Below are 47,266 nucleotides of genomic sequence, written 5' to 3' on the forward strand. Positions count from 1 at the left end.
CCCGGCACCGTTTTTTTATGTGACCGCTCCACAACCCCCCGGCGGGGGGGGCCCCGCCGCCGGCGCCCCCCCCCCCCGGGGGGCCCCCCCCCCCCCCCCCGGGGGGCCCCCCCCCCCCCCGCGCCCCGGCCCGCCGCCGGGGATCGGGGGCCGGGGCGCGGCGTCCGGGGATCGGGGGCGCGCCGGGATCACGGGGTGAGCACCACCTTGCCCCGGACGTGGCCGGTGCCGACCATCCGGTGCGCCTCGGCCGCGCGCTCCAGCGGGAAGGTGTCGGCGATCTCCAGCCGCAGACCGCCCGCCTCCCAGAGTTCGACCAGCTCGGCCAGCCGGGCCGCCGTCCGCGGCCCCCGCAGCATGCGCAGGCCGAGCCGCGCGGCGGTCGGGAAGTCCACGATGGTGCCGATCCGGTCCCGGTCGGCGACCAGCTCCACCGAGGCCTCCAGGGCGCCGCGCCCGGCCGCGTCGAAGGCCGCGTCCACCCCCTGCGGCGCCACCGCCCGCACCCGCTCGACCAGCCCGTCCCCGTACCCGACCGGGATCGCGCCCAGCTCGCGCAGATAGGCGTGGTTGCGCTCGCTCGCGGTGCCGATCACGGTGGCGCCCCAGGCGCGGGCGAGCTGGACGGCGACCGTGCCGACTCCGCCCGAGGCGCCGTGGACCAGGACGGTGTCGCCCCGGCCCACCCCCAGCAGGGTCAGCGCGACATGGGCGGTCTGCCCGGAGGCGGACAGCGAGCCCGCCTGCTCCCACGGCATCCCGGCCGGCTTGGGGACCAGCTGGGAGCCGTCGACGGTGACGAACTCGGCGTGGCTGTTCAGCGGCCGGAAGCCCAGCACCTGGTCGCCGACCGCCCAGCCCCGGCTGTCGGGGCCGAGCTGGTCGACCACCCCGGCGAACTCGTTGCCCGGGACGGCCGGCAGCTCGACCCGCACGCCCGGCGGCGCCCAGCCCTCCCGGACGGCGAGGTCGGCGGGCTGCACCCCGGCCGCGTAGACCCGGACCCGCACCTCGCCCGGTCCGGCGGCGGGGGTGGGTACCTCGGTCACCCGCAGTACCTCTGGGCCGCCGAACCGGGGGACGGTCACAGCCTTCATCTGGAGCTCCTGCCTCGTGGTCTGCGCTCTCGGTCCTGCCTGCGCCCCGATCATCGAAGGTGAAGCGGACTTGAGGTCAAGGGCCCTCCGGCGTGTTGCGTCAACTGAGCGCATTGTCGGATTTATCCTCGACGGCGGCCCGAGTCGCGCCCGGCCGCCCCCGTCGTCCGCCGCCCGCCCGTCGCCACCCGCTCTCCGCCAGCCACCCTCCGCCACCCGCTCTCCGCCACTGATCCGCCGTCGAGAGGAACCTCCCCGTGGGCCAGCTGCCCCTGCTCTTCGTGGTGCTGCTCGCCTCCGTCGTGACCATGCCGCTCGCCCGGCGGACGGGCGTGCCGCAGCCCGTGCTGATGACCCTGCTGGGCATCGTCATGGCGCTGGTCCCGCAGATCCCGGACGTCACCCTCGACCCGGACCTGATCCTCCCGCTGGTCCTGCCGCCGCTGATCTTCGCCGTCGCCCGGCGCTCCTCGGTCCGCTACTTCCGGGCCAACATCCGCTCCATCCTGCTGCTCGCGGTCGCGCTGGTGGTGGTCACCACCACCGCGGTCGCCGGCACCGTGCACGCCCTGCTTCCCGCGCTGCCGGTCGCGGCCGCCGTCGCGGTCGGCGCGCTGGTCTCCCCGCCGGATCCGGTCGCCGCCGTCGCGGTGGCCGGCAGCATCGGCCTGCCGCGCCGGCTGGTGTCGATCCTGGAGAGCGAGGGCCTGTTCAACGATGTCACCGCGATCGTCATCTACTCGCTGGCCATCGACGCGGTGGTCAGCGGCGACTTCTCGCCCGGCCACGCGGTGCTGCGCTTCGTGCTCTCGGCCGTCCTCGCCGTCATCATCGGCGTCGGCCTCGGCTGGCTCAACGCCAAGCTCGCCTCCTTCCTGGAGGACCCCACCCAGCAGGTCGCGCTCAACCTGCTGGTGCCGTTCGCCGCCTACACCCTGGCCGAGGAGATCCACGGCTCCGGTGTGCTCGCCGTCGTGGTCTGCGCGCTCTACCTGGCGGAACGCGCCGCGGAGGCCGACGCCGTCTCCTACCGGCTGGTCGGCAACGCCTTCTGGGAGATCGTCGAGATCCTGATCACCGGGGTCGCCTTCGGCCTGATCGGCCTGGAGCTGGCCACCGTACTGAAGGAGGCCGGCACCGGCTGGACGAGCATGCTCGGCGACGCGGCCGCCGTCATCGCCGTCGTGGTCGTGACCCGGCTGCTCTGGCTGCTGCCGGCCGGCTGGCTCTCCCGGAAGCTGCGGGCCGACGTGGAGGAGGACACCCCGATCAGCTGGCAGGAGAGCGTGGTGCTCTGGTGGTCCGGGATGCGCGGGGTGGCCACCGTCGCGCTCGCCCTGGCCGTCCCGCTGACCGTCGACTCCGGCGAGGGCTTCCCCGAACGCGGCCGGCTGGTCTTCATCGCCTTCAGCGTCGTCCTCTTCACCCTGCTGGTCCAGGGGCTCACCCTGCCGTGGCTGGCCAAGCGGCTGCACCTGGACATCGACCAGGACAAGCACGAGCAGGCGGTGCGCGAGCTCTGGTGGCGGGCCGCCCGGGCCGGGCTCGAACGGCTCGGCGAACTGGAGGAGCAGGACAAGCTGCCCGCCGAGGTCGCCGACCGCCTGCGGGACCGTCAGCACGACCGGCTGGCCCGGCTCTGTCCGGAGAAGTACGCCGAGGAGGAGGCCAGCGAGGCCAAGCTGCGGCTGAGCCAGTGGCGCGCCGCGTACAGCGTCGAGCAGGAGATGATCGCCGCCTCCCGGCGCGAGATGCTGGCCGCCCGCAGCGAGCTCGGCGCCGACCCGGAGCTGGTCGACCGCGTGCTGCGCGGGCTCGACCTCCGCTCCGAACGGAAGTGACGCGCCGTCCGGGGGCGCCGGCGGCGACCGCGCAGGCGGCCCGGGGGCACCCCGGCGGCGGCCCGCCGGGCCGGTGGGCCGCCGGGCCACGGAGCGTCCCCGAACGGAATGTGCGCAGGTGGTCCCGACGTTGCATAGGCTGGCCCCGGGCAGGCCGTCAACGGAGTCGGCGCACCATCAGTACCCGCACGACCTCGCGAAAACCCTCCCGCCTGGCCCTGCCGGTATCTGCACCCAGATGAAACGAGGAGCCACCGATGTCGGAGACCCGTGCCGACTCCCGTACCCCCCTGGACCGCACCCCGCAGTGGGCCGCCCTCGGCAAGCACCGCGCGGAGCTGGGCGAGACGCACCTGCGCGAGCTGTTCGCCGCCGACCCGGAGCGCGGCCGCCGCTACACCCTCCAGGTCGGCGACCTGCACGTGGACTACGCCAAGCAGCTGGTCACGGACGAGACGCTGACCCTGCTGCGCGAGCTCGCCGAGGCCACCGGCGTCGCCCGGCTGCGGGACGCGATGTTCCGCGGCGAGAAGATCAACAACACCGAGCACCGCGCCGTCCTGCACACCGCGCTGCGCGCCCCGCGCGGCGCCGTCGTCGAGGTGGACGGCGAGAACGTGGTGCCGGCCGTGCACGCCGTCCTCGACAAGATGGCGGCCTTCGCCGAGCAGGTCCGTGCCGGCGACTGGCGCGGCCACACCGGCAAGCGGATCCGCACGGTCGTCAACATCGGCATCGGCGGCTCCGACCTCGGCCCCGCGATGGCCTACGAGGCGCTGCGCTCCTTCGCCGACCGCGACCTCGACGTCCGCTTCGTCTCCAACGTGGACGGCGCCGACCTGCACGAGGCCGTCCGCGACCTCGACCCGGCGGAGACGCTCTTCATCGTCGCCTCCAAGACCTTCACCACCATCGAGACCATCACCAACGCGGTCTCCGCCCGCGGCTGGCTGCTCGCGGGCCTGGACGCCGGCACCGAGGCGGTGGCGAAGCACTTCGTCGCCCTCTCCACCAACGCCGAGGGCGTCGCGGACTTCGGCATCGACACCGCCAACATGTTCGAGTTCTGGGACTGGGTGGGCGGCCGCTACTCCTACGACTCGGCGATCGGCCTCTCGCTGATGATCGCCATCGGCCCGGACGCCTTCCGCGAGATGCTGGACGGCTTCCACCTGGTCGACGAGCACTTCCGCACCGCTCCCGCCGAGGAGAACGTCCCGCTGCTGCTCGGCCTGCTCGGCGTCTGGTACGGGGCCTTCTTCGACGCCCAGGCGCACGCGGTGCTGCCGTACTCGCACTACCTGTCGAAGTTCACCGCCTACCTCCAGCAGCTGGACATGGAGTCCAACGGCAAGTCGGTGGACCGCGAGGGCAACCCGGTGAGCTGGCAGACCGGCCCGGTGGTCTGGGGCACGCCCGGCACCAACGGCCAGCACGCCTACTACCAGCTGCTGCACCAGGGCACCAAGGTCATCCCGGCCGACTTCATCGGCTTCGCCCGGCCGGTCGCCGACCTGCCCGACGGCCTGGTCGCCCAGCACGACCTGCTGCTCGCCAACTTCTTCGCCCAGACCCAGGCGCTGGCCTTCGGCAAGACGCCGGAGGAGGTCGCGGCCGAGGGCGTGCCGGCCGAGCTGGTCCCGCACAAGACCTTCAAGGGCAACCACCCGACCACCACCATCCTGGCCGGGGAGCTGACCCCGTCGGTGCTCGGCCAGCTGGTCGCGCTGTACGAGCACAAGGTGTTCGTCCAGGGCGCGATCTGGAACATCGACTCCTTCGACCAGTGGGGCGTCGAGCTCGGCAAGGTGCTCGCCAAGCGGATCGAGCCGGTGCTGCTGACCGGTGAGGGCGCCGACGCGCTGGACAGCTCCACCGCGGAGCTGGTCGCGCGCTACCGCTCGCTGCGCGGCCGCTGAGCCCGCGGGGTGCCGGGCGGGATCGACCCGTCCGGCGCCCCGTACCTGCCCCAGGGACCGGAAAACGCCGGAAGGCCCCTCGCTCTCGCAAGGGGCCTTCCGGCTGTCTGTGCGCCGCCAGGGACTCGAACCCCGGACCCGCTGATTAAGAGTCAGCTGCTCTAACCAACTGAGCTAGCGGCGCCTGCTGACAGAGAAGACTTTAGCAGCGGCGCGCGGCCCGGCCAAAATCGAATATCCGGGGCCGGGGGCGGCCGCGCTCGGCCCAACGGCAGCGCCGGGCTCAACCCACCGGCCGACCGGGCTGAGCCCACCCGCGAGGCCGGGCTGAGCCCACCCGCGAGGCCGCGCTCGGCCCACCGGCAGCGCCGGGCTCAGCCCACCGGCAGGGCCGTCGAACCGGTCCGCTCGGCCGACTCTCGGGCCGCCCGGACGCAGGCCCAGAGCACCACCGAGGCGCCCGGCAGCCACGGCTCCCGGGCCTCCGGGGCGACGATCCACCGCCCGGCACCCAGACCGGGCGAGTCCGGGCTGTGCAGCATCCGCTGCACCGGCGGGACGGTCACCGCGTCGCCGCGGCCGTGGCAGAGCAGCGGCGGGACGTCCCGGGCCCACTCCTCCCAGGCGAGCAGCCGCCGCAGCCGGGCCGCCGCCCCGGGCCGGACGAACAGCAGCGTGCGCCCCCGGTACACGGCGACCGGGCCGCAGCCCGGGCCGGAGGTCCACAGCTCGTCCAGCACCCGCCGGCCGAACAGGGACGGCATGCTGATCACGTCGAAGGCGCGCCCGCAGGGCAGCACCGAGGGCGCCCACGGGCGCGACTCCCAGAGGGCGCGCATGCTGCGGGGGTACTCGCTGGCGGAGGCGAGCCAGGCCTCCCCGGCCACCGTGACGTACTCCACCGACTGATAGGTCCAGATGTCCACGGACAGCAGAGTGGGGTGTCCGCCGGGTGTCCGGGAGGGAAAGCGTGGTTCGCCGGACAGCACGGCGGGGAGCGGCGTACCCTGCCGCGCCGCATATGCCACTGGCGAGGTTGCCGCCCCGATCGCGGTCCGGCGCCTGATCGCGGTCCGGCCCCGATCGCGGTTCGGCCCCCGGGAGGGGTCAGCCCTCGTGGCGGCGGGGCTGGAGCAGGCCGCGGCCGTACTCGATCATCTTGGTCGCGTAGTCCGGCGTCCAGTCCGCCCGCTCGGCGATCTCGGCCTCGGAGAGCGCGTCGAACCGGCGGGTGTCCGCGAGCTGCGCGGCGGCGACGGCCTGGAAGTCGGTGGCCCGCTCGGCGGCCGCGCGGAAGGCCAGCGCCAGCTCGGTGGAACGGCGCAGCAGCTCGGCCGGGTCCTCTATCGACTCCAGGTCGAAGAACCGCTCCGGCTCCGGCTCGGCGAGGTTCGGCTCGAACAGCAGCTGGACCGGGCGCCGGCGGCGGGCGGGCGCTTCACCAGCGCCTGCGCCCGGACCGGCCGGCACGGTCGAACGGCTCGGGTCGGACGCCTGGGCGTGGGAGTCGGGCATGGACGGACACCTCCGGGGGCTCGGTGGGGGCGGACGGCGGCGGCCGGGGAGGACGCCGCCCGGTCCTGGCCGCCGTCCATTGTCTCGCGGCGACTGCCGGTAACGGAACGGTGCGAGTCCGGGCGCTATTCCCTCCCGGCGCGCCGGGGGCGTGCACCCGGCGGGAGGCGCCGCCGACCTGCGGGAGCCGGTTACCGCCCGCGGCCGGCCCGCTCAGCGCGCCAGCCGTACCCGGTGCCCGGCGAGGTGCTGCAGCACCTGGTGGTTGGCCTCCCAGCCGTCGGGGAACTTGACCGAGACGCCCAGCTGGACGGGTTCGGTGGCCGGGTGCTCGTCCAGCAGCTCGGCGATGCCGGCCCGGGCCACCACGATGCACGCGTGCCGGTGCCGGGAGGCGAGCACGCAGAGCCGGCCCGTCTCCAGGTGGAAGGCGGTCGCGTCCGGCCGCCCGGAGAGCGGGTGCAGCACCACCGTGACGTCGTACTCCCGGCCCTGCAGCCGGTTGGCGGTGTCCACCGTGACGGCCGGGCCGGTCGTCGGGTCGACCGGGACACCGGCCTTGACCAGCGCCGCCCGGACGGCCGCCGCCTGGTCCCGGTGCGCCGTGCCGACCGCGATCCGGCCGGGGGCGAGCGGGACGGTGCCCTGCTCGGAGTGGGCCGTCAGACCGCGCTCCAGCAGCCGGCGGACGGTCGCCGCCACGGCGGCCACCGCCTGCGGATCGGTCCGGACGGTGTGCCGGGCGGGCAGCTCCAGCAGCGCCCACCCGTGCTCGGCCGCCCGGTCGATCGCCGCGTCCAGCGCGGAGCCGTCCGGTCGCACCGAGGCGGTGAGCAGCCGGTCGCCGGGCCCGGTGCCGGACCGGAACGGCGTGTACGGGTAGAACGCGTCGGAGATCAGCGGCGCCGCGCTGGCCGGCAGCCGCCAGGAGACCGGCAGCCGGTGCGGCTCGATCTGCGGGTTGTGCGCGAGCAGCGTGACCACGGCGCTGCTCGACGGGTCGTACGACAGCCCCGCCCACTGCTCGGTGCCGACCACCGTGAACGGGTCCAGCTGGCCCGGGTCCCCCACGAAGAGGGCCCGCTCGAACAGCCGGGCCACCGCGAGCAGGGCGTCCGAGCGCATCTGGTACGCCTCGTCGACGATCGCGTGCCGCCACGGCGCCTCGGTCCTCACCCACTGCCACTTGGCGGCCGTCGAGACCACCACGTCGTGCTCGGCCAGCTCCGCCACCTTGTCGGAGGGCGTGACGTTGGGGTGCCGCAGCACCTCGGGGCCGGGCCGGGAGTCCGCCGCGTGCAGCCGGCCGATCGTCAGCCCGGGCGCCTTCTCGGCCAGTCGGTCGACCAGGTCGTCCACCTGTCCGTTGGTCTGCGCGACGATCATGAGGCGCTCACCGGCCTCGACCAGCTCCCGGGCGGCCCGCACCACCAGGGTGGACTTCCCGGCGCCGGGCGGGGAGTCGACCACCACACCGCGCGGGGCGCCGACGGCCGGGCGGACGGTGGCCTCCAGGATCCTGGCCACCGCGGCGTCGGCGGCCGCCCCGGGGGCCTGCTCGCTGTTCATCGGCCGGGTCACTCCCACTCCTCGACGGCGGTGGCGGCTGCGGCGCCGGCGGCGGCCGGCCCGGGGGTGGCGGCGGCGCCGGGCGGGCCGCCGTGCGTCCACGGCGTGTCGTCCGGCTCGGGCAGCGGCGCGGACTGGCGGACGGTCAGTTCGAACAGGGTGAAGGTGATCCGCTCGCCGGGCTCGGGCAGGCTGCCCGGCTCCGGCTCCTTCCGGCGCCCCATGCCGGACAGCACCCGCAGGGTGATGGTGCCCGCCACCGGGTCGACCGCGGTGATCACCGCCTTCTGCGGGCTCGGCGCGGCACCGGAGTCCGCGAGGGGGGAGGCCCGGACCCGGTGCGCCTCCCGGCCGAGGTCCGCGTGCGGGCGGTCGGCGGTCCGGACGGTCACCAGCGGACGCGGCTTGGGCGAGCGCCCCGAGGTGTCGTAGTCCGGCACCACCTCGGTGACCACACCCGCGAAGGCCTCGCCGGCCAGCCGGTGCTCGGCCATCGCCAGCGGGTCGTCCAGGGCCTCCTGGACGTCCAGCCGGGCCTGCTCGCGCTCGCGCTGCGCCAGCTTCCGGGCGGCCGTCACGGCGTCGTCCTGCCGGGGCTGCGGCGGCTCGCCGGCCGCCAGCCGGTCCCGGTGGCCGGTGTAGGACCAGCGGTCGCCCGTCCAGCGCTCCGCCAGGTGCCCGGCCGGCGGCAGCTCGCGGAGCAGGTCCAGGCCGTGCCACACGTCGTGCCAGGTGGGCAGCAGCACCCGGGAGAGCACCGCGCGCAGCTGCTCGACAGCCGTCCGGACGGCGGCCCGGGCCTGCTCCGCGTCGGTGCCGCCGGGCTCCTGGGCGGCGTGCGCCAGGGCGGCCGCGGCGGCGTCGTAGCGGGCGATGGCCGGGCCCAGCACCAGTTCGTCGAAGCGCGGGTCGGTGGCCGGGCCGGCGGGCGGGTGGAGCAACTGGCCGGCCCCGTCCCGCGCGGACTCGGCCAGCTCGGCGGCCTCGGCCCCGGTCAGGCCGGCCGGTGGCGCGTGCCAGGCCAGCCGGGCGGCGAGGTGCTGGTCCTCCAGGTGGCTCTGGCCGGTCGCCCAGTGCCGGGAGAGCAGGCCGGTCATCGCCAGCAGCAGGCTGGAGCCGGGCACCTGGGCCCGGTCGGTGAGGTGGGTCAGCCAGCGGCCGAGCAGCGGCACCCGGGCCGGCGCCGGGTAGGGGCCCGGCTCGTCGTCCTCCACGGTGCGGCGGAAGCGGGTGGAGCGGCCGAGCAGGGCGAGGTGGTGCATGCCCGCGGCGTTGGGCACGATCAGCTGCGGCGCGTCGGCGCACAGCTCCCGGAAGACCTGCGTCTTCTCGCCGGTCTCCGGATCCTTCTCGGAACCCTCGATCTGCTCCACCTCGTCGGCGAAGGACTCCAGGTAGGGCAGCAGGTCGGCGGCCAGTTCGGCCAGGAAGTCGAAGCGCAGGGTGCGGTTGAGCGGCTGCGGGACGATGTGCAGCCGGGGCGCCGAGCGGTCGGTGCCCAGCAGCACGGCCAGCGGCGCGCCCGCCTCGCCGGCGGCGGTCAGCGGGACGACCACCATCGGGCGTTCGGCGAGGTGCCGGTGGCGGACGGTGGCCAGCGGCTCGGCCCGGCCGCTGCGGACGGCCTCCAGCCGGGCGAGGGTGCCGAGCAGGCTCATCGGGCGGCTCCGGCCCCGGCGAACGCCTCCGCCGGCGGCTCGGCGAGCGGCCGGCCCAGCGCCTCGGCGCGCAGCGCGGCGGCGTACGCGAGCCGGGCGGCGGCCTCGTCGTTGCCGTCGCCGCTGTCGTCCTCGTGGTTGTCGTCGTGGCCGGCGTCGGCGGGGCTGGCGTCGGCGGCCGTGGTTTCGGGGTGGGCGGCCTCGGGGCGGGCGCCGGTCTCCTCGGCGGCGGCCAGTGCCTCGGTGACGGTCCGGATACTGCCCAACTCACCGCGCACGCCCCGGCCGAGCTGCTCGACCCGGTCCTCGCAGCGGGCCCGGGCACGGCAGTGGAAGCCCAGCTCGCAGGTGGAGAGGCAGTCCGGGCTGTACGCGGCCGGCACCGCCTCGACCGACTCCGCCAGCTGTTCGGCCGAGCGGGCGGGGGCCCCCGTCGGATCCGACGCGAGGTCGAAGCCGGCTCCCGGCGGCAGCGCGTCCAGCAGCCGGCCGATGCCGGTCATCCGGCTGAGCTGGCGGCGGGTGGTGGCCAGCTCGCGCCGGACGTCCACGGTCACCGCGGTCGGCCGGTTGCTGAAGTCCTTCGGGCAGACCAGCAGCACGCTCAGCCGGGGGCTGCCCGGCAGCCGCTGCTCGACGTACGGGTTGCGGTCCGGCTCCCGGCCGGCCAGCGCGGCGGCCGTCTCCTGGAGCGCCAGGACGTAGACGGCGGCCTGGCGGGCGGCGGCACCGACCTTGGCCGGGTCCGCACTGCCGTCCAGCACCGGGAAGGACTTGATCTCGATCACGGTGCACCGCCCGCCGTGCACCACGACCGCGTCCGGCTCCAGGTAGGCGGTGCTGCCGGCCACGGTGAGCCGCAGCAGCGGGTGGTCCAGCAGCGTCCAGGCCTGCGGATCGGCGGCGGCCTCGGCCAGTGCGGCGGTCGTCCGCTCGGCCCGGACCGCGGGGCCGGAGCGGCGCAGCAGATCGGGCACGGCGAGCGGGGCGCCGCCGTCGGCCGGCAGGCCGAGGTGGCGGCGCAGCGGCTCCAGCAGCGCCGTGTAGTCGTCCTCCTTCAGCCGTGACTCGAAGATCACGCCGCGGGCGAGGGCGAACGGGGACTGGCCGAACGGGGCGGGCCGGCCGAGCCGGGCGGCCAGCGCCGACTTGTCGACCCCGGCGGCGTCGAGCACGGCGCGGCGGTGACAGCCCGGATTGGCGGCGAGCGCGGCGAGCGCGCGGGCGTTCAGGCTGCGCTGCGGTGCGGGACCGCGCAGGTCGGCGAGCCGCTGGGCGAGCGGCTCAAAGTGCCCGTGGGACGGGACGTTCGTCGAGACGTTCATGGTGCGGCCCAGTGTCGCACCCGGGTCCGACAATCCGGTCCGGTCCGGCCATCCGCGGCCATCCGCGCCGATTCCGGGCGGTGGGCGGGCGGGTGTGCCGGTCGCCGCCCACCCGGGGGCCGATTCGCTGCGGCGGCGCCCGGGCTCGTAGGAGGTCCGCAGGTGAGGGATCATGGAGTGCCGGTGCTCAATGGTGAGACCGACCGTTGCCACCGCCCCGCTGCGAGGAGCCACTCATGCCCGCCCGAATCGTCCTGGTCCGCCACGGCGAGACCGAGTGGTCGGCCACCGGCCGCCACACCGGCCGGACCGACATCCCGCTGACCGAGGAGGGCCGCGCGATGGCCCGGGCGCTCGGCGCCCGCCTGGCCGTGGCCCCCTGGAACGGCCTGCCGGACGCCCTCGTCTACACCAGCCCGCTCGGCCGCGCCAAGGAGACCTGCGCCCTGGCGGGCTTCGGCGACCGTGCCGTGGATCGGCCGGAGCTGCTGGAGTGGGACTACGGCCAGTACGAGGGCCGGACCGGCCCGGACATCCGCGCCACCGACCACCCCGGCTGGCTGATCTGGCGGGACGGCGTGCCCGGCGGCGAGAAGCTGTCCGAGGTCGCCGCCCGGGTGGACGGCTTCCTCGCCGGCCTCAACGACGAGCACGGCGTGCCGGACGAGGCGACCACGGTCATGCACGGCGCCGACCGCGACGTGGTGCTCTTCGCGCACGGCCACCTGCTGCGCATCCTGACCGCCCGCTGGCTCGGGCTGCCGCCCGAGTACGCCCAGCGCTTCAAGCTCGGGACGGCGGCGCTCTGCGTGCTGTCCTGGGAGTACGGCGCACCGGCGGTCGAGGTCTGGAACGACCTCAGCCACCTGGAGGGCCTGCAGCACTGACCGGCCGCCGCGCCCCGCGTCCGACGGTCGGTCAGGGGCGGGGCGCGGCCGCGGTACCGGCGATCGCCGGCCCCGGCCCGCTCAGGCGGCCGCCGCGAGGTCGTAGTCGGCCAGGAACCGGCCGACCTCCGGCACCGTCCGGTGCGGGCGCAGCCGCTCGGCGGTGTCCGCCAGCATGCTGCGGATCCGGGCCGAGCGGACCTCGCCGAACAGGGCCACGGCGGCCGTGCCGTGGCCGGCGGCGCCGGCCACGTCCCCCTGGCCGAGGCGGTCGTGCGCCAGCTCGGCGGTGTACAGCACGCGGTTGCGCACGAAGTGCGGCTCCTGGAGGGCTATGGCCAGCCCCGCCTGTTCGCTGGCCCGGTCCCAGTCGCCGAGCGCGGACCAGCACTGGGACTGCAGCCCGGCGATCTCGGCCTCGCCGAAGAAGGACATCCACTCGGGATCGGCCTCGGAGGGGCCGCGGTCGAACAGCGTGTACGCCCGGCCGAGCGCCCGTTCGCAGGCGGCCCGGTCCTGCAGCAGCGCCCAGCCGCCGGCCTCGCGCATGGCCAGCAGGGAGAGCAGCCGGTCGGAGTCCAGCTGCCGGGCGGCGGCCTGCCCGGCCTGGGCGGCGCGGAGCGCCTCGCGGGGGCGTCCGGCGTCCCGGGCGAGGAAGGCGCTGTTGCAGAACACGTGCGCCTCCAGGGCGGAGTCGCCCGCCATCCGGGCGGTGGCGAGCGCCTCGGCGTAGAGCGACCGGGCGTCCGCCAAGCGGTTCGAGTCGTGCGCCAACCAGCCCACCGAGATCGCGAGTTCGCCGGCACCGGCCTGAAGTCTTCGCTCCGTCTCGGCGCTGTACTCGCCCTCGTTGAGCAGCACGTAGGCGGTGCGCAGCGACTGCCCGGCCAACTCGAACAGGGCGTCGGCGCCGTACACGTCGTCGGCCAGCCGGATGTCCCGGACGGCCTGCTCGACGTCGAGCACCTCCGCGGCGCCGATCCGGCGGGGCGGAGGTACCGGCCCGGGGCGGCCCGGGACGAAGCCGGTGCCCCGTTCGGGGTCGAACAGGCCCGGGGCGGCGCCGAGTCGGGCGGTCTCCTCGGCCCCGGGTGTGCCCGGGGCGGCGCGGTCGGCGGCCCAGGCCGGCCGGTCGATGCCGATCACGGTGGCCAGCGCGGCCGGGCCGCCGGCCAGGAACGTACGGCGACGCACGTCGTCGTTCTCCTCGTCGAAATGGTGCGGTCCATCGGGCCCCCGGAGTGACGCCGGGGACCTCGGCGACGCAGGTCCGTCCGGTGGGGGTGGTTCCGCGTACGGCGAGGCAGCGTACGGGAGTTGGATGGAGTGCGGCGAGCGCGGGGCGGGCAGGGGCGGGAACTGCGGGTGGAGCCGGGGTGGTGCGGAGCCCGCACCGCCGTCCGCCGAGCGGCGGCGGACGGAGGTCCGGGGGGCGAAGCCGAGGTCGGTCAGCGAGCGGTCCGGCCACATGTGCCGGAAGACCCGCTCGTAGGCGTAGTTGGGGCAGCGGATCTCGCCCGCCTCGACCCGCCCTACGTAGCGGGCGTCGCAGGAGACGTGCTCGCCGATCTCGCGGGCGGCCCGTCGTACGGCCATCGCGAACTCGCCCGGCGAACGGTCGCCGCGCAGTGCGCGCATCACGGTGTTGGGTGACGGGCGGTTCGGCTCGGCCGGTGGGGTGGCTGCCATGGTGCGCTCCGTGGTCGTGCGGGGTGCTGGTGCGAAGTGGGGCGGTTCCGGAGGGTGTCGGTCCTGGGTACGGTGGTTCGGCCCGGTGGTGCCGTGCGGCCGGTCGGCCGACCGGGGCCCGCTCGGTCGCGTGGACTCCGCTCGGCCGCGGGTGGCCCGGTGGGGTCGGCCACGGGTGGGCCCGGTGGGGCTGGATGGGCCCGGGCTCGCCACCGACAGTACCCGGAGTCACCGACTGGACACAGCGCGTTTGTAGATGATGTGCTATCAATTGCGGTCAAACCGGGCGCTGTTGCCTGGATCTGCCATGAAATGCCATGCCTTGCTGTAAGGCGCCCCGTGGCCTCGACCGTGTCCCCGGCGTTGTCCTGTTACGTGGAAGCCCCGGTCGTCGCCCAGGCCCACCGCCCGCAGTGGCGGCCCCCGCCCCGGAGCAGCGGCACTTCCGATCGGACGAGGTGACAGGAGAGCCCGTGATGGCCATCGGAGTACCGCAGTACCACCGCCTGGTCGCCGGAGGGGTGCTGGCGGCCGCCGCCCCCGCCCTGCTGCCCGAGGCGGCCGACGACCGCGGCCCGGGCCGCGGGCCCCTGGAGGGCGGCCGGGCCCCGTGCGGCGGCGGCAGCGGGCCGGCCCGCCGGCTCGGCGCGGAGGGCGGTGTGGTGGTCACCGGCTGCGACACCGTCACGGTGGCGCTGCGGCACGGCCTGGAGACGGTCGACATCCTGCGGCTGCGCCGGGCCTGCGGTGCGGCGCTGCAGAGCCGCAACGGCAGCACGGTCTCCTTCTTCGTCCCGGCCGGCACCTCCGAGACGTGGCACCTGCCCGGCAGCTCGTGTACCGCCGGCGCCCTGCTCCTGCCCGCCACCGATCCGCGCTGGGTGATGCCACCGGTCGGAGCGGACTTCACCGCCCGCCCCACCGACCCCTGGGTCCTGCGTTCGGCGCTCTGCGAGGCCGCCTGCACCCTGACCGCCGGCGGCCTCGGACCGTTCTGAGACCCGTTCCGAGGCCCGCCCGGAAGGCCCGCACCGAACGGTGCCGCCCATGCTGCCCAGGGCGCGGAGACACGTCGTGCCCGTCGTCGGGCGGGGCCACCCGGACCGCTTCCGGACCGGCCACCCCCTCTCCTCCTGCCGCCGGTCCCTCGCTGAGCTGCGGAGACCTTCGGCACGACGGCGATAATGGCCGGTATGGGACGAAGCAGCAGGGCCGGCCGCGGCACGGACAAGCCCCGTACCGACAAGGGCCGTACCGACAAGGGCCGTACGTCGGCGGAGCCGCAGCCGGCGGTTACCGGCCCCGGCGGCCGCACGCACGCCCAGGGGGCGCTCACCCGTCCCGTCGACTCGGGGCTGGCCGAACTCCGCCCGGACCGCGACCGTTCCGCCGCCTGGTCGCTGCTGATCGACGGCGCCCCGCAGTCGATGGTCGACCTCGCCGACCCGACCCACCTGGGCTTCGAGTACCAGCGCCGGCTCGGCCACCTGATCGACCTGGTCGCCCCGCCCGGCCGGCCGGTCACCGTCCTGCACCTCGGCGGCGGCGCCCTCACCCTGGCCCGCTACGTGGCGGCCACCCGCCCGCGCTCCCGCCAGCAGGTCGCCGAGATCGACACCGCGCTCACCGAGCTCGTCCGGACCGAACTCCCGCTGGAACGCGGCTGGCAGATCAAGGTCCGCGGCGCGGACGCCCGCAGCGTCCTGGAGCGGACCCCCGAGGGCACCGTCGACCTGGTGATCGCCGACGTCTTCTCCGGCGCCCGCGTCCCGGCCCACTGCACCACCGTCGAGTTCACCGCACTGGCCGCCCGCGCGCTCGCCCCGGGCGGCTGGTACGCCGTGAACATCGCCGACGGGTCGGCCCTGTCCTTCGCCCGCTCGCAGATCGCCACCCTCGGTGCGGTCTTCCCGGAGCTCTGCCTGGTCGCGGACCCCGCCGTGCTGCGCGGGAAGCGGTTCGGGAACCTGATCCTGGCAGCCGCGCACACGTCCCTCCCGATCGCCGAACTGAGCCGCAAGGTGGCCTCGGACGCCGCCCTCGGCCGGGTCGAACACGGCCGCGCGCTGGCCGACTTCGCCGCCGGTGCGGCGCCCGCCACCGACGTCACCGCCGCCCCCTCCCCGGCCCCGCCGCCGGAGGTCTTCCGGTAGACGCCGGGGCGCGCCCGGCCTGCGCCGCCCGGCTCCCGCCCGCCCGTCTCCCGCCCGCCCGTCTCCGGGTGGTCGGCGGGAGTCCGAAGGCAGGCCCTGGACGCCTGCACATCTCAGCGCCTGGGCGCGCAAGGGCCGGCTCAGTGCCCGCGCGGCAGCCCCCGGTGCTTGCACATCGCGGCACCGGTGAGCAGCAACCCGGCCGCGATGGGCGCCAGGACGGCTGTCCCGGTGCCGGAGAGGCCGTGCCCGGTGAACTCGGCGGCCGTGCCGGTCACGGCCGGGCTCTCGTGCGGCGCGGACCGGTCGGCGACGGCGGTCCGGGCACTCTCGCCGCCGCCTGCCCCGGACTGACCCGCCGCCTGCGCCCGACGGTCTGCGGCCTCGTGGTCGGGCGGCGGAGCGGCGGAGCCGTGCGACCCGGTGGCCGTCGGGGCGGACGGCCCGGCCGGAGCGCCGCCGCCCCCCGTCCGACCGGGTTCGGCGGCCGGCTCGCCGGTGTCGGCGTCCCGGGAGGCGCGGGTCTCGGCGGAGCGGGTCTGGACCGGCGCGGCGGCGAGCAGTCCGGAGGCGATCGCGAAGGCGTCCGGGACGGAGGCCCGCTGACCGGGCAGCGGCAGGTCGCCCGCTCTGATCCGGTCCTGGAGCAGGCCGGCGACGGGTGCGGCTGCGGCGCTGAGAGCAGGCACGGGCACGGCCGCGGTGGCCGGTTCGGCGAGCCGGCCGAGGACGCCGGGCGACGCGGCCTGCCCGGGCGGCGTCCGGCCGGGGGCCGCCCGGCCCGGGCCCGACTGTCCGGCGGGTGCCAGGTCGGCGGACGGCTGATCGGCGGAGGGCCGGCGGGCGGCTGCCTGCCCGGTCGGCACCGGACCGGGGGAGTGCGGCGCCGCGCCCTGACCGGCCGCGTCCACGGGGTGCCCGGCTGACCCCCCGTCGAGGACCGGGCCGCCGTCCAGCGTTCGGCCGACGGTGCGGCTGACGGGTTCCGGCAGCGGCCCGGCCGCCGCCGCGTAGGCGCCGGCCGCTCCCAGGCCCCAGAGCTGTGCGAGGAGCGCCCCGCCCGCGGCGACGACACGCGGGCGGGGCAGCCACCGGCCGCCGGGGCGCCGGGCGGCACCGACGGCGCGTCGGACGGGTTCCGGGGCCTTGGTCGCGTGATTGGCTCGCACGTGAGTTGAGAACGAGCGAACGGGCCGTGAGGTCACGGGCGTCGTCACGGACAGTCATCACGCGGACCAGGTGTCATCGGCTCGCCGGTCCCGCCGGCGGACCCGGTGACCGGGCCAGGGCTCCTGCGGGGATCAGGAGTTGGGGCGCAGCGTCCAGATGACGGTCATGATGCCGGTCACGGCGCCGTCGGCACGGGTGATCTCGACGGTGACGGGGAACTCCGGCCGCTCGCCCTTGTCGAGCTCGGCGACGATGTCCGCGGCCGGACGGCCCAGCACCGCGGTGGCGGTGACCGTGCCCATGGCCAGCTTCTTGTAGGAGATCTCGGCGCTCACCGCGAGCGGCACGGCCCGGGAGAGCTGGTCACCGAAGGCGCCCAGCACGATGCAGCCGCTCGCCGACTCGGCGAGGGTGAACATCGCGCCGGCGTGCGGGCCGCCGACGTGGTTGTGGTACTCGGGCTGGTCCGGCAGCCGGAGGACGGCACGCTCCGGCGTCGTCTCCAGGTACTCCAGCTTGAGGGTGCGTGCCATCGGCACGGTCGAGTCGAGGAGCTGGCCGATCGAAGGTGTGGTCATGGCAGCAATGTTACTAGTCGGTAGCTTCTGGCGGCAGACCTCCCGCAAGGGAAACCACGGGAACCGGGAGGAGGCGGGAGGCCGCGGGAGCGCGAAAACGCCTGAGGGGCCGATCTCTTGAAGAGATCGGCCCCTCAGGCTCTGGGGTGAGTGACGGGACTTGAACCCGCGGCCACCTGGACCACAACCAGGTGCTCTACCAACTGAGCTACACCCACCATCTGTCCGGCTCGTTCCCGCTCTTCGCGTTCCCGTTCCGACAGGAAGAACAATACAGGATCCGGAAGGGTGCTCGCGCCAGGGTTTCCATCAGCCCGGTGCGGGCCTTTCCATCAGCCCGGTGCGGACCCCTCCCGGGGCCGGCGGCGGCCTTCGCGTCCGGCCCCGGAGGTGCGGACGGGTCAGTCCGTCGGGGCGTGGTACTTCTCGGCGATCGCGCGCGCGGTGTCGGTGTCCGGGCCGGGCTGGGGGACGAACACCGCCTCGCGGTAGTACCGCAGTTCGTCGATGCTCTCGCGGATGTCCGCGAGCGCCCGGTGGCTGCCGCCCTTCTGCGGGCTGTTGTAGTACGCCCTCGGGTACCAGCGGCGGGCCAGCTCCTTGATCGAGGAGACGTCGACGATCCGGTAGTGCAGGTGCCCCTCCAGAGCCGGCATGTCCCGGGACAGGAAGCCGCGGTCGGTCGCCACGGAGTTCCCGCACAGCGGCGTCCGCCCGGCCTCCGGCGCGTGCTCGCGCACATAGGCGAGGACGAGTGCCTCGGCCTCGGCGAGCGTGACGCCCCGCTCCAGCTCGTCGAGCAGCCCGGAGGAGGTGTGCATGGTGCGTACCACCTCGGGCATGTTCGCCAGGGCCTCGGCGGGCGGGCGGATGATGACGTCGACGCCCTCGCCGAGGACGTTCAGCTCGGAGTCCGTCACCAGCGCCGCGACCTCGACCAGGGCGTCCCGGTCGAGGTCGAGGCCTGTCATTTCACAGTCGATCCATACCAAACGGTCATTCACGCCACTCACCCTACGGCGCGATCACGCGCCACGGGCACCGAAGGAGCCGAGCGGGGTGCCGGGGCGCAGGACTCGGAGCCGCGCGCGTCCTGACCGTGGCCGTCCGGCTCGTGCGCCTCCCGGGCCGTACCGGCCTGGTGGGCGGGGTGGGTCGGGTGCGCCTGGTGACCGTCCCGGGCGGGACGGGGGTCACGCGGCTCACGGGCCCCGTCCGGGCTCGCGGCCCGGCCGCCCTGCGGTCGGACCTGGGGGCCGCGGGCCTGGCGGGCCCGACCCTCCGGCGTCGCCGGCGCGGCCGACGCCGACGCCCGGCCGGTGGCCGCACCGTGCCCCCGGCCGCCGGAGCCGTCCTCCGACGGTCGCTCGGCCGCGCTGCGGTGCCCCTGCCCCTGACCGCGTGCGCCGGGCTGCGGCTGACCGTCCTCCGCCGCGGCGTGCTCCGCCGTGCGCGGCGGCCGGCCCGCCCCGGGACCGGCCTGCGGCGGGACCAGGGGCGGCCGCGCCGGGCCCCGCCCCGTCCCCGGCTGGCCGGAGTGCGGCTGGTGGGCCGCCTGCGGATGCGGGTAGGGCTGGGCGGCACGAGCGTGCACCCCCTGCCCGGACGGCTGGCCGTGCTGGCCGTGCTGCCCGAGCGAGCCGTGCTGGCCCGGGCCGCCGGAGGCGTACGGCAGTGCGGGTGCCGGCCCGTGCTGGCCGGGGACCACCCCGCCCGCCGCCGTGGCGGCGGCCGCCAGGGCCGCCGCGGCATGGGCCGCGGCCGACGCCGGCACGGCACCGGCCACCCGGAGGTCACCGGCGTGCAGCGGCGCCGGCGTCGGCGAGGCCGAGCCGGGGCGACGAGCCCGGTAGCTGGTCCGGTACGCGGCCGGCGAGACCCCGAGCTGGCGCCGGAAGTGCCCGCGCAGCGCCACCGGCGACCGGAAGCCGCAGCGGCGGGCGACATCGTCCACCGACAGCTCCGACGTCTCCAGCAGCCGCTGCGCCTGGAGCACCCGCTGGGTGATCAGCCACTGCAGCGGGGCGCTGCCGGTGAGCGTGCGGAACCGGCGGTCGAACGTCCGCCGGCTCATGTAGGCACGCGCGGCCAGCACCTCGACGTCGAACTGCTGGTTGAGGTTCTCCAGCGCCCAGGTGACCACCTCGGCGAGCGGGTCGTTGCCGATCTCCTCCGGTAAAGACTGATCGATGTACTGGGCCTGGCCTCCGCCGCTGCGGCGGCTGGGCACCACCAGCCGGCGGGCCAGCGCGTTGGCGGCCTCGGCACCGTGGTCGCTGCGCACCACGTGCAGGCAGAGGTCGATGCCGGCGGCGGTGCCGGCCGAGGTCAGTACGTCACCGTCGTCGACGAAGAGCTCCCGCGGGTCGACGTGGACCCGGGGATAGCGCTTGGCCAGGGTCGGCGCGTACATCCAGTGGGTGGTCGCGGGGCGACCGTCCAGCAGGCCGGCGGCGGCGAGCACGAAGGCGCCGGTGCAGAGGCCGATGATCCGCGCGCCCTCGTGGTGGGCCTTGCGCAGGGCGGTGATCGCCTCGACCGGCGGCGGCTGCGAGATCGAGCGCCAGGCCGGGACGACGATGGTGCCCGCCCGGGCGAGCGCCTCCAGCCCGTACGGAGCGGAGAGGGTGAGGCCTCCGGTCGTGGCCAGCGGCCCCTCCTCGCCGGCGCAGACCAGCAGGCGGTAGCGGGGCACTCCGGCGTCCTGGCGGTCGACGCCGAAGACGGAGAGCGGGATCGAGCTCTCGAAGATCGGGGCGCCGCCGAAGATCAGCACCGCGACGGTCTCGCGCCGGCGCCGGCCCGAGAGCTTCCGGGGGGCGGCGGACATCAGGGGGACCGAGGGGCCGTTCAGGCCGGACCCGCCGCCGGCGCCGTAGCCGCCGTGGCCGTTGACGCCCTGGCCGCCGTGGCCGCCCTGGCCGCTCTGGCCCTGGCCGTTGGGGCCGCCGCCGTTCGCGTTCTGGCCGCTCTGGCCGCTCTGGCCGCTCTGGCCGCTCTGGCCCTGGGAGCCGGGGCTGTGGCTGTGGGGGCTGTGGCTGTGGGGGCCGTGGAGGTTGGGGCTGTGGCCGCCCGAACCCTGCCCGCTCGGACCCTGGCCGAAGGTGCCTCCGGGCAGCCCGGCGGGCGTCGTCGCGGCGCTCGGACCGGTGGAGGCCGGGAACGTCGCGTCCGAGCCCGGATGGCCGAGCGCCCGGCCGAGCTGGTGCCCGCCGGGCTGGGCGCCGGACTGAGCTCCGGGGTGACCGCCAGGATGGCCGGGAACCGACGGGCCGGCATGCCCGGCCGTCCCCTGGCCCTGGAGACCGCCATGGCTGACGACGGGTCGGCTGACGGGTCGTCCGGCATGCTCCGGCGCGCCCGAGAAGGTGCCTGGACCGGAGCCCGCTGGTGCGGAGGGGGTGTGTGAGGCCGGTGAGGCCGGAGTGTTCACCGAGGCGTACGGGACGTATGGGGCGGCGCTGGAGGTGCCGGCGGAACGGGGGTTGGCAGCGGTGGCCGAAACGCCGGTGCCTCTCACGGACCGACCCGCGATATCGGCCACGGCCTGGTCGCTGTCAGGACCCGCGTCGCTCCTGCTCACCCTGCTCAAGGCGCTCAAGCCCCCTCGGTGGTGTGGTGTGGTGGTGCGGCACTGCTGGCCAAGATCGAATCTATCGGGTGGACCGTTGCCGTTGTGACAAGTTCACCATCCGACGCTATGTCGACATGGCAATTTGGCGTGATGCATTCGATCACGAAGCGTGGCACCCGTCGACCCTTCTGGGAAGGGGGCCGGTGCAACGGTGGCTGGTTGTCGCGGGGCCGGTCCTGGGGTGCCCCGCTTCGGCGTACCCGGCCGGCGGGTCTGGGCTGCGGCTTTGCCCAAGGGCGAGGGAGTCGCGCGAGATTGACCGAAAATAGGCGGTGCACGGGAGGGCGCACGCCTCTCGAAGTGTGCGCCTCCCTGGCTCCATCCGGCCAGTGCCAGGGCTGCGGATCGGACGCCGGGCGCCCGCGCTACCGTCCTGTCGTGGACAACCTCAGCCGGCTCGAACAGGCCAACGACAACGCCGCCGCCTTCTGGCTCGCCCAAGCGCGCGCCCACGGGTGGCAGCACCTCATCCGTCCCGGGTTCACCGCGGTCCGCTGCGCCCGGACCCCGGACGACGCCCACCGCATCGTGGTGACCCGTCCCTATGACCAACCAGCCGTGCTGGAAGACGAACTGGCGGCCCTGCTGGAGGAGTGGTCCACCACCCGGCTCACGCTGGAGGACCCCTACCTCGGACTCGACATGTCGCGCCACGGTTGCGCGCACGGCCGGGCGATGCCCGTGATGGTCCGTGAGCCCGGCGCGCTCGAAGCACCCTTGCTCGGCGCGCTGCCGTCGACGGGCGCCCGGGTCGGCGGCGACCTGACGGTCGATGAGGCGCTGAACGCCGACGCCTTCGCCGAGGTCGAACACGCGGTGGTCGACGGCTTCCCGATCGAGGACCGCCAGCCCTGGATACGGGGTGTGATGCTGCCCGAGCGCCTCCTGCACGAGCCCGGTTGCCGGGCCTGGCGGGCCAGGATCGCCGGTGAACTGGCCGGCGCCTGCCTGACCTTCGACGACGGCCGCGCCACCGGGGTGTACTGGGTCGCGACGCTCCCCGAACACCGCTCCCGGGGCGTGGCCCGCGCCGTCCTGGAGACGGCCCTGGCCGCCGCGGACCCCGACCGCCCGGCGACCCTGCTCGCCACCGCCCTCGGTGAACCGCTGTACCGCAAGCTCGGCTTCACCGTGGCGGGCCGTAGCCACTGGTGGACGAGGTCGGCCCCCGCGGAGTCGGCCCCCGCGCAGCCGTAGCAGGCCGCGTGCCCGGCCCCGCGTGCCGAGGTGAAGGTGGCGAGCAGGGTCGGTCGGTCGGTCGGTCGCCGCGGTCGGTCGTCGGTCGTCGGGCGGTCCGGCGCCGGGCGCAGTCGGGCCCGGGCCGTCCGTCCGGCCGGCGACTCACCCGGCCGGTGTTCCCCGGACGCTCCTCGGCGGTAGGTCGGCCAGGGGTGATTGCGGCAACTCCGGCTGAACGGTTTCAGACACGGACGGCCGCCACGGCGGCCGGAGCGCCGCTGTCCGGGCGGCCCCCGGGAACAGGCGCACGCGGGCCGTCCAGGGCGGAGAGCGGGGCCTGCGCGCCGGTTCGCGCGCCGGACAGCGCTGCTGCGGGCGCCGCCCCGTCGGCGGGCCCCCGGAGCCGCCGGCTGCCCCCCATCGCGGCCGTGCCCACTGCCCGCCGGTGGCCCGGTTCGGCGGCCCGGATGCCGGGCCTGGCGCCCGGCGCGCTGCGTGCGGCGAGTACCTGCCCGACGGCCTCCGGCAGACCGGCCGCCTTGAGCGTCGGCCGGTAGCCCGGCTCGGCCCAGGGGCGGCCGTGGTGCAGCCAGACGCTGCGCAGCCCGGTCAGCTCCGCGCCGGCGATGTCGGCGGGGGCGTGGTCCCCGACCATCCAGGTGTTCGAGGCCCAGTCGCCGGTGGGCGCGATGCCGCACCGCTGCGCGGCGATCTCGAAGATCAACGGGTCCGGCTTCACGCACTCCGCCTCCTCCGAGATGACCCAGCCGTCGACCATCGGTCCCAGCCCGGTCCGGCGGATCTTCTCCAACTGCGGCCGGGTGTTGCCGTTGCTGACGATGCCGAGCGTCCACCCGGCCGCACGCGCCGCCCGCAGCGCGTCGATGTTGCGGGAGGGGCAGTGGATGTGGGAGTTGATGCCGCGTCGGAAGTGGGCGAGCAGGAAGTCGAGAGAGTCGTCCAGGCCGTAGCGGCGCTGGATCGCGGACAGTACGGTGCTGCGCGGCACGTACCCGCCGCCGTCGATGGTGACCAGCCAGTCGAGGTCGTCCGGCGGGAGGCCTCGCTCGGTCAGGAAGTCCCGGGCCCAGGCTCGGAAGGCTGCGTCCCTGGGGAGCAGCGTGTTGTCGAGGTCGAACAGGAGCAGCGGCATGTCGTGCATGGTGCCAGCGGCTGCGGGTATGCACGTGGCAAATGCCAGGCAGCGTCGCGAACCCGTGCGAATTGGCTGAAACGGATAGCGGCAGGCGTGGCAGGGATGGGGCCGGGGTTGGAGTGCGGGGCGGCTGCTCGGGGTGGGGGAGGTGGAGGTGGCCACAGCGGTTCGGCGGCGGACCGGTCGGCGCGACGCCCATCGGGAGCGGCCCGACGGTGGAACGCAGACGGCCCGGAGCCGGGCAGAGGACGGCCTGCCCTGCCGTCGATCCGGACGCGGCGCGGGGGTGGACCCGGATGCGGCCCGGTCCGGTGGGCCGAGGGATGGCGGCCGGGAGACGGCGCTGAGGGCGCGGCACGGCGCACGGGTTGTGGGCCGCGGCGGCCTCGTTCGGCGTCCTACGACGCCGGTTGCCGGTGTCGGGCGGCGACGGATCGTTGTCGATCAATGACAGTCCGGTCACGGTGTCCCGGTGGCCTGTTGCATCGCTCCGTTCGCTCAGTCAAGCTCCAGAGACCCTCCTTTGCCGGAGGGGGCGCGACCGCGCGCTGGCAGGGGGCGCATCGCCGGCGGCGGGCGCATCCTCCATTCGCGGTAACAAAGCCGTTCCGAGGCTTTGCCGCTGGGCTGAGTCTCCTGCCCGTCGTACTCTGAAAGGAACAGGTCACAAACGGTGGTGCTCGGCGCAGACCGACGTCTTCCCGCGTGCGGGCCTGCTGCCAGGGCAGCGTTGTCCTCTCTTGTCGGCCCATCTTCCTCGAAGAGCCTTGAGCCATGGCTGGTTTTGAGTCCTCCCGACCGGTTGAACCGGATGCGGTCCGCAGCGCGGGCGCAGTGCCCGGGGGAGACAGTGGTTGTGCACAGACCGGAGTCGGCGCGGACCCTGACGTGGGCGCGGACGCCGTGGATATCCGGGGATTCTCCCGCCTGCTTCGCACTATCGCGCGCCGGGGCCGCTCCGGCTCCCGCCAGCAGCGGGGCGACCACCGGCCCGACCCGGCGGAGTCCGCGATGACGGGCCGCCTGGGGCCGGGTGCCGACCACCCGGGAGGCTCCGGCCTGCCGAGCGCCGCCGGCGAACCCGCGGTGCAGCAGAAGCCCGGCGGCTCGTGCGACCCCGCCTTCCAGCACGGCGTGGTGGTGGGATTCGACGGCTCGCTGTCGAGCGAGCGTGCCCTGGCCTATGCGGTGGGCATGGCTCGTCGCTCGAAGTGCGGGCTGGTGATCGTGCACGTGGCCAATCGCCTGCCGGCCACGGTGTGGGCGGGCTGCGAACCTCCCGTCTTCGTCGACCTTCCCGATCACCGGACCGAGGTGCTCGGTCTGGAGCTCGCCTGCGCGGACTTCCTCGCCGGGGTGCCCTGGATCCTGGTCGAGCGGGGCGGCGACATCTGCCATGAGATCGAGGAGGTCGGCCGCGAGTACGCCGCGGACGCGATCGTCGTCGGCAGCACGCACGGCCTGCTCGGCAAGATCTTCGGATCGGTCTCCGGTCGGCTGGCCCGTCGCGCCAACCGTCCGGTGATTGTGATCCCCTGACGGTTCATCGGCTATGAGGGGAGCGCTGATCCGGCGGCTCCGCACCGGGTGCCCGGTGACGGTGCCTTCCGCCGTCGTCGGCGCGTCCGCCCGCTGTGCTTTCGTCCGGTGCCTCGGGTGCCTCCTCTCCAGTGGGCCGGATGTTCATGGATCTCTGACGACTGCCGTGAAGGGCAGGGCGGTCTGCCCGGGCCCCGCTGTCTCTCGTGTCTCTCGGCAGCGTCTCTCGGCGGCGTCTCTCGGCCTGCCGGTGCACCGGCAAGCCGAGAGACGGGGAGCCGAGGGCGCCGACGGCGCCCCGGAGCTGGTGCGGGTGCCTCAGGAGGTGACGCCGAGCTCACGGGCGATGAGCATGCGCTGCACCTCCGAAGTGCCCTCCCCGATCTCCAGGATCTTGGAGTCACGCCAGAAGCGCGCGACCGGGAATTCGTTCATGAAGCCGTACCCGCCGTGGATCTGGGTCGCCTCACGGGCGTTGTCGACGGCGGCCTCGGACGAGTACAGCTTGGCGATCGCGGCCTCCTTCTTGAACGGTTCGCCGTGCAGCAGCCGGGATGCGGCGTCCCGCCAGGCCAGGCGGGAGGTGTGGGCGCGCATCTCCATGTCGGCGAGCTTGAACTGGATGGCCTGGTTGGCGCCGATAGGACGGCCGAAGGCCCGGCGCTGGCCGGCGTAGAGGACTGACTGGTCGACGCACCCCTGGGCCAGGCCGGTGGCCAGGGCTGCGATCGCGATGCGGCCCTCGTCGAGGATCCGCAGGAACTGGGCGTAGCCGCGGCCGCGCTCGCCCAGCAGGTTGGCCGCGGGAACGCGGCAGTCGGTAAAGGACAATTCGCGGGTGTCGGATGCGTTCCACCCGACCTTCGAGTACTTCTTGGACACCTGGAACCCCGGGGTTCCGGTGGGCACGATGATGGAAGAGATTTCCCGCCGTGGCGAGGGGAATTCGCCCTCTTCACTCGAACGAGCGATCGGTTCGGTGAGCGCGGTGACGGTGACCAGGCCGGTGATCTCGGTACCGGAGTTGGTGATGAAGCACTTGGTGCCGTTGATGACCCACTCGTCGGTGGCCTCGTCGTAGCGCGCCGTGGTGCGGGTCGCGCCGGCGTCGGAGCCGCCCTCGGGCTCGGTCAGGCCGAACGCCCCGAGCAGCTCGCCGGAGGTCAGCCGCGGCAGCCACTCGCGCTTCTGCTCCTCCGTCCCGAAGCGGTAGATCGGCATCGCGCCGAGCGAGACCGCGGCCTCCAGGGTGATCGCCACCGAGGAGTCGACCCGGGCGAGCTCCTCCAGGACCAGGCAGAGCGCGAAGTAGTCGCCGCCCATGCCCCCGTACTCCTCGGAGAACGGCAGGCCGAAGAGGCCCATCCGCCCCATCTCACGGACGATCTCGTAGGGGAACTCGCCCTGCTCGTAGAACTCGCCGATCTTCGGCGCGACCACGTCCTGGGCGAACTCGGCGACGGTGCGCCGCAGCTCCTCGTACTCGCTGTTCAGCCGGTGATCGAGCATGGTGATCCTCCTGGGGCCCGGCCGGGGTGGCCGCGGGCGTGATCGGGATGACCGCATGTCGGTCCGATGATGTGACGGACATGCGGGCTGTCGAGCGGGTCGGGTGGTACGGAGAGATCCGGCCGGACCGGGTCGCGGCCGACGCGGGTCCTCGCGGGGTCTCGAAGCGTGCGGGGCGGTCAGTCCCGGCCGTCGCCGAGCAGCGCCTGGACGGTGCGCGACGGGCTCGGCCGGCCGAGTTGCCGCGCCATCCAGCCACTGGTGGAGACGAGGGCGCGGAGGTCGACGCCGGTCCGGATGCCGAGGCCGTGCAGCATCCAGACCAGGTCCTCGGTGGCGAGGTTGCCGGTGGCGCTCTTGGCGTACGGGCAGCCGCCCAGGCCGCCGGCCGAGGCGTCGACCGTGGTCACGCCGCCGCGCAGGGCGGCCAGGGTGTTGCTGAGCGCCTGGCCGTAGGTGTCGTGGAAGTGCACCGCGAGCCTGTCGACCGGGACTCCGGCCCGGCCGAAGCCGTCCAGCAGCGCGGTGACCTGGCCCGGGGTGGCGACGCCGATGGTGTCGCCGAGGCTCAGTTCGGTGCAGCCCATCTCCAGCAGCCGCACGCCGAAGCGGATCACCTGCTCGGCCGGCACCGGGCCCTCCCACGGGTCGCCGAAGCACATCGAGAGGTAGCCGCGCACGCGGACACCGGCGCCGGTGGCGCGTTCCACCACCGGGCGGAACATCGCCATCGCCTCGTCCGCCGAGCGGTTGAGGTTGCGGCGGGCGAAGGTCTCGGTGGCGCTGGCGAACACCGCGATGTCGGTGGCGTGGTGGGCGAGCGCGCGGTCCAGCCCGCGCTCGTTGGGCACCAGGACAGGCAGTCGCAGCCCGGGGTGGCGCGCGGGCAACCCGGCCAGCCGGGGCGCCAGTTCCTCGGCGTCGGCGAGCTGGGGCACCCACTTCGGGTGGACGAAGCTGGTGGCCTCCACCGTGCGCAGGCCCGCGCCGGCGAGCCGGGCGATGAACTCGGCCTTGACCTCCACGGGGACGAGGGCGCTCTCGTTCTGCAGGCCGTCCCGCGGCCCGACCTCGTGGATCCGGACCTCCTCGGGCAGGCCCCGGTCGCGGACCTCGGCGGGCAGGCCCAGGTCGAGCGCGTCGGGCTCGGGCGCGGCGGCGGTCATGACCGCACCTCGGCGGCGACCGCACCGAGCGCCGGGCCGTCCGCGGGCGATCCGGCGGAGGCCGGTCCGCCCTTCCCCGGTTCCTCCCCGCCCGGTCCGTCCTCGGCCGGGGTGACCACGACCAGCAGCTCCTCCATCGCCACCGTGGCTCCCGCGGTGGCCCGCAGCTCGCTCACGGTGCCGTCGTGCGGGGCGGCGATCACGTGTTCCATCTTCATGGCCTCCAGGACGAGCAGCGGTTGGCCCTTGCGGACCAGCTCGCCGGCCGTGGTCTTCACGACGGTGACCGTGCCGGGCATCGGGGCGGTGAGGGCGCCGTGGTGGGCCGCGCCGGCGGTGGTGCTCTCGCCGACCGGGTCGTAGCCGTGCACCGGCCAGGCGTCGCCGTCGATCCCGAGCCAGGTCACCGGGCCGGTGGCCGTGCCGGGGGCGCCGTCGGCGGCCAGGGCGAACGTCGTCTGGAGTCCGTCGGCGGTGAGGTGCAGCCGGTCGCCCGACCGGACGGCCCGGGCCCGGTGGACCGGTCCGGAGCCGAGCCGGATGTCCACCTCACGGGTGACGCCCGGGGGAATGTCAGTGGCCTCGGCTACGTTGCCGACAGTGATCGGACGGATGCTCACCGACACCGGGTCCTGGCCGGGGGTGCGGAGTCGATGGGTGGTCCAGGCCGCTTGGCCGCCGATGCGCCAGCCGGAGGGAAGGGAGAAGGGATCGGTCCAGCCGTCGCCGTCGGCGGTGGGAGTGAGGCTCAGGTGCCGCGCGAGCGCGGCCGCGTAGTAGAGGAGGTGGGCGGGCGTCGGAGCCTCAGTGGGCCGGGGGTCGGTGCCCCCGGCGGCTTCGTCGGAGCGGCCGGGGTCTGCGTCGGCGGCGCCGGTGTCGGCGGTCGGAGCGGTGGAGGCCGCGTTGGCCGGAGCGTAGGGCGAGGCGAGCAGTGCGGGCTGCTGCTGCGCCGTCTGCTCCACCAGCCCGGTGTCGAGGCGGCCGGCGACGACATCGGGGTGGGCGAGCAGTCGCCGCAGGAAGCCCGTGTTGGTCGTCACGCCCAGGATCCGGGTGTCGGCCAGCGCGGCGCGGAGCCGGCGCAGCGCGGTCGGGCGGTCGGGCCCGTACGCGATGACCTTGGCGAGCATGGGGTCGTAGGAGCTGGTGATCTCGGTGCCCGGGGCGACACCCGAGTCCACCCTGATGCCTTCGCCCTGCGGCTCGTCGAGGACGAGGATGCGTCCACCGGTGGGGAGGAAGTCCCGCTCCGGGTCCTCCGCACAGATCCGGGCCTCGATGGCGTGGCCCAGAAAGGAGATGTCCGGCTGGGTGAAGGTGAGGCGCTCGCCCGAGGCGATCCGCAGCTGCCACTCGACCAGGTCCAGTCGTCGCTGCTGGGTGCCGCCCGTTCCGGCGGAGCCGTCGGTGGTGCCGCCGACGGCGACGGCGAGTTCGGTGACGGGGTGTTCGACCTGGAGGCGGGTGTTCATCTCCATGAAGAAGAAGTCCCGTACCCCCTCGGTGGGGACGGGGGAGTCCGGGTCGAGGCCGGGGACGATGAACTCCACGGTGCCGGCCCCGGTGTAGCCGCAGGACTCGGCGGCACGGACGGCGGCTGCGCCCATCGCGGCGCGGGTCTCGGCATTGAGCAGAACGGAGGGTGCTTCTTCGATCAACTTCTGGTGGCGGCGCTGCAGGCTGCACTCGCGCTCGCCGAGGTGGACGGTGGTGCCGTGGGCGTCGGCGAGTACCTGGACCTCGATGTGGCGCGGCCGGTCGACCCACCGCTCCAGCAGCAGGGTGTCGTCGCCGAAGGCGGTGCGGGCGACCCGCCGGGCGGCGGCGATCTCGGTCGGCAGCTCGGCCCGGTCCCGCACCAGGCGCATGCCCTTGCCGCCGCCACCGGCGGACGGCTTGAGCAGCACGGGGAAGCCGATCTCGTCGGCGGCCGCGACGAGTTCCCCGTCGGTGGGCGCGGTGGCCTCGCTGCCCGGGACCACCGGTACGCCGGCGGCCCGTACGGCCTCCTTGGCGTTGATCTTGTCACCCATCAGCTCGACCGCAGCGGGAGGAGGACCGATGAAGACCAGGCCCGCGTCGGCGCAGGCGCGCGCGAAGGAGGAGTTCTCGGCGAGGAAGCCGTAGCCGGGGTGAACGGCCTGGGCACCGGTGCGGCGGGCCGCGGCGAGGATCTGGTCGGTCCGCAGGTACGTCTCGGTGGCCGAGCTGTCACTGCGGTCGGCCGGTCCGAGCCGTACCGCGACATCGGCCTCGCGGACGTGCGGTGCGTCGGCGTCCGCGTCGCTGAAGACGGCGACGGAGCGCACGCCGAGCCGCCGCAGGGTGCGGATCACCCGGACGGCGATCTCGCCACGGTTGGCGACCAGAACTGTGTCGAACATGGGAGGCGATCCTCCGGGTCGAGGGGAGCCGTGCGAAGGAGGTGGTGGGAGGCGGCAGCAGCAGCGACGCGTCGTGCGCGGCCGGGGTGGGCCGCCGTCGGGCCGGGCCCGGCCCGGGTCGGCACGCCCGGTGCGGCACGCGGGCCGGCGAGCGGGCCGACGAATTGGCCGACGAGCGGGTCGAGCGGTCCGGCGGCTCGGGTCTGGCGGGTGTGCTGGGCCCGGGAGGGCCGCTCGTCCGGAGGAGGCTCCGTGGTGACGCGCGGCCCTGCCCGGGCGGCCGTCACATCCGGAAGACGCCGTACGGGCCGGGCGGCGGGAGCGGGGCGTTGGCGCAGGCGGTGAGGGCGAGTCCGAGGACGGTGCGGGTGTCCATCGGGTCGATCACTCCGTCGTCCCAGAGCCGTGCGGTGGCGTAGTAGGCGTTCCCCTGGCGGTCGTACTGCTCGCGGACGGGGCGCTTGAACTCCTCCTCCGCCTCGGTGGGCCAGGACTCGCCGTGGGCTTCGAGCTGGTCTCGCCGGACGGTGGCCAGCACCGAGGCGGCCTGCTCGCCGCCCATCACGGAGATCTTCGCGCCCGGCCACATCCACAGGAAGCGGGGCGAGTAGGCCCGGCCGCACATCGAGTAGTTGCCGGCCCCGTACGAGCCGCCGATCACCACCGTCAGCTTCGGGACGCGGGTGGAGGCGACGGCGTTCACCATCTTGGCGCCGTGCTTGGCGATGCCGCCCGCCTCGTACTGCCGCCCGACCATGAAGCCGGTGATGTTCTGGAGGAAGAGGAGGGGGATGCCCCGCTGGTCGCACAACTCGATGAAGTGGGCGCCCTTGAGGGCGGACTCCGCGAAGAGCACACCGTTGTTGGCGACGATGCCGACGGGGTGGCCGTGGATCCGGGCGAACCCCGTCACCAGGGTCGCGCCGTACTCGGCCTTGAACTCGGCGAAGCGGCTGCCGTCGACCAGCCGCGCGATCACCTCGCGGACGTCGTACGGCGTCCGGGGGTCGACCGGGACGGCTCCGTACAGACCCGCCGGGTCGACGGCGGGCGGCTCGGCCGGGGCCAGCGGCCACGGCCTGGCCGCGCGCGGGCCGAGCCCGGCGACGATGGTGCGCACGATGGAGAGGGCGTGGGCGTCGTCCTCGGCCAGGTGGTCCGTCACGCCGGAGGTGCGGGAGTGGAGGTCGCCGCCGCCGAGCTCCTCGGCGGTCACCACCTCGCCGGTGGCGGCCTTCACCAGCGGCGGTCCGCCGAGGAAGATGGTGCCCTGGTTGCGGACGATGACGGCCTGGTCGCTCATCGCCGGTACGTACGCGCCGCCCGCCGTGCAGGAGCCGAGTACGGCGGCGATCTGCGGGATCCCGGCGGCGGAGAGGCGGGCCTGGTTGTAGAAGATCCGGCCGAAGTGGTCGCGGTCCGGGAAGACCTCGTCCTGCATCGGCAGGAAGGCGCCGCCGGAGTCCACCAGGTAGACGCAGGGGAGCCGGTTCTCCAGCGCGACCTCCTGGGCGCGCAGGTGCTTCTTCACCGTCATCGGGTAGTAGGTGCCGCCCTTGACGGTGGCGTCGTTGGCGACGACGACCACCTCGCGCCCGGCGACCCGGCCGATGCCCGCGATCACGCCGGCCGCCGGAGCGGCTCCGTCGTACATCCCGTCGGCCGCCAGCGGCGCCAGTTCGAGGAACGGCGAGGCCGGGTCGAGCAGCGTGTCCACCCGGTCGCGGGGGAGCAGTTTGCCGCGGGCGGTGTGGCGCGCCCGGGCCTTGGCCCCGCCGCCGAGAGCGGCCGCGGCGAGCTTCTCGCGCAGCTCGCCGACCAGCGCACGATGGGCCTCGGTGTTGGCCCGGTAGGCCTCCGAGCCCGGGTCGGCGGCGGTGCCGAGCCGGGGGGCGGGCGCGGCGGCGCCCGGTGGGACGGCTCCGGCGGCCGCGCCGTTCGTCGCGCCGCCCGCCGTGGTTCCGGCCGCTGCGCCGCCGTGGACGCCGGTGGGTGCACCGGCGGTGGAGATGACCATTCCAAGAGCTCCCTTGCTCTCGGCACCAGGTGGGCAGCAGAGCCCGGGTGTGCCTGCGACCCCCACGTTAATGAGCGTTAACTCGTGCCGCCCAGGTTAACGGGCGATAACCCGACTGTCTACGATGGGCAGCATGCCGAACGTCCCAGGCGCCTCCGCGCTCCCACGCCGTGACCAGATCCGCAGGGAGGCCGCGCGGCTGTTCGCCGCCCGGGGCTTCCTGGGCGTGGGTGTCGACGAGATCGGCAAAGCCGTCGGCATCAGCGGGCCGGGGCTCTACCGGCACTTCGCCGGCAAGGACGCGATGCTCGCCGATCTCCTGATCGGCATCAGTGAGCGCCTCCTGGAGGAGGGCCGCCGCCGGGCGGGTGGCGGCGACGGCGGCGCCGAAGCGCTGGACGCCCTGATCAGGGGGCATGTCGACTTCGCGCTGGACGACCGCGACCTGATCACCCTGCACGACCGCGAGCTGCTGAACCTCAAGGACGAGGACCGTCGGACGGTCCGCCGGCTCCAGCGCGGCTACGTCGAACTGTGGGTGGACGTGGTCCGCCGGGCCCATCCGTCGCTGGCCGTGCCCGATGCCGAGCCGGTGGCGCGGGCCGCGGTGCACGCCGTCTTCGGGCTGATCAACTCGACTCCGCACAGCCTCGGCCCGAGTCCCGCCCAGGAGGACCGCGGCGCGCAGGAGGACCGCGTCGCCCTCCAGCGCGACAGCATGGCCGCCCTGCTGCACAGCCTGGCGCACGGTGCCTTCTCGGCAGCCGCCGGCACGGCCGCGCGCAGCTGAATCGAGCGGCGCGGCCGACCGGCCCCGGCCGGGGGGCCGCCCGGTCGTGCGCCCTCGCGCCGAACGGTCGACGGCAAGCGGTCGACGGCAAGCGGTCGACGGCGAGCGCTCGACGGGGCCGGGCCGGGTCCGGCTGACCACCCGCTGGACCACCGGGGTCGGTCGTCCGGCCTAGGCCCAAAGGACGGCGCCGGGCTGCGTCGGCGGCCGGTGGGCGTTCGGCGCGATCTCGTTCACCCTGGAGGGTGACGGCCGAGGCGCGCGCCCCGGCCGGGAATCACCGCAGGCCGCAGGCTGTTGGTTCCTCAGCCGGGCCGGTTCACCCGGCCTGCCCTGGCCTGAAAGTCCATGGCGGCCACCGGACGAAATGGTTAGCATCCCTAAATATGCCTGAGACTCATGGATCTACGGTGGAGCTTTCCCCGAGCGGCACCCGGACCGGCCCGCGAGGCACGAAGGGGCGGCGGGGCGGCACCGGCCTGCCCGGCGGCAAGCACGGCGGGCAGGCCGCGGACGGAGCCCGGCCGGACGGTGCCGGGGCCCCGGCCGACGGCGGCGGGAGCCCGGGCGAGGGTTCGGCCGCCGACGGGACCGGTACGGGCTGGCTGCGCCGGCTGATCGGCTACTGCTGGCGCTCGCGGCGCAGCGTGCTGCTCGCCTTCGGCGCCTCGATCGTCGGGATGGCCGTCACGGCGCTGGTGCCGCTGGTCACCAAGTTGATCATCGACGACGTCATCACCGCGCACACCCGCTCGCTGGCGCCGTGGGCCGTGGTGCTGCTGGCGGCGGCCGCCCTGGTGTTCGCCTGCACCCAGGTCCGCCGCTACTACGGGGGCCAGCTCGCCCTCGACGTCCAGCACGACCTGCGCAGCGACCTCTTCCGTTCGCTCGGCCGGCTCGACGGCCACCGGCAGGACCGCCTCGACACCGGCCAGGTGGTCGGCCGGGCCACCTCCGACCTCCAGCTGATCAACGGCCTGCTCTCGATGCTGCCGATGATGACCGGCTACCTGCTGATGTTCGTCATGTCGCTGGCCGTGATGCTCTGGCTGTCGCCGCCGCTCACCCTGATCGCGCTGGTCATGGGCCCGGCGCTGTGGTGGGTCTCGGTCCTGAGCCGCAAGCGGCTGTTCCCCGCCACCTGGGCGGCCCAGCAGGAGGCGGCCGCCGTCGCGGGTGTGGTCGACGAGTCGGTCGGCGGCGTCCGGGTGGTCAAGGGCTTCGGCCAGGAGTCCCAGGAGCTGGACAAGCTGGCGGCGGCCTCGCACAACCTGTTCGCCGCCCGGCTCCGGTCGATCCGGCTCAACAGCCGCTACAACCCGGCGATGCAGGCGATCCCGGCGCTCGCCCAGGTCGCGGTGCTGGCCTTCGGCGGCTGGCTGGCGGTCGAGGGCCAGGTCACCCTCGGCACCTTCGTCGCCTTCTCCACCTACGTCGCGCAGATGACCGGTCCGGTCCGGATGCTGACCATGGTCATCACCGTCGGCCAGCAGGCCCGGGCCGGTGTGGAGCGGGTGCTGCAGCTGATCGACGAGCGGCCGCTGGTGCAGGAGCGCCCGGACGCCGTCACCCTCGACTTCACCCGCGCCGACGGCTCCCACCCGGCCCACGACGACGCCGGACCGACGCCGGCCGCCGCCGCCGACCGCTTCGGGCGGCCCGTCGGCCCCCGGACCACCGAGGTGGCGCTGGAGTTCGACCAGGTCGAGTTCCGCTACGACCCCGAGCACCCCGCCCCCGTCCTGCACGGGCTCACCCTGAAGCTCGCCCCCGGCGAGACGCTGGCCCTGGTCGGCGCGTCCGGCTCGGGCAAGTCGACGGTGGCGCAGCTGGTTCCCCGGTTCTACGACCCGGCGGGCGGCGCGGTCCGGCTCTACGGCCACGACCTGCGCGACCTCACCCTCGACTCGGTGCGGTCGGCCGTCGGCATCGTTCCCGAGGAGAGCTTCCTGTTCTCCGAGACGGTCCGCACCAACATCGCGTACGGGCGGCCGGACGCCACCGACGAGCAGGTCGTGGCGGCCGCCCGGGCCGCGCAGGCGGACGAGTTCGTCCGGGAGCTGCCCGACGGGTACGCGACCAAGGTCGGTGAGCAGGGTCTGACCCTTTCCGGCGGCCAGCGCCAGCGCATAGCCCTGGCCCGGGCGATCCTCACCGACCCGCGGATCCTGCTGCTCGACGACGCCACCTCGGCGGTCGACCCGCAGATCGAGGCGGAGATCCACGACGCCCTGCGGTCGGTGATGGCCGGCCGCACCACGCTGCTGATCGCGCACCGCCGGTCGACCCTCCAGCTGGCCGACCGGATCGCGGTCCTGGACCACGGCCGCCTGCTGGACATCGGTACGCACGAGGAACTCGACGCCCGATGTCCCCAGTACCGCGTCCTGATCTCCGACCCCGAGGCCGGCCGGACCAAGCCCCCGACCGCCACCGCCACCGCCACCACCGCCGGTGCCGTCACTGCCGAGACCGACACCGAGACCGAGTCCGAGTCCCGGCCCACGGGCGCCCCCGTACCGCCGCCCGCCGTCGCCCCGCCGACGCCCGCCCCGCCGTCGCCCGCCCTGGCGACGCCCGCGCTGGCCAAGGCGGCCCGCACCGCGGACCCCGCCCTCCTCGACAAGGTCGCCGCCCTCCCGCCGGCCACCGACACCCCGGCGGTCGCCCGGGCCGAGGCCGAGGCCGGCGACCCGGACTTCAGCCTCCGCCGCCTGCTGCGCCCGTTCCGCCGCCCGCTCGCCCTCGCCCTGCTCCTGGTCACCCTGGACGCGGGCGCCGGGCTGGTGCTGCCGATCCTGATCCGGCACGGCATCGACGACGGCGTGAGCAAGGGCCTGATGTCGGGCGTCGCCGCCGCCTCGCTGGTGGCGCTGGTGATCGTGCTGCTGGACTGGCTGGTGCAGAGCGCCGAGAGCCGGGTCAGCGGCCGCACCGGAGAGCGGGTGCTCTACACCCTCCGGCTCAAGATCTTCGCGCACCTCAACCGGCTCGGCCTGGACTACTACGAGCGCGAGCTGTCCGGCCGGATCATGACCCGGATGACCACCGACCTGGACTCGCTGACCTCCTTCCTGCAGACCGGGGTGGTCACGGCGGTGGTCAGCCTGTTGACGTTCCTCGGCATCTTCGCCGCCCTGCTGATCATCGACGCGGGCCTGGCCCTGGTGGTCTTCGCCGTGCTGCCGCTGCTGGTGGTGGCGACGCTGGTGTTCCGCAAGAAGTCCAAGACGCAGTACGAGATCTCCCGCGACCTGATCAGCACGGTCAACGCCGACCTCCAGGAGAACGTCGCGGGCATGCGGATCGTCCAGGCCTTCCGTCGGCTGGACGCCAACACCGACCGCTTCGTCGCCCGGGGGATGGCCTACCGCGAGGCCCGGGTGCGGGCGCAGCTCTACATCTCGCTGTACTTCCCGTTCGTGCAGTTCCTCTCCAGCGTCGCCGCCGCACTGGTCCTGATCGTGGGGGCCTCGCGGGTCGACGCCGGGACGCTGACGGTCGGCGCCCTGGTGGCGTACCTGCTCTACATCGACCTCTTCTTCGCACCGGTCAACCAGCTCTCGCAGGTGTTCGACGGCTACCAGCAGGCCGCCGTCGGTCTGGGCCGCACGCGTGAGCTGCTGCGGACCCCGACCACCACCGCCGAGGCCGCCGATCCGGTGCCGGTGACGGCGGCGCTGCGCGGCGAGATCGAGTTCGTGGGCGTCGGCTTCGCCTACAACGGCGGCGCCGACGGCGCCCGGGAGGTGCTCACCGGAGTGGATCTCCGGATACCCGCCGGCCAGACGGTGGCGCTGGTCGGTGAGACGGGCGCCGGCAAGTCGACCCTGGTCAAGCTGGTCGCCCGGTTCTACGACGCGACCTCCGGCACCGTCCGGGTGGACGGCGTCGACCTGACCAGGTACGACCTCGCGCAGTACCGCCACCGGCTCGGCGTCGTGCCGCAGGAGGCCTACCTGTTCGCGGGCACGGTGCGCGAGGCGATCGCGTACGGCCGGCCCTCGGCCACGGCGGCCGAGGTGGAGGCGGCGGCCCGGGCGGTCGGTGCGCACGACATGATCCGCCACCTGTCCGACGGGTACGACCACGAGGTCACCGGCCGTGGGCGGAACCTCTCGGCGGGGCAGCGCCAGCTGATCGCGCTGGCCCGGGCCGAACTGGTCGACCCGGACATCCTGCTCCTGGACGAGGCCACCGCCGCGCTCGACCTGGCCACCGAGGCGGCGGTCAACCACGCGGCGGACCGGCTCAGCGGCGGCCGCACCACGCTGGTCATCGCCCACCGCCTCACCACCGCGGAACGCGCCGACCGGGTCGTCGTCCTGGACCACGGCAGGGTGGTCGAGGACGGCACGCACACCGAACTGCTCGCGCGGGGAGGCGTGTACACGCGGCTCTGGCAGGCGTTCATCGCCGACAAGCACCCGGTGCCCGACGAGGCGGCGGGCCAGGTCCTCGGCCGCTGAGCCTCCCGGTCCCGCAGTCCGCCGTCCGGCCGTCGCGCCGAACCGGCGTCAGGCCGCGATCAGCGAGGTGAGCAGCGCGGAGGCGTCGATCCCGCGCGGCAGGTCGCTGACCTGACCGTCACCCACCTCCACCACCCGCCAGCCGGAGCCGTCGGCCCGGCTGGCGAGGTCGGTGGTGACGAAGCGGCAGCCGAGGGCACGGACCAGCGGCCGGACGTCGGTGAGGTCCGGTTCGGCCGACTGGCCGGGCGTGTCCGGATGGGGCCCGACCAGCACGGGTTCGCCGTCCAGCCACCAGACCCGGGCCTCCACCGCCCGCTCGTCCTCGCCCCGGCGGGCCCCGGAGGCACCGTCGCTCGCGCCTTCCCCCGGTTCCTCCGGCCCGTCCCCGTTCCCGCCGCTCCCGTTCCCGCCGCTCTCGTTCCCGCGGCTCCCGTTCCGCCCGCTCCCGGCGTCCCCGGCCCGTCGGAACTCCTCGTACCGGCGCAGCACCACGCCGCCGGTGAGGTACTCGCCCTGCAACTCGACGAAGCGCGCCACCACCCGCCCGACGGCGGCCAGGTCGGCCATGTCGGGGACGTAGCAGGCCTCGTGCCACTCGTGCTTCCGGGACTTCACGTAGTCCTTGACGATCGCCGGACCGCGCCCGCCGAGCCGCTCGACGGCGGCGGCGAGTTCCGCCGGCTCCGGCCGGGCCGCCGTCCGCACCGGAATCCAGACGCTCGGCGGTGTCGCCCCCTCGAACACGCCGTACCAGCCGGGCAGTTCGTGCGCCGAGGCGTATCCGGCCGCGCTGGTCAGCAGATGGGCGCCGCGCCCGGCCAGCGCCCGGGCGAAGGCCGCGTAGTCGGCCGACGGAACCATCCAACCCCGGTACCAGAGCGGGCCGCAGTCCCGCGGTACCTGACGGACCGCCTCCTCCGCGTTCCCCGCGAGCAGTGCGTCGTGGTCGACGAGGTACAGCTCACCACCCAGGCCCCGCAGGACACGGGCCTCCCAGGCGAAGTGCGGATCGGGCCGGTGCGGGTTGAGCGGGTCGGCCGGGAAGAGGAGCGCGGGTGCGGGCATGGGCGTCAGGCTACGTCCACCGGCCGTTTCCGGCGGTGCCAACACCCCTTCTCCGCCGGGGCGATGCCGTTCCCGCGGCCCATCGTCCGCTCGACGCCGCACCGCCCGCAGTCCGTCCGACGCCGCCCGCCCATCGACCCGCCCGCAATCCGTTCGACGCAGCCGGGCCGAACTGGGAAGGTGACCCGATGCGAAATCTGTGGCGACGCGCGAAGCGAACCCCGAGGCAGGCCGCCCGGACGGTGGTACTCGACGAGAACGGGTCGGTCTTCCTCCTCCGCTCGGACAACAGCGAGGTCGGCGTCCACTGGACCATGCCCGGCGGCGGCATCGAGAAGGACGAGACGCCGTGGACCGGCGCCCGTCGTGAGCTCTGGGAGGAGACCGGCTGGACCGATCTCGAACCCGGTCCGTTGCTCTGCACCTGGGAACACGACTTCACCTGGCACGGCATACCCGTCCGCCAGCACGAGCACATCTACCTGACCAGCGGGCCGCACCGGGAGCCGGTGGGCGACCTCAGCGCGATGCACGCCGCCGACCGGATCCTCGACTGGCGCTGGTGGACGGCCGACGACCTCACCGACGAAGGCGCCGACGCGGTCTGGCCGCCTCGGCTCGCGGAGCTGCTGGCCGACGTCCGGGAGGGCTGGCTGGCCGACCGCCGCCAGCCGGTGCCCGTCGAGTTCGGCTACGTCCCGAACGCGCCGAGGGTCTGACGCGCCCGACGCCTCGGCGTCCTGGACGAGGCGGCGCCCCTGGCGGCCGGCCCGGTGGCTCCCGACGGCCCGTCCCCCGCAGCTACGAGGGCTGCTGCTGCCCGCCGCGTCGGCCCGCCCGCCCGGCCGGGCCGACCTGCCAGCCGTGCAGGTCGAGCTCCCGGTCGTGCAGCGCGCCGGGGTTGATCAGCACCGAGAGCTGCGCGGAAGCCAGCTGGTCGAGGGCGAGGCCGGTGGCGGACAGCAGGTGGTCGGTCGACACCGAGACGGCGATGGCGGGTCGCCAGCCCGGCAGGATCACCAGACTGGTGCCGCGGCCGATGCGCACGGGCTCGGCCGCCACCCGGACCGGCCGCCGTTCTTCGGGGCGGCCGACGGCCTCGGGGAGCTGGGGGGTGCTGCCGATCAGGATGCCCAGCGGCGTCTCGGCGCTCCCGCCGGTGGCGTTCCCGCCGGTGGCGTTCCCGTCGTTACCGTCCGCCTCCTCACCGGCGCCGGCCACCGACCCCGCCGCCCCGACGAGCGGGTCTGGGGTCGTCGGCGGCAGGAGGAGCGCAGGAGCGGCGGCCCCGGCGCCGGAAGCCTCCAGCGGCCGGTCCGGTCCGGGGGCCTCCGGGTGCATCCGGCGTAGCCGCCGGGAGGGGGAGGGCCGCTTGGACAGGACGGTCCGCAGCTCCGCCTGAGCGGCCCGGAGCACGGGGACGCTGCGTTCCTCCGTCGGCTCCGGCGCCCGGAGCCGTACGAACGCCTCCGGGCCGGTGGTGGACGCGGTCCGGGGCTCGTCCGCCGCTCCCGCTTCGGTGCCTCCGAGGGCTTCGGCGAGCAGCGCGCGGACCTCGGCGACCGGCCGACGACAGGCGGCGGCCAGCTCGGCGAGCGAGCGGCCCTGGCCGTGGGCGGTGCGCAGCCGGTCGGCCAGCCCCGCGCGAAGCCGGGCGGCCGCCTGTCCGTTCGCGTCGACGGCACGCCCGGCGCCACCCGGGCCATCGCCGCCATCGCCGCCGACACCGCGGCTACCGGCGCCTTCACCGGGGCTTCCAGCAGCGCCGGTGCCGGAGTCCCGGACGTCCTCCCCGTCGGCCCCACCGCCCCGGGGCCGCGGCACGGACCCGTCGGCGGAGGCCCCGCCGGCACCGTGGTCGCCGGCCGGGGCCGCCATCGTGCAGCGCGAGTCCACGGCTGCGGTGCTCGCCCCGGTTCCCGGTATGCCCTCGGTGGCAGGCGTCCGGTGGGACCCGTGGGACGCGCAGGCCACGACTACGTCGGACGCACCGCCCCCGGACGCACCGCCCCCGGGCACGCCGACCGCGAGCGCGCCGACGGAGGACGCGCCGGCGGTGGATGGGCCGGACGGGGGCAGGTCGGCGGCGTTCTGATGGAGCGTGGTCATCGGCAGGTGCCCTTCGGGGTACGGTCCCGATGATCCTCCCGCACGCCGGGACCAGCTCCAAGCGCCTTACCGGCGGGTGTGTGCGAGGACACCGCCCTGGTCAGCTCCGCTCCCGCTGTGCCGCCCGCCGTGCGGCCCGGGCTCAGGCGCCCGGTGCGACGAACCCCTTGAGGTCGGCCAGCACGGCATTGGCCGCCAGGACGCCGAGCCCGAGGAACCAGGTCTCGTCCGAAACCGGCCGCGCCTGGCCGGACTTGGTCGCCCCGAGGGTCTTCCAGAGCGCGCCGCCGAGCACCGCGTCCTGGTTGGTGGAGCTGGGGCTGCCGTACACACCGTAGAAGATCCAGTCGGCGTCGGCCTTGTCGATCTGCTCGGGGCTGATCTCGACCGCGAGTTCCTTGACCTGCTCGATCTTGGGCTGCGGCAGCGGCACGTCGGTGAGGATGGTGCCGATGAAGGAGAGCTCCGCGTAGAGCCGGGTCTTGCCGGGCATGAAGCGCAGCGGCGTGATGGTGGGCCGCTCGTCGCCCAGCCCGGCGCCGATCGCGGTGGCCGCGGCCTGGTACGCGTCGAGCTGGGCCTGGGCCTGCGCCTCCAGCCCGAACGGCGCGGCGTTGAGCTTGAAGTTCTGCTTCCAGGGGTAGCCCGGGCGCAGTGAGAAGACGGTCGGCGCGATCTTGGAGAGCTGCGCGTACTGGTCCTGCGCGCGCAGCTGGCTGCCGAGGATCAGGTCGGGCTTGAGCGCGGCGATGGCCTCCAGGTTGAGGCTGTTGACGGTGCCGACGGCGGCCGGGCTGCCGACCGCGTCCTTGAGGTAGGCCGGCATGCTCTTGGAACCGTCGGTGTAGACGACGCCGACCGGCTGGATGCCCAGGGCGACGACGTTGTCGAGCTCGCCGGTGTCCAGCACCACGACCCGGACCGGCTTGGCCGGGATGACGGTCTCGCCCATGGCGTGCTTGACGGTGCGCGGGTAGACGCCGGGGGCGGCGTCGGTGCCGAAGTCCTTCATCTTCTCGATCACGGCGGCGTAGTCGTCGCCGCCCTGCTTGACCGACTTCTGGTTCGGCGAGGAGCCGGACGAGGCCTGCGCCGACCCGCTCGCGGCTCCGCCGGAGCTGCCGCAGGCGGTGAGCAGCCCGCCGAGGCCGAGGACGGCACCACCGGTGAGCCCGGCGGCGAGGAACCGCCGGCGGGACGGGGTGCGGCTGACGAGGGTCCGGTCGGCGGGGTGGGGGGCCACGCGACGCTCCTTCTCGATCGATCGATGTTAGGTGAGGCAAACCTATCCGACGGTTCGGACCGGATCGATCGAGGGTTCGGAGTGCGGGGAGAAATCATCTCAACCCATGACATAAGGGATAAATCAAATCGCCCTCAGTCCTTGGAAGCCAAGGTACATGAGTCTAATTGCCATGATTACCCTGCTCAGTCCTCATTTGCGACGAAGGAATCGAAGCGAGTGGCTCAGATCACCAAGGGTTGGCCTACACAACCTTCGACGCCTCCACCTAGGGTGCGCAGGTGTTTGATCAGCATCTCTCAGAGCACGGAAGCAGCGGACGGGCAACGGCGCCCGCCGCTCCGCAGGGCGCCCCGGACAGTGGCGCCAGTGGTGGAGTCCCCGACCGGGGGGCGGCGGGGGCAGCGGGGGACAAGGGCCTACGGGGGAACTCGGTAGGCCTGTTGGGCAGCGTGGTCCTGGGCCTCTCCACGGTCGCCCCGGTCTACTGCCTGACCGCGACGCTGGGCCCGACGGTCACGGCCGTCGGCGTGCAGATGCCCGCGGTGTTCCTGGCCGGCTTCCTGCCGATGCTGCTCGTCGCGTTCGCCTACAAGGAGCTGAACAAGGACTTCCCGGACTGCGGCACGTCCTTCAGCTGGACGGTCCGGGCCTTCGGCCCCCGGGTCGGCTGGATGGCGGGCTGGGGCCTGACGGTCGCGACCATCATCGTGCTCTCCAACCTGGCCGGGGTGGCGACCGACTTCCTCTACCTGATGCTCGGTGAGATGACCGGCAGCGGCGGGATCGCCGAACTGAACGACAACAAGGCCGTTCACCTGCTCACCGTGGTCGTGCTGATCGCCGCCGCCACCGCGATGAGCTACCGGGGGATGACGGCCACCAAGTGGTTCCAGTACAGCCTGGTCGGCCTCCAGCTGGCCGTCCTGGTGCTCTTCTCGGTCATCGCCATCGGCAAGGCCGCCGCCGGCGACCTGCCGCACTCGATCGGCTTCTCCGCCTCCTGGCTCGACCCGCTCCAGGTGAGCTCGTTCAGCGCGTTCACCGCCGGGCTGTCGCTCTCGATCTTCATGTACTGGGGCTGGGACACCTGCCTCACCATGAACGAGGAGACCCTCGGCAGCGCCAAGACCCCGGGCCGGGCCGCGATGATCTCCATGGTCACCCTGGTGGGCTCGTACCTGCTGGTCGCGATCGCCGCCCAGATGTTCGCCGGCGTCGGCGCCACCGGTACCGGTCTCGGCAACCCGGACACCGCCGACAACGTCTTCTCCGCGCTGGCCCGGCCGGTGCTCGGCTCGCCGTGGAGCATCCTGCTCTTCCTGGCCGTCGTCGCCAGCGCCGCCGCCAGCCTGCAGACCACCTTCATCCCGGTGGCCCGCACCCTGCTCGCGATGAGCTCCTACCGGGCCGTGCCGCCGCGCTTCGGCACCGTGCACCCGCGCTTCCGCACCCCCGGCTACGCGACGGTCGCCGCCGGCGCCGCCACCGCGGTGTTCTACGTCGGGATGAGCCTGATCAGCGAGAACGTCGTCCAGGACACCATCCTGGCGCTCGGGCTGATGATCTGCTTCTACTACGCCCTGACCGCCTTCGCCTGCGTCTGGCACTTCCGCGCCTCGCTGCGCACCAGCCCGCGGAACCTCGTGCTGCGCGGCCTCGCACCCCTGCTCGGCGGGGTGCTGCTCGCCGGTGTCTTCCTGCAGACCCTCACCGACGCCTGGGACCCGGAGTACGGCAGCGGCGCCGTCCTCGGCATCGGCTCGGTGTTCGTCATCGGCGTCGGCATCCTGCTGCTCGGGGCGGTGCTGATGACCTGCTACGCCGCGTTCCGGCCCGAGTTCTTCCGCGGCGAGACCCTGCACGCGGGAACGCCCGCGCTGGTCGTGGAGGACTGACGCTATCCTCGAACGCATGAAGCGCTTCGCAGGTCTCGACTGGTGGCCGTCCTAGGACGGCCACCAGCCACGCCTGACCAGGGCCGTCCGGATGGACGGCCCTGTCGCGTTCTCCGACGAGACGGGCCCGGAACCCCGGACGGCCGCCACCACCGCCGTTCCGAGGAGAGATCCGATGACCACCACCGTCCCCGCCGCCACCGCCACCGCCACCCATCCCGCCGTCGACCGGCCGACCGTCGACCATCCGACCGTCGACCGGCCCGGCGCAGATCTGGACGAGCTGATCCGCCGGGACCCTGGCGCCCACCGTGTCCTGACCGGCGACCGCCCCACCGGCCCGCTCCACCTCGGCCACTACTTCGGCACCCTGCAGAACCGGGTCCGCCTCCAGCGCCTCGGCACCGAGATGTTCGTCGTGGTCGCCGACTACCAGGTCATCACCGACCGGGACGTCGCCGACCGCCTCGCAGAGCACACCGAGAACCTCGTCCTCGACTACCTGGCCGCCGGGCTCGACCCGGACCGCGCCACGATCTTCGCCCACAGCGCCGTCCCCGCCCTCAACCAGCTCCTGCTCCCCTTCCTCAGCCTGGTCAGCGTGGCGGAACTGGGCCGCAACCCCACCGTCAAGGACGAGATCGCCCACTCCGGCCAGTCCGTGGTGAACGGGCTGATGTTCACCTACCCCGTCCACCAGGCCGCCGACATCCTCTTCTGCAAGGCGAACGTCGTGCCGGTCGGCCAGGACCAGTTGCCCCACCTCGAAGTGGCCCGCACCGTCGCCCGCCGCTTCAACGAGCGCTACCCGCACCTGGACGGCACCGGTGTCTTCCCCCGCCCGGACGCCCTGCTGTCCGCCGCCCCCATGCTGCTCGGCACCGACGGCGGAAAGATGAGCAAGAGCCGCGGCAACGCCGTCGCGCTCTCCGCCACCGCCGACGCCACCGCCCGGCTGATCCGCGGCGCCAGGACCGACACCGACCGCCGGATCACCTACGAGCCGGCCGCCCGGCCCGAGGTCTCCAGCCTGGTCCTGCTCGCGGCGCTCTGCCAGGACCGCGCACCGGAACTGGTCGCCGAGGAGATCGGTGACGGCGGCGCCGCCGCACTGAAGCGCACGGTGACCGAGGCCGTCAACGAACGCTTCGGCCCGATGCGCGCCCGCCGCGAGGAACTCGCCGCCGACCGCGGATACGTCCGACAGGTCCTGCGGGACGGTGCCGAACGGGCCAACGCCGTCGCCGACGCCACCCTCGCCGAGGTCAGGGCGGTGATGGGATCGGTCTGAACCGAACGGGGCATACCACCTCCGGGCGGCTCCGGCCGGTCTGAGCGCGTGTCACCCCTCCCCACAGCGCCACCCGCACCCCTGGAAGGATCCCGGCCATGGACCAGTACCCGACCACGCCCGGCCGCGGGCTGACCCGCCCGCCGCAGCTCCGTCCGGGGGACCACGTCGTCGTGGTCGCCCCCAGCAGCCCGATCGACCCCGAGCGGCTCACCGCCGGGTGCGCGATCCTGCGCTCCTGGGGGCTGCGGGTCACCGTCGCCCCGCACGTCCTCGACACCCACCCCACCCTCGGCCACCTGGCCGGCACCGACGCGGACCGGGCGGCGGACCTCCAGTCCGCCTGGCTCGACCCCACCGTCGACGCCGTCATCTGCGCCCGCGGCGGCTACGGCGTCCACCGCATGGTCGACCTGCTCGACTGGGACGCGATGCGCGCCGCCCCGCCCAAGGTCCTGGTCGGCTTCAGCGACGTCTCCTCCCTGCACGAGGCCTTCGCCCAGCGCCTCGGCGTGGCCACGCTGTACGGGCCGATGAGCTCCGGCGCCTCCTTCATCGCCGACGGACCGACGGCCGAGCACCTGCGGCGCACCCTCTTCGACCCCTCGGCCACGACGGTCCTCACCTCGGCCACCGCCTCGGCCCTCGTCCCCGGCCGGGCCCGCGGCATCACCGCCGGGGGCTGCGTGCACGTCCTCACCGCCGAGCGCGGCACGCCCGCGGGCCGGCCGTCCTACGCCGGCAGCATCCTGATCCTGGAGGACGTCAACGAGCATCCGTACCAGCTCGACCGCCTCCTCACCCAACTGCTGCGCTCCGGCGCCTTCGAAGGGGTCGCGGGGATCGCCCTCGGCTCCTGGGAGGGCTGCGGCCGCCCCGAGCGGGTCCGGGACCTCATGCTCGACCGGCTCGGGCCGCTCGGCGTACCCGTCCTGTGGGAGCTGGGCTTCGGCCACTGCCCCTCCACCCTCACCGTCCCGCTGGGCCTGCCCGCCCTGCTCGACGCCGACGCCGGGACCCTCACCCTGGAGACGCCCGCACTCGCCGCCCGCTGAGGCCGGCCGCGCCAGGATCAGTAGGGTGCGGCCATGAACGAGGACACCCTCATCACCCTCGCGCTCGGCCTCCTCCGGGGGCCGGGCAGCAATGCCCGCGCCATCCTCGGACTTGCCGGCCCGCCCGGCGCCGGCAAGTCCACCCTGGCCCGGTACCTGGTCGCCGAGGTCGAGCGACGGGAGGGACCCGGCAGCGCCGCCTACCTCCCGCTCGACGGCTTCCACCTCTCCGCCGCCCAGCTTGACCGGCTCGGCCTGACCCACCGCAAGGGCGCGCCGGCCACCTTCGACGCGCACGGCTACGTCGCACTGCTGCGCCGGGTCGCGGCGGACCGGTTCCAGCCCATCTACGTCCCCGACTTCGACCGCCGCCTCGACGAACCCGTCGCCGCCCGCCATGTCGTGCCGCCGCAGGCCCGCCTCGTCGTCACCGAGGGCAACTACCTCGCCGCCGCCGAACACCCCTGGCCGGACGCCCGCCGACTCATGCGCGAGCTCTGGTACGTCGACACCGAGGACAGCCTCCGCGAGGAGCGCCTGGTCGAGCGCCACCGGGCCGGTGGCCGCGACGAGGCCACGGCCCGGCAGTGGGTCACCGGCAACGACCACCCGAACGGCGAGTACGTGAAGGCCGGCCGCTCGCTCTGCACGCGGACGGTACCCGGCACCGGGTTGCCTCAGGCTCCGGACGGGCGTAGTGTTCTCTAGTCGCTCGGCTGGGAGCACCGGACACGTGTCTACGCGGACGGTCCCGGAGCGGCCAATCCCTTGAAACATCACTTCCCGGTTCGGGCTGGGTTGTGCTTTGTCATTTCGACGGCAGGCACGGCTCATGCCTTATTCGGTGTGCCTGTTTATATGGATTGCGGCCGGATTCGCCTTTCGGGGCGGGGATCGGCTAGAGTTTGAAACGTCGGACAGGGCGTCAAGCCCGGGAAGACACCAGCGAGTTGGATGAACGAAGCGCCGGAAACGGAGCGGAAAACATCTGGTAAGCTGGAAACACGAAAGAACGAAGCGCCCGGAGGGCCCGCTGGAAGGCGGTCCGAAGGAAGTGTCCGTTCCTTGAGAACTCAACAGCGTGCCAAAAGTCAACGCCAGATATGTTGACATCCCCGGCCTTGATCCTTGTGATCGGGGTTGGAGATTCCTTTATGAAGTAAACACTAGCGAGGACGCAGTGCGCGGGGCCGCCCTATTCCGGTGGTTGCCGTGCCGCTCGACGCGAGTGCAGCCCGCGCTCTTCATTGAGCACAGTCGGGAAGACATTCACGGAGAGTTTGATCCTGGCTCAGGACGAACGCTGGCGGCGTGCTTAACACATGCAAGTCGAACGGTGAAGCCCTTCGGGGTGGATC

The 47,266-nt window shown here is 74.3% G+C and carries 31 protein-coding genes, 2 tRNA genes, 1 rRNA gene and 2 pseudogenes; 15 read left to right on the forward strand and 21 right to left on the reverse strand.

What is annotated here, in order from left to right:
- Window positions 1-188: 188 nt before the first annotated feature.
- Window positions 189-1,097 (reverse strand): NADP-dependent oxidoreductase, encoded by a 909-nt coding sequence (locus ACFWA9_RS16735; protein WP_380387847.1) that lies wholly within the window; start codon window positions 1,095-1,097, stop codon window positions 189-191.
- A 257-nt stretch (window positions 1,098-1,354) separates the two neighbouring features.
- On the opposite strand from ACFWA9_RS16735, the gene ACFWA9_RS16740 reads away from it, so the two are divergent.
- Entirely contained in the window at window positions 1,355-2,938 is a 1,584-nt protein-coding gene (locus ACFWA9_RS16740; protein ID WP_329487767.1) for a Na+/H+ antiporter, read from the forward strand.
- A 257-nt stretch (window positions 2,939-3,195) separates the two neighbouring features.
- A complete protein-coding gene (gene pgi / locus ACFWA9_RS16745; RefSeq protein ID WP_352294934.1) occupies window positions 3,196-4,857 on the forward strand; it encodes a glucose-6-phosphate isomerase in 1,662 nt (553 codons plus the stop codon).
- 110 nt (window positions 4,858-4,967) lie between these two features.
- Here the strand turns inward: pgi and ACFWA9_RS16750 are convergent.
- From ACFWA9_RS16750 to ACFWA9_RS16775, 6 genes are all read right to left on the reverse strand, one after another.
- Window positions 4,968-5,041, reverse strand: a tRNA-Lys gene (locus ACFWA9_RS16750).
- 190 nt (window positions 5,042-5,231) lie between these two features.
- Entirely contained in the window at window positions 5,232-5,885 is a 654-nt protein-coding gene (locus ACFWA9_RS16755; RefSeq protein ID WP_380387851.1) for a bifunctional DNA primase/polymerase, read from the reverse strand.
- Between the two features lie 79 nt (window positions 5,886-5,964).
- Entirely contained in the window at window positions 5,965-6,372 is a 408-nt protein-coding gene (locus ACFWA9_RS16760) for a hypothetical protein (RefSeq protein WP_329487764.1), read from the reverse strand.
- A gap of 213 nt (window positions 6,373-6,585) precedes the next feature.
- Window positions 6,586-7,941: an AAA family ATPase gene (locus ACFWA9_RS16765; RefSeq protein ID WP_329492105.1), complete on the reverse strand. Its 1,356-nt coding sequence runs from the start codon at window positions 7,939-7,941 to the stop codon at window positions 6,586-6,588.
- 8 nt (window positions 7,942-7,949) lie between these two features.
- On the reverse strand, window positions 7,950-9,599 hold the full coding sequence (locus ACFWA9_RS16770; protein ID WP_380387854.1) for a hypothetical protein: 1,650 nt from the start codon (window positions 9,597-9,599) through the stop codon (window positions 7,950-7,952).
- On the reverse strand, window positions 9,596-10,924 hold the full coding sequence (locus ACFWA9_RS16775) for a hypothetical protein (RefSeq protein WP_380387857.1): 1,329 nt from the start codon (window positions 10,922-10,924) through the stop codon (window positions 9,596-9,598). The genes ACFWA9_RS16770 and ACFWA9_RS16775 overlap by 4 nt, the downstream gene beginning before the upstream one ends.
- Before the next feature lie 236 nt (window positions 10,925-11,160).
- On the opposite strand from ACFWA9_RS16775, the gene ACFWA9_RS16780 reads away from it, so the two are divergent.
- On the forward strand, window positions 11,161-11,811 hold the full coding sequence (locus tag ACFWA9_RS16780) for a histidine phosphatase family protein (RefSeq protein ID WP_380387860.1): 651 nt from the start codon (window positions 11,161-11,163) through the stop codon (window positions 11,809-11,811).
- An 81-nt stretch (window positions 11,812-11,892) separates the two neighbouring features.
- On the opposite strand, the gene ACFWA9_RS16785 is transcribed toward ACFWA9_RS16780, so the two are convergent.
- The gene (locus ACFWA9_RS16785) at window positions 11,893-13,500 is read right to left on the reverse strand and encodes a tetratricopeptide repeat protein (RefSeq protein WP_380387863.1); all 1,608 of its coding nucleotides are present in this window, start codon (window positions 13,498-13,500) and stop codon (window positions 11,893-11,895) included.
- Window positions 13,501-13,976: 476 nt separating this feature from the next.
- Between ACFWA9_RS16785 and ACFWA9_RS16790 the strand changes: the two genes are divergently transcribed.
- Window positions 13,977-14,498: a hypothetical protein gene (locus tag ACFWA9_RS16790; RefSeq protein ID WP_380387866.1), complete on the forward strand. Its 522-nt coding sequence runs from the start codon at window positions 13,977-13,979 to the stop codon at window positions 14,496-14,498.
- A 186-nt stretch (window positions 14,499-14,684) separates the two neighbouring features.
- Window positions 14,685-15,653, forward strand: a complete 969-nt coding sequence (locus tag ACFWA9_RS16795) for a spermidine synthase (RefSeq protein WP_380387869.1) — start codon at window positions 14,685-14,687, stop codon at window positions 15,651-15,653.
- A gap of 140 nt (window positions 15,654-15,793) precedes the next feature.
- Here the strand turns inward: ACFWA9_RS16795 and ACFWA9_RS16800 are convergent, their stop codons facing one another.
- The 5 genes and pseudogenes from ACFWA9_RS16800 to ACFWA9_RS16820 all read right to left on the reverse strand — a co-directional run.
- A complete protein-coding gene (locus tag ACFWA9_RS16800; protein WP_380387871.1) occupies window positions 15,794-16,822 on the reverse strand; it encodes a hypothetical protein in 1,029 nt (342 codons plus the stop codon).
- A gap of 132 nt (window positions 16,823-16,954) precedes the next feature.
- Window positions 16,955-17,401 carry a DUF4442 domain-containing protein gene (locus ACFWA9_RS16805; protein ID WP_329487756.1) on the reverse strand — a complete coding sequence of 149 codons (447 nt, stop codon included), beginning with the start codon at window positions 17,399-17,401 and terminating at the stop codon, window positions 16,955-16,957.
- Between the two features lie 142 nt (window positions 17,402-17,543).
- Window positions 17,544-17,619: transfer RNA gene (locus tag ACFWA9_RS16810), tRNA-His, on the reverse strand.
- Window positions 17,620-17,802: 183 nt separating this feature from the next.
- On the reverse strand, window positions 17,803-18,405 hold the full coding sequence (orn, locus tag ACFWA9_RS16815) for an oligoribonuclease (protein ID WP_380387874.1): 603 nt from the start codon (window positions 18,403-18,405) through the stop codon (window positions 17,803-17,805).
- A gap of 826 nt (window positions 18,406-19,231) precedes the next feature.
- Window positions 19,232-20,231 (reverse strand): annotated as a pseudogene (locus ACFWA9_RS16820) (helix-turn-helix domain-containing protein); the annotation flags it as partial.
- Window positions 20,232-21,413: 1,182 nt separating this feature from the next.
- On the opposite strand from ACFWA9_RS16820, the gene ACFWA9_RS16825 reads away from it, so the two are divergent.
- The gene (locus ACFWA9_RS16825; protein ID WP_380387875.1) at window positions 21,414-22,232 is read left to right on the forward strand and encodes a GNAT family N-acetyltransferase; all 819 of its coding nucleotides are present in this window, start codon (window positions 21,414-21,416) and stop codon (window positions 22,230-22,232) included.
- Window positions 22,233-22,455: 223 nt separating this feature from the next.
- Here the strand turns inward: ACFWA9_RS16825 and ACFWA9_RS16830 are convergent, their stop codons facing one another.
- On the reverse strand, window positions 22,456-23,367 hold the full coding sequence (locus tag ACFWA9_RS16830; RefSeq protein WP_380387878.1) for an HAD family hydrolase: 912 nt from the start codon (window positions 23,365-23,367) through the stop codon (window positions 22,456-22,458).
- A gap of 1,107 nt (window positions 23,368-24,474) precedes the next feature.
- On the opposite strand from ACFWA9_RS16830, the pseudogene ACFWA9_RS16835 reads away from it, so the two are divergent.
- A pseudogene (locus tag ACFWA9_RS16835) lies at window positions 24,475-24,909 on the forward strand (universal stress protein); the annotation flags it as partial.
- A 318-nt stretch (window positions 24,910-25,227) separates the two neighbouring features.
- Here the strand turns inward: ACFWA9_RS16835 and ACFWA9_RS16840 are convergent.
- From ACFWA9_RS16840 to ACFWA9_RS16855, 4 genes are all read right to left on the reverse strand, one after another.
- A complete protein-coding gene (locus tag ACFWA9_RS16840; RefSeq protein ID WP_329487752.1) occupies window positions 25,228-26,418 on the reverse strand; it encodes an acyl-CoA dehydrogenase family protein in 1,191 nt (396 codons plus the stop codon).
- Between the two features lie 179 nt (window positions 26,419-26,597).
- Window positions 26,598-27,584: a hydroxymethylglutaryl-CoA lyase gene (locus tag ACFWA9_RS16845; RefSeq protein WP_380387881.1), complete on the reverse strand. Its 987-nt coding sequence runs from the start codon at window positions 27,582-27,584 to the stop codon at window positions 26,598-26,600.
- Window positions 27,581-29,968: an acetyl/propionyl/methylcrotonyl-CoA carboxylase subunit alpha gene (locus ACFWA9_RS16850; protein ID WP_380387884.1), complete on the reverse strand. Its 2,388-nt coding sequence runs from the start codon at window positions 29,966-29,968 to the stop codon at window positions 27,581-27,583. Before ACFWA9_RS16850 ends, ACFWA9_RS16845 begins: the two co-directional genes overlap by 4 nt.
- A gap of 283 nt (window positions 29,969-30,251) precedes the next feature.
- Entirely contained in the window at window positions 30,252-31,985 is a 1,734-nt protein-coding gene (locus tag ACFWA9_RS16855; protein ID WP_380387887.1) for a carboxyl transferase domain-containing protein, read from the reverse strand.
- A 133-nt stretch (window positions 31,986-32,118) separates the two neighbouring features.
- Between ACFWA9_RS16855 and ACFWA9_RS16860 the strand changes: the two genes are divergently transcribed.
- Window positions 32,119-32,775, forward strand: a complete 657-nt coding sequence (locus ACFWA9_RS16860) for a TetR/AcrR family transcriptional regulator (RefSeq protein WP_352294963.1) — start codon at window positions 32,119-32,121, stop codon at window positions 32,773-32,775.
- 605 nt (window positions 32,776-33,380) lie between these two features.
- Window positions 33,381-37,244: an ABC transporter ATP-binding protein gene (locus tag ACFWA9_RS16865; protein WP_380387911.1), complete on the forward strand. Its 3,864-nt coding sequence runs from the start codon at window positions 33,381-33,383 to the stop codon at window positions 37,242-37,244.
- A gap of 48 nt (window positions 37,245-37,292) precedes the next feature.
- Here the strand turns inward: ACFWA9_RS16865 and ACFWA9_RS16870 are convergent, their stop codons facing one another.
- The gene (locus ACFWA9_RS16870) at window positions 37,293-38,312 is read right to left on the reverse strand and encodes an ATP-grasp domain-containing protein (RefSeq protein WP_380387890.1); all 1,020 of its coding nucleotides are present in this window, start codon (window positions 38,310-38,312) and stop codon (window positions 37,293-37,295) included.
- A 188-nt stretch (window positions 38,313-38,500) separates the two neighbouring features.
- Between ACFWA9_RS16870 and ACFWA9_RS16875 the strand changes: the two genes are divergently transcribed.
- Complete coding sequence (locus tag ACFWA9_RS16875; RefSeq protein WP_380387893.1) at window positions 38,501-39,031, forward strand: NUDIX hydrolase; 531 nt, start codon at window positions 38,501-38,503, stop codon at window positions 39,029-39,031.
- Window positions 39,032-39,113: 82 nt separating this feature from the next.
- Here the strand turns inward: ACFWA9_RS16875 and ACFWA9_RS16880 are convergent, their stop codons facing one another.
- Together ACFWA9_RS16880 and ACFWA9_RS16885 are read right to left on the reverse strand one after the other, a co-directional pair.
- A complete protein-coding gene (locus tag ACFWA9_RS16880; RefSeq protein ID WP_380387896.1) occupies window positions 39,114-40,421 on the reverse strand; it encodes a hypothetical protein in 1,308 nt (435 codons plus the stop codon).
- A 142-nt stretch (window positions 40,422-40,563) separates the two neighbouring features.
- Entirely contained in the window at window positions 40,564-41,664 is a 1,101-nt protein-coding gene (locus ACFWA9_RS16885; RefSeq protein ID WP_380387899.1) for an ABC transporter substrate-binding protein, read from the reverse strand.
- Window positions 41,665-42,104: 440 nt separating this feature from the next.
- Between ACFWA9_RS16885 and ACFWA9_RS16890 the strand changes: the two genes are divergently transcribed.
- The 5 genes from ACFWA9_RS16890 to ACFWA9_RS16910 all read left to right on the forward strand — a co-directional run.
- On the forward strand, window positions 42,105-43,562 hold the full coding sequence (locus ACFWA9_RS16890) for an APC family permease (RefSeq protein WP_380387913.1): 1,458 nt from the start codon (window positions 42,105-42,107) through the stop codon (window positions 43,560-43,562).
- 175 nt (window positions 43,563-43,737) lie between these two features.
- On the forward strand, window positions 43,738-44,853 hold the full coding sequence (gene trpS / locus ACFWA9_RS16895) for a tryptophan--tRNA ligase (protein ID WP_380387902.1): 1,116 nt from the start codon (window positions 43,738-43,740) through the stop codon (window positions 44,851-44,853).
- Window positions 44,854-44,951: 98 nt separating this feature from the next.
- The gene (locus ACFWA9_RS16900; RefSeq protein ID WP_380387905.1) at window positions 44,952-45,908 is read left to right on the forward strand and encodes an LD-carboxypeptidase; all 957 of its coding nucleotides are present in this window, start codon (window positions 44,952-44,954) and stop codon (window positions 45,906-45,908) included.
- Window positions 45,909-45,941: 33 nt separating this feature from the next.
- Window positions 45,942-46,616: a nucleoside/nucleotide kinase family protein gene (locus tag ACFWA9_RS16905; protein ID WP_380387908.1), complete on the forward strand. Its 675-nt coding sequence runs from the start codon at window positions 45,942-45,944 to the stop codon at window positions 46,614-46,616.
- Between the two features lie 560 nt (window positions 46,617-47,176).
- Window positions 47,177-47,266: ribosomal RNA gene (locus tag ACFWA9_RS16910) — 16S ribosomal RNA — on the forward strand; the annotation flags it as partial.

It is taken from the genome of Kitasatospora sp. NPDC059973, assembly GCF_042737525.1.
GTDB lineage: Bacteria > Actinomycetota > Actinomycetes > Streptomycetales > Streptomycetaceae > Kitasatospora.

What these genes read in the sequence shown, in the direction of transcription:
- ACFWA9_RS16735 (WP_380387847.1), bottom strand. Translation starts at nt 1,097, where the DNA reads ATGAAGGCTGTGACCGTCCCCCGGTTCGGCGGCCCAGAGGTACTGCGG.
- pgi (WP_352294934.1), top strand. Translation starts at nt 3,196, where the DNA reads ATGTCGGAGACCCGTGCCGACTCCCGTACCCCCCTGGACCGCACCCCG.
- ACFWA9_RS16760 (WP_329487764.1), bottom strand. Translation starts at nt 6,372, where the DNA reads ATGCCCGACTCCCACGCCCAGGCGTCCGACCCGAGCCGTTCGACCGTG.
- ACFWA9_RS16765 (WP_329492105.1), bottom strand. Translation starts at nt 7,941, where the DNA reads ATGAACAGCGAGCAGGCCCCCGGGGCGGCCGCCGACGCCGCGGTGGCC.
- ACFWA9_RS16770 (WP_380387854.1), bottom strand. Translation starts at nt 9,599, where the DNA reads ATGAGCCTGCTCGGCACCCTCGCCCGGCTGGAGGCCGTCCGCAGCGGC.
- ACFWA9_RS16775 (WP_380387857.1), bottom strand. Translation starts at nt 10,924, where the DNA reads ATGAACGTCTCGACGAACGTCCCGTCCCACGGGCACTTTGAGCCGCTC.
- ACFWA9_RS16780 (WP_380387860.1), top strand. Translation starts at nt 11,161, where the DNA reads ATGCCCGCCCGAATCGTCCTGGTCCGCCACGGCGAGACCGAGTGGTCG.
- ACFWA9_RS16785 (WP_380387863.1), bottom strand. Translation starts at nt 13,500, where the DNA reads ATGGCAGCCACCCCACCGGCCGAGCCGAACCGCCCGTCACCCAACACC.
- ACFWA9_RS16790 (WP_380387866.1), top strand. Translation starts at nt 13,977, where the DNA reads ATGGCCATCGGAGTACCGCAGTACCACCGCCTGGTCGCCGGAGGGGTG.
- ACFWA9_RS16795 (WP_380387869.1), top strand. Translation starts at nt 14,685, where the DNA reads ATGGCCGGTATGGGACGAAGCAGCAGGGCCGGCCGCGGCACGGACAAG.
- ACFWA9_RS16805 (WP_329487756.1), bottom strand. Translation starts at nt 17,401, where the DNA reads ATGACCACACCTTCGATCGGCCAGCTCCTCGACTCGACCGTGCCGATG.
- ACFWA9_RS16830 (WP_380387878.1), bottom strand. Translation starts at nt 23,367, where the DNA reads ATGCCGCTGCTCCTGTTCGACCTCGACAACACGCTGCTCCCCAGGGAC.
- ACFWA9_RS16840 (WP_329487752.1), bottom strand. Translation starts at nt 26,418, where the DNA reads ATGCTCGATCACCGGCTGAACAGCGAGTACGAGGAGCTGCGGCGCACC.
- ACFWA9_RS16845 (WP_380387881.1), bottom strand. Translation starts at nt 27,584, where the DNA reads ATGACCGCCGCCGCGCCCGAGCCCGACGCGCTCGACCTGGGCCTGCCC.
- ACFWA9_RS16850 (WP_380387884.1), bottom strand. Translation starts at nt 29,968, where the DNA reads ATGTTCGACACAGTTCTGGTCGCCAACCGTGGCGAGATCGCCGTCCGG.
- ACFWA9_RS16855 (WP_380387887.1), bottom strand. Translation starts at nt 31,985, where the DNA reads ATGGTCATCTCCACCGCCGGTGCACCCACCGGCGTCCACGGCGGCGCA.
- ACFWA9_RS16860 (WP_352294963.1), top strand. Translation starts at nt 32,119, where the DNA reads ATGCCGAACGTCCCAGGCGCCTCCGCGCTCCCACGCCGTGACCAGATC.
- ACFWA9_RS16870 (WP_380387890.1), bottom strand. Translation starts at nt 38,312, where the DNA reads ATGCCCGCACCCGCGCTCCTCTTCCCGGCCGACCCGCTCAACCCGCAC.
- ACFWA9_RS16875 (WP_380387893.1), top strand. Translation starts at nt 38,501, where the DNA reads ATGCGAAATCTGTGGCGACGCGCGAAGCGAACCCCGAGGCAGGCCGCC.
- ACFWA9_RS16880 (WP_380387896.1), bottom strand. Translation starts at nt 40,421, where the DNA reads ATGACCACGCTCCATCAGAACGCCGCCGACCTGCCCCCGTCCGGCCCA.
- trpS (WP_380387902.1), top strand. Translation starts at nt 43,738, where the DNA reads ATGACCACCACCGTCCCCGCCGCCACCGCCACCGCCACCCATCCCGCC.
- ACFWA9_RS16900 (WP_380387905.1), top strand. Translation starts at nt 44,952, where the DNA reads ATGGACCAGTACCCGACCACGCCCGGCCGCGGGCTGACCCGCCCGCCG.
- ACFWA9_RS16905 (WP_380387908.1), top strand. Translation starts at nt 45,942, where the DNA reads ATGAACGAGGACACCCTCATCACCCTCGCGCTCGGCCTCCTCCGGGGG.